This is a genomic window from Vibrio proteolyticus NBRC 13287, assembly GCF_000467125.1.
GTDB lineage: Bacteria > Pseudomonadota > Gammaproteobacteria > Enterobacterales > Vibrionaceae > Vibrio > Vibrio proteolyticus.
Window position 1 is genome coordinate 1 of sequence record NZ_BATJ01000001.1, and the last position, 57,671, is coordinate 57,671.

Annotated in this window: 46 protein-coding genes (1 of these 46 running past the window's edge); 26 read left to right on the top strand and 20 right to left on the bottom strand. The window is 46.9% G+C overall.

Annotated elements, in window-relative coordinates; all coding sequences use genetic code 11:
• On the top strand, window positions 1–4,457 hold a 4,457-nt coding region (locus VPR01S_RS21915), incomplete at its 5' end, for a tandem-95 repeat protein (protein WP_021703220.1).
• A gap of 53 nt (window positions 4,458–4,510) precedes the next feature.
• Here the strand turns inward: VPR01S_RS21915 and VPR01S_RS00010 are convergent.
• On the bottom strand, window positions 4,511–5,704 hold the full coding sequence (locus VPR01S_RS00010; RefSeq protein WP_021703221.1) for a class I SAM-dependent methyltransferase: 1,194 nt from the start codon (window positions 5,702–5,704) through the stop codon (window positions 4,511–4,513).
• A gap of 430 nt (window positions 5,705–6,134) precedes the next feature.
• Here VPR01S_RS00010 and yccX point away from each other — a divergent pair, with 430 nt between their 5' ends.
• The gene (gene yccX / locus VPR01S_RS00015; protein ID WP_021703222.1) at window positions 6,135–6,407 is read left to right on the top strand and encodes an acylphosphatase; all 273 of its coding nucleotides are present in this window, start codon (window positions 6,135–6,137) and stop codon (window positions 6,405–6,407) included.
• Window positions 6,408–6,413: 6 nt separating this feature from the next.
• On the opposite strand, the gene VPR01S_RS00020 is transcribed toward yccX, so the two are convergent.
• From VPR01S_RS00020 to VPR01S_RS00045, 6 genes are all read right to left on the bottom strand, one after another.
• Window positions 6,414–6,743, bottom strand: coding sequence for a TusE/DsrC/DsvC family sulfur relay protein (locus VPR01S_RS00020; protein ID WP_021703223.1), 330 nt, complete (start codon window positions 6,741–6,743; stop codon window positions 6,414–6,416).
• Window positions 6,744–6,868: 125 nt separating this feature from the next.
• On the bottom strand, window positions 6,869–7,531 hold the full coding sequence (locus VPR01S_RS00025; RefSeq protein ID WP_021703224.1) for a Bax inhibitor-1/YccA family protein: 663 nt from the start codon (window positions 7,529–7,531) through the stop codon (window positions 6,869–6,871).
• Window positions 7,532–7,726: 195 nt separating this feature from the next.
• Window positions 7,727–8,476: an amino acid ABC transporter ATP-binding protein gene (locus VPR01S_RS00030; RefSeq protein ID WP_021703225.1), complete on the bottom strand. Its 750-nt coding sequence runs from the start codon at window positions 8,474–8,476 to the stop codon at window positions 7,727–7,729.
• A gap of 22 nt (window positions 8,477–8,498) precedes the next feature.
• Entirely contained in the window at window positions 8,499–9,596 is a 1,098-nt protein-coding gene (locus VPR01S_RS00035; RefSeq protein ID WP_021703226.1) for an amino acid ABC transporter permease, read from the bottom strand.
• Window position 9,597: 1 nt separating this feature from the next.
• On the bottom strand, window positions 9,598–10,803 hold the full coding sequence (locus VPR01S_RS00040) for an amino acid ABC transporter permease (protein ID WP_021703227.1): 1,206 nt from the start codon (window positions 10,801–10,803) through the stop codon (window positions 9,598–9,600).
• A gap of 68 nt (window positions 10,804–10,871) precedes the next feature.
• Window positions 10,872–11,900 (bottom strand): amino acid ABC transporter substrate-binding protein, encoded by a 1,029-nt coding sequence (locus VPR01S_RS00045; RefSeq protein WP_021703228.1) that lies wholly within the window; start codon window positions 11,898–11,900, stop codon window positions 10,872–10,874.
• A 460-nt stretch (window positions 11,901–12,360) separates the two neighbouring features.
• Between VPR01S_RS00045 and VPR01S_RS00050 the strand changes: the two genes are divergently transcribed.
• Window positions 12,361–13,299 (top strand): precorrin-2 dehydrogenase/sirohydrochlorin ferrochelatase family protein, encoded by a 939-nt coding sequence (locus tag VPR01S_RS00050; RefSeq protein WP_021703230.1) that lies wholly within the window; start codon window positions 12,361–12,363, stop codon window positions 13,297–13,299.
• A 34-nt stretch (window positions 13,300–13,333) separates the two neighbouring features.
• Here VPR01S_RS00050 and VPR01S_RS00055 read toward each other — a convergent pair whose 3' ends face one another.
• A complete protein-coding gene (locus VPR01S_RS00055; protein WP_021703231.1) occupies window positions 13,334–13,819 on the bottom strand; it encodes a YajQ family cyclic di-GMP-binding protein in 486 nt (161 codons plus the stop codon).
• Between the two features lie 19 nt (window positions 13,820–13,838).
• Window positions 13,839–14,891, bottom strand: coding sequence for a 3-deoxy-7-phosphoheptulonate synthase (locus tag VPR01S_RS00060; RefSeq protein ID WP_021703232.1), 1,053 nt, complete (start codon window positions 14,889–14,891; stop codon window positions 13,839–13,841).
• 207 nt (window positions 14,892–15,098) lie between these two features.
• Between VPR01S_RS00060 and VPR01S_RS00065 the strand changes: the two genes are divergently transcribed.
• Both VPR01S_RS00065 and VPR01S_RS00070 read left to right on the top strand, forming a co-directional pair.
• A complete protein-coding gene (locus VPR01S_RS00065) occupies window positions 15,099–15,989 on the top strand; it encodes a putative PEP-binding protein (RefSeq protein ID WP_021703233.1) in 891 nt (296 codons plus the stop codon).
• Window positions 15,990–16,109: 120 nt separating this feature from the next.
• Window positions 16,110–16,586 (top strand): PaaI family thioesterase, encoded by a 477-nt coding sequence (locus VPR01S_RS00070; RefSeq protein ID WP_021703234.1) that lies wholly within the window; start codon window positions 16,110–16,112, stop codon window positions 16,584–16,586.
• Here VPR01S_RS00070 and VPR01S_RS00075 read toward each other — a convergent pair.
• Window positions 16,583–17,938 (bottom strand): hypothetical protein, encoded by a 1,356-nt coding sequence (locus tag VPR01S_RS00075; RefSeq protein ID WP_021703235.1) that lies wholly within the window; start codon window positions 17,936–17,938, stop codon window positions 16,583–16,585. The two genes, VPR01S_RS00070 and VPR01S_RS00075, sit on opposite strands and share 4 nt — an antisense overlap.
• A gap of 100 nt (window positions 17,939–18,038) precedes the next feature.
• Between VPR01S_RS00075 and VPR01S_RS00080 the strand changes: the two genes are divergently transcribed.
• Window positions 18,039–18,872 carry a CvfB family protein gene (locus VPR01S_RS00080; protein WP_021703236.1) on the top strand — a complete coding sequence of 278 codons (834 nt, stop codon included), beginning with the start codon at window positions 18,039–18,041 and terminating at the stop codon, window positions 18,870–18,872.
• A 173-nt stretch (window positions 18,873–19,045) separates the two neighbouring features.
• On the opposite strand, the gene rsmF is transcribed toward VPR01S_RS00080, so the two are convergent.
• From rsmF to VPR01S_RS00100, 4 genes are all read right to left on the bottom strand, one after another.
• Window positions 19,046–20,467, bottom strand: coding sequence for a 16S rRNA (cytosine(1407)-C(5))-methyltransferase RsmF (rsmF, locus tag VPR01S_RS00085; RefSeq protein ID WP_021703237.1), 1,422 nt, complete (start codon window positions 20,465–20,467; stop codon window positions 19,046–19,048).
• A gap of 109 nt (window positions 20,468–20,576) precedes the next feature.
• Window positions 20,577–23,210, bottom strand: coding sequence for a PqiB family protein (locus VPR01S_RS00090; protein ID WP_021703238.1), 2,634 nt, complete (start codon window positions 23,208–23,210; stop codon window positions 20,577–20,579).
• Complete coding sequence (locus tag VPR01S_RS00095) at window positions 23,203–24,462, bottom strand: paraquat-inducible protein A (RefSeq protein ID WP_021703239.1); 1,260 nt, start codon at window positions 24,460–24,462, stop codon at window positions 23,203–23,205. Before VPR01S_RS00095 ends, VPR01S_RS00090 begins: the two co-directional genes overlap by 8 nt.
• Before the next feature lie 30 nt (window positions 24,463–24,492).
• Entirely contained in the window at window positions 24,493–26,292 is a 1,800-nt protein-coding gene (locus VPR01S_RS00100) for an ABC transporter ATP-binding protein (RefSeq protein WP_021703240.1), read from the bottom strand.
• Between the two features lie 84 nt (window positions 26,293–26,376).
• Here VPR01S_RS00100 and VPR01S_RS00105 point away from each other — a divergent pair, with 84 nt between their 5' ends.
• The 14 genes from VPR01S_RS00105 to rmf all read left to right on the top strand — a co-directional run bounded on the left by VPR01S_RS00105 (window position 26,377) and on the right by rmf (window position 47,013).
• Window positions 26,377–26,850 (top strand): free L-methionine (R)-S-oxide reductase MsrC, encoded by a 474-nt coding sequence (locus VPR01S_RS00105; RefSeq protein WP_021703241.1) that lies wholly within the window; start codon window positions 26,377–26,379, stop codon window positions 26,848–26,850.
• 97 nt (window positions 26,851–26,947) lie between these two features.
• On the top strand, window positions 26,948–27,574 hold the full coding sequence (proQ, locus tag VPR01S_RS00110) for an RNA chaperone ProQ (protein ID WP_021703242.1): 627 nt from the start codon (window positions 26,948–26,950) through the stop codon (window positions 27,572–27,574).
• A 17-nt stretch (window positions 27,575–27,591) separates the two neighbouring features.
• Window positions 27,592–29,592, top strand: coding sequence for a carboxy terminal-processing peptidase (gene prc, locus VPR01S_RS00115; RefSeq protein WP_021703243.1), 2,001 nt, complete (start codon window positions 27,592–27,594; stop codon window positions 29,590–29,592).
• Window positions 29,593–29,724: 132 nt separating this feature from the next.
• Window positions 29,725–30,390 (top strand): hypothetical protein, encoded by a 666-nt coding sequence (locus VPR01S_RS00120; protein ID WP_021703244.1) that lies wholly within the window; start codon window positions 29,725–29,727, stop codon window positions 30,388–30,390.
• A gap of 168 nt (window positions 30,391–30,558) precedes the next feature.
• On the top strand, window positions 30,559–33,165 hold the full coding sequence (gene pepN, locus VPR01S_RS00125; protein ID WP_021703245.1) for an aminopeptidase N: 2,607 nt from the start codon (window positions 30,559–30,561) through the stop codon (window positions 33,163–33,165).
• Between the two features lie 41 nt (window positions 33,166–33,206).
• Window positions 33,207–33,425, top strand: coding sequence for a DUF2835 domain-containing protein (locus tag VPR01S_RS22055; RefSeq protein WP_021703246.1), 219 nt, complete (start codon window positions 33,207–33,209; stop codon window positions 33,423–33,425).
• Between the two features lie 187 nt (window positions 33,426–33,612).
• Complete coding sequence (locus tag VPR01S_RS00130) at window positions 33,613–38,454, top strand: NAD-glutamate dehydrogenase (protein WP_021703247.1); 4,842 nt, start codon at window positions 33,613–33,615, stop codon at window positions 38,452–38,454.
• A gap of 46 nt (window positions 38,455–38,500) precedes the next feature.
• Window positions 38,501–39,511, top strand: a complete 1,011-nt coding sequence (gene pyrD / locus VPR01S_RS00135; RefSeq protein ID WP_021703248.1) for a quinone-dependent dihydroorotate dehydrogenase — start codon at window positions 38,501–38,503, stop codon at window positions 39,509–39,511.
• A gap of 181 nt (window positions 39,512–39,692) precedes the next feature.
• The gene (locus VPR01S_RS00140; RefSeq protein ID WP_021703249.1) at window positions 39,693–40,235 is read left to right on the top strand and encodes a cell division protein ZapC; all 543 of its coding nucleotides are present in this window, start codon (window positions 39,693–39,695) and stop codon (window positions 40,233–40,235) included.
• 527 nt (window positions 40,236–40,762) lie between these two features.
• The gene (gene rlmKL / locus VPR01S_RS00145; RefSeq protein WP_021703250.1) at window positions 40,763–42,892 is read left to right on the top strand and encodes a bifunctional 23S rRNA (guanine(2069)-N(7))-methyltransferase RlmK/23S rRNA (guanine(2445)-N(2))-methyltransferase RlmL; all 2,130 of its coding nucleotides are present in this window, start codon (window positions 40,763–40,765) and stop codon (window positions 42,890–42,892) included.
• Window position 42,893: 1 nt separating this feature from the next.
• Window positions 42,894–43,136, top strand: coding sequence for a glutaredoxin family protein (locus VPR01S_RS00150; RefSeq protein ID WP_021703251.1), 243 nt, complete (start codon window positions 42,894–42,896; stop codon window positions 43,134–43,136).
• Window positions 43,114–45,027 (top strand): ABC transporter ATP-binding protein, encoded by a 1,914-nt coding sequence (locus VPR01S_RS00155; RefSeq protein ID WP_021703252.1) that lies wholly within the window; start codon window positions 43,114–43,116, stop codon window positions 45,025–45,027. The genes VPR01S_RS00150 and VPR01S_RS00155 overlap by 23 nt, the downstream gene beginning before the upstream one ends.
• Window positions 45,028–45,039: 12 nt before the next feature.
• Window positions 45,040–46,674 carry a DUF3466 family protein gene (locus VPR01S_RS00160; RefSeq protein ID WP_021703253.1) on the top strand — a complete coding sequence of 545 codons (1,635 nt, stop codon included), beginning with the start codon at window positions 45,040–45,042 and terminating at the stop codon, window positions 46,672–46,674.
• Window positions 46,675–46,839: 165 nt separating this feature from the next.
• Complete coding sequence (gene rmf, locus VPR01S_RS00165) at window positions 46,840–47,013, top strand: ribosome modulation factor (RefSeq protein ID WP_040902065.1); 174 nt, start codon at window positions 46,840–46,842, stop codon at window positions 47,011–47,013.
• A gap of 146 nt (window positions 47,014–47,159) precedes the next feature.
• Here the strand turns inward: rmf and fabA are convergent, their stop codons facing one another.
• Together fabA and VPR01S_RS00175 are read right to left on the bottom strand one after the other, a co-directional pair.
• Window positions 47,160–47,678 (bottom strand): bifunctional 3-hydroxydecanoyl-ACP dehydratase/trans-2-decenoyl-ACP isomerase, encoded by a 519-nt coding sequence (fabA, locus tag VPR01S_RS00170; RefSeq protein WP_021703255.1) that lies wholly within the window; start codon window positions 47,676–47,678, stop codon window positions 47,160–47,162.
• 70 nt (window positions 47,679–47,748) lie between these two features.
• Window positions 47,749–49,395 (bottom strand): S16 family serine protease, encoded by a 1,647-nt coding sequence (locus VPR01S_RS00175; protein WP_021703256.1) that lies wholly within the window; start codon window positions 49,393–49,395, stop codon window positions 47,749–47,751.
• 162 nt (window positions 49,396–49,557) lie between these two features.
• Here VPR01S_RS00175 and matP point away from each other — a divergent pair, with 162 nt between their 5' ends.
• Window positions 49,558–50,007, top strand: a complete 450-nt coding sequence (matP, locus tag VPR01S_RS00180; RefSeq protein WP_021703257.1) for a macrodomain Ter protein MatP — start codon at window positions 49,558–49,560, stop codon at window positions 50,005–50,007.
• A 12-nt stretch (window positions 50,008–50,019) separates the two neighbouring features.
• Window positions 50,020–50,334: a DUF3634 family protein gene (locus tag VPR01S_RS00185; protein ID WP_021703258.1), complete on the top strand. Its 315-nt coding sequence runs from the start codon at window positions 50,020–50,022 to the stop codon at window positions 50,332–50,334.
• Between the two features lie 79 nt (window positions 50,335–50,413).
• On the opposite strand, the gene VPR01S_RS00190 is transcribed toward VPR01S_RS00185, so the two are convergent.
• The 4 genes from VPR01S_RS00190 to VPR01S_RS00205 all read right to left on the bottom strand — a co-directional run bounded on the left by VPR01S_RS00190 (window position 50,414) and on the right by VPR01S_RS00205 (window position 54,647).
• Entirely contained in the window at window positions 50,414–50,809 is a 396-nt protein-coding gene (locus VPR01S_RS00190; protein WP_021703259.1) for a cupin domain-containing protein, read from the bottom strand.
• Window positions 50,810–51,260: 451 nt separating this feature from the next.
• Window positions 51,261–52,985, bottom strand: a complete 1,725-nt coding sequence (locus VPR01S_RS00195) for an ATP-binding protein (protein ID WP_021703260.1) — start codon at window positions 52,983–52,985, stop codon at window positions 51,261–51,263.
• Window positions 52,986–52,998: 13 nt separating this feature from the next.
• Window positions 52,999–54,147, bottom strand: coding sequence for an FIST signal transduction protein (locus VPR01S_RS00200; RefSeq protein WP_245580769.1), 1,149 nt, complete (start codon window positions 54,145–54,147; stop codon window positions 52,999–53,001).
• A gap of 134 nt (window positions 54,148–54,281) precedes the next feature.
• Window positions 54,282–54,647, bottom strand: coding sequence for a hypothetical protein (locus VPR01S_RS00205; protein WP_021703262.1), 366 nt, complete (start codon window positions 54,645–54,647; stop codon window positions 54,282–54,284).
• A 259-nt stretch (window positions 54,648–54,906) separates the two neighbouring features.
• Here VPR01S_RS00205 and ccoN point away from each other — a divergent pair, with 259 nt between their 5' ends.
• The 4 genes in view from ccoN to ccoP are tightly spaced (at most 12 nt apart) and all read left to right on the top strand, a layout consistent with a single transcriptional unit that may run on beyond the window.
• Entirely contained in the window at window positions 54,907–56,334 is a 1,428-nt protein-coding gene (gene ccoN, locus VPR01S_RS00210; RefSeq protein ID WP_040902068.1) for a cytochrome-c oxidase, cbb3-type subunit I, read from the top strand.
• 12 nt (window positions 56,335–56,346) lie between these two features.
• The gene (gene ccoO / locus VPR01S_RS00215) at window positions 56,347–56,967 is read left to right on the top strand and encodes a cytochrome-c oxidase, cbb3-type subunit II (RefSeq protein ID WP_021703264.1); all 621 of its coding nucleotides are present in this window, start codon (window positions 56,347–56,349) and stop codon (window positions 56,965–56,967) included.
• Window positions 56,968–56,976: 9 nt separating this feature from the next.
• A complete protein-coding gene (locus VPR01S_RS00220) occupies window positions 56,977–57,150 on the top strand; it encodes a CcoQ/FixQ family Cbb3-type cytochrome c oxidase assembly chaperone (protein WP_021703265.1) in 174 nt (57 codons plus the stop codon).
• Window positions 57,150–57,671 carry the 5' portion of a cytochrome-c oxidase, cbb3-type subunit III gene (gene ccoP, locus VPR01S_RS00225; protein ID WP_021703266.1) on the top strand. It continues 456 nt past the right edge of the window, so the window shows 522 of its 978 coding nt (coding positions 1–522); the start codon lies at window positions 57,150–57,152; the stop codon falls past the right edge of the window. The genes VPR01S_RS00220 and ccoP overlap by 1 nt, the downstream gene beginning before the upstream one ends.

The window sequence follows — 57,671 nt, forward strand, 5'->3', positions numbered from 1 at the left end:
GCGAAACCCTGACGTTCACCGCCACCGATCCAAGTGGCGAATCGGTCAGTCAGGCGGTCGACTTTACGGTGCTGCCTGTGGTGGATATTGCAGACGACAGTGCCGACGTGGTGGAAGAGACGCCAACCATCATCAACGTGCTGGGCAACGACAGCTTCGAAGGCACGCCAGTGGTCAGCGTGGCGCCAGGCCAGGGACCATCGAACGGCAGCATTATGGTGAACGCCGACGGCACCATCACCTACACACCGAACGACAATTACAACGGGGCGGACAGCTTTACCTATACGGTCACTTCCGGTGGGGTCACTGAAACCGCGACTGTGGCGATTAACGTCACACCGGTGAACGATACGCCTATAGCATCACCAACAGTGATTGAAACTCTGGAAGACACATCAGTGTTGATCGCATGGTCGCAGATGGGTGTTTCAGATATCGATACAGCAGATGACCAACTTGGAGTTCAGGCCACGGCTCTTCCAGCAAATGGCACGCTTGAATATCAGGATTCAAATGGCGTTTGGCAGCTCGTTGCAATGGATCAGATCCTGAGCAAATCAGATTTTGACAGCGGCAAGGTCCGTTTCACGCCAGAGTTGAACGAATCAGGTTATGATCAGCACGAACAGGCCGGTGTTGGCGATCAACATCAAGACTATGCACAGTTTAGTTTTAAACCTACTGATGGTGATGTTACCGGAGACGAGGTGTCTATCTCAATCGATGTGACCCCGGTTGCCGATAAGCCAAATCTGGACGTCACAAACCCAGAGTTAGCCCTACCTCAGCAGAATTTCAACGTTTCTACGTGGTCTGGTGTGAACATCGGAGGCCATGGAGGAAACGGTGTTCAGGGCAGTACCCTAGTCAACGCGATTAATGCGTTGAGCTCAGAAAACGCAGCAACGTCTCAAATTGCGAATGCGCAACAACTGGGTACGAATGCGACCCCAGCAGATACTGCGGTACTGATCACAGGTCTTGCCTATCTGGAAGCTGGCGTAAGTTATGACTTTGTCGGCAATGCGGATGACAGTTTTGCTCTGCTCATTGGTGGGGCAATGACCGATGTCGCACGTTGGGGGAGCAACAGTGGCTCCATTCAGGGAGACAGCTTTACACCAACTGTATCCGGGTTCTACCCGATCTCCATCTATCATCATAATCAGAGCGGCCCAGGTAATTTTGATCTCAACGTTAAAATCGATGGCCAGGACGCCGTTGACCTTAGTAACAGCCACTTATCTGTTGTGACGGATGCACAAGCGCTACAGGAGACGGATATCAGAACTTCGGATTTGATGTCTGTGGATGGTGTTGAAGTGTATCAGGTATACGGCGTGAATGAGGGAGCTCAGGATACTCGCATTCCATTATCTGAAATCAGCAGCAGTTTAGTGGATAGTGACGACTCTGAAACTTTGACTCTTACTCTGGAGGGGTTGCCTGTTGGAGCGACACTGAGTGATGGCGTAAACGAATTCGAAATGACTGACTCCGGTCAAGTGGTTGATATCACCGATTGGGATTTGGACAGCTTGTCAGTACTTCCGCCAGCAGGCAGCAGTGATGATTTTTCCATCACTGTTACATCCACTGCGAGCGAACATTACTCTGACAGTACGGCGAGTTCAGTTGCCCAAATTGATGTCACTGTTTATCCGAATGTACCGACCATTGCTCAGGATGATTCGGCTTTGGGTCAGGAGGACACGACGGTTTCTGGTAATGTACTGGCTAATGATACAGACCCAGATTCCGCACTATCCGTTGTTCAATTCGAAGTGAATGGCGTAGAACACCCAAGCGGTGACACTGTAGCGTTGAACGAAGGTGCTTTGACACTGAATCCTGACGGTTCTTATGAGTTTGTTCCAAGTCAGCACTGGTCTGGTGACGTACCGACAATTGTATACACCACGAATACAGGGAAAACCGCGACGCTCGATATCTCGGTAGAAGCGGTAGCTGATGCTCCATTAATTTCAGTGAATGTCGGGGATCTGCAACAAGTGAATGCAGTGCCTGATTTCAGTACGCTACCTGAAGACATCCGTGAGCAGATTAATACTGGAAACCTGAACATTGGAGGTATTGCGTTTGAACATGTCGATACTGCGCCAGCATTTAATAATGGTAATGCTGGTAATGACTTGATGATTGCTCCTGATGGCGCTGCACCTCAGAGTTTTGTTGGTGATACTCAAGCGGCAAACGTCAATGAGCAAGGCAGCGACATGTTTATCGGCACCAGCGGTAACGACTCGTTTTATGGTGGTAATGGCTCTCAGGATAGTGAGACAGCAATCGACTCTGTGGTGTATCAGGGAAGCGTTAGCGAGTACGTGATTGAATACCGTGGTTATGAGCACGCGGATCAACCTTACTGGCTAGTAAAAGATAGTCTTGAACGTGATACGTCCAGTGATAATTCGCCACACACTGACGATGGCGATCACCTGTATGGTATTGAACGTCTTTACTTTAAAGATGGCATTATTGAACTGCACCCCGATGGTACCCATGAAATTTTAACGGATAAAGTCATTCCGGTTGAGGTGGATGTGGCATTGGTGGATACCGATGGCAGTGAGACGCTAAACGACGATATCGTCATCACAGGTATTCCAGATGGTGTTAGCTTGTTGGTGAACGGCCAGGAGGTTACGCGCGGCAGTGACGGTGCATATACGCTATCACTCGATAATGATGGTGACGCTTCGTTTGAGTTGAAGGTGCCGTACAATTATCAGGGAACACTTGATTTTCCAATTGAGGTGACCGCGGCTTCGGTCGAAAACTCAAACAATGACACGGCGGAACAAAGCGTGACGGAAAACCTTTCTTTCCGTGACTACGTACTATCAACCGGGTCTTATGGTGATGACACAATAGAAGGCTCCGAAGAGCATGATTTGATTGTGGGTGACGTCCGTGGCCTGCAGATTGTGGCCGGTGAAGACTATAATATCGCTTTTGTTCTCGATACTTCCGGCAGTATGGGATGGGATGTTGAGACGGCGAAGTCTGAGTTACTTGTGGTATTCGATACCTTACTTGAAAGTGCTCAGGGTGATCATGCTGGTCAGGTTAATGTTCTGATCACTGATTTTTCTACCGGGCTCAATCACTCTGTATCTGTTGATTTGAGCTCATCGGACCCACGTTCTCAGTTTGTGTCAGCATTGAATCAGATCGGTGACCAAGGATCTGGCAATACTAACTATGAGGCAGCGTTTAAAGGTGCTGTAGATTGGTTCGCCACTCAGGAAGGCGGTAATAACATTACCTACTTTATTTCTGACGGGGAGCCACAGTATGCGACAGAAGATGATCTGTATGCGTACCAGTTTGATGAGCTGTATTTGGATTATGATGCGGCGAATAACAAACTGATTACTCTGGCAGACATTCTGCCGAGCAATTATACCTCTGGTGTGGTGATGTACAAAGGTCAGGAGATCATCGATAAAAACGGTAAACTGTACTCTCCATTGACGGGGGCGCGCTTGGGGGATATGAGTAAGAATAATATTTCTTATGACTATTACGATCGCGCTAACGTGACTCAGCAAAGCCAGCATATGTATCAGCTATTGGCACTGATGTCTTCTGTAGAAGCTATTGGTATTGGTTACTACTTAGATCAGGATACATTGGACGACTACGACAGTGATGGTGTTGTGGATACTGCCATTGATGTGTCTGACTTGTCGAATGTCATTCTGGGTAAAGAGATCGATTTGCTGCAAGGTGGAGACACGATCGACGCGAAGTCAGGGGATGATATTCTCTTCGGTGACCTGGTGCAGTTTGATGGTATCAGTGGCCAGGGCGTTCCGGCGATTCAAAAGTATGTCGCCGCACAAACCGGAGAAGAGCTTTCAGCCGTCAACGCCCGTGACATTCACGAGTACATTCGTGAACATGTTGAAGAGTTTGATCAATCCCGCACCAACGACAAAGCGGATACGCTTGTCGGAGGTGAGGGCAATGACATTCTGTTCGGTCAGGGTGGGGATGACACGCTCGATGGCGGGCTCGGTAACGATATTCTGATTGGCGGTACGGGGCAGGATACCTTAATCGGTGGATTAGGTGATGACATCCTGACTGGTGGTGCTGATGCCGATATCTTTAAGTGGACAGAAGGCTCGTTGGATAACGGCACCGATGTGGTCGAAGATTTCCAACGCGGTGAAGATGTCCTCGACTTCAGTGACATCGTTGGCGAGACAGGTCACAACACTATGGATGAGCTGTTGAGTTCGATTCAGGTGGAAATTTCGGGTAATGATTTAACGCTGGATATTCCACATGGAGAGACTGGTGAGAGTCAAACTATTGTGATCAAGAATGGCGCAGATGCATTCAGCGATATGATCAGTGCTGATCCGTCCGGGTTTGCTCAGGATGTATTAAACTCGCTCACCAAGCATAACGTAGATAGCTAACGATATAAAAAGGGCCTGATTCAGGCCCTTTTTTGATGCGAGTTTTGCTGACTTTAAAGTACTTTGCAGGCAAAACCTTTGAGGTAGAAACCTTCAGGATACGCACTGTCAGTCGGATGGTCGGCCGCTTGCTCAAAACGCTCAACAAACTTCACTTGTCGCTTGGCATCCAATGCGGCGTCGGCGATGATTTTCTGGAATAATACCTGATCCATCAAACCCGAACATGAATACGTTAATAGTGTGCCACCCGGTTTAAGAATCTGCATGGCGAGCATGTTGATGTCTTTGTAGCCTCGGCAGGCGCCGTTGAGCTGTGCTTTCGATTCAGCGAACTTAGGTGGGTCCATAATGACCACATCAAATTGAGTACCTTGATCGCGATATTCACGCAACAGTTTAAAGACGTCAGCATTCAAAAATACCGCACGTTTTTTAGAAATATCAAACTCGTTCAGCTCGGCGTTGTACCTGGCTGTATCCAAGGCCGGTTGAGATACATCCGCGTTAATTACACGTTTTGCTCCACCTTTTAGTGCGTACAAACCAAATCCGCCAGTGTATGAAAAGCAGTTCAATACTTCTTTGTTCTGTACGTATTTCACGGCTTGCTGACGGCTATCACGCTGATCAAGATAAAAGCCGGTTTTGTGTCCACCTACAATATCGACACTGATCTTTACGCCGTTCTCTTCAATAACGACCGATTTTGGTGGCTCTTCGCCATGGAGTACACCTGTCGTCTCCTCCAAGCCTTCTTTTTTACGTACAGACACATCTGAACGCTCGTAAATATTGCAATCCGGAAAAACCTGCGTAAGAGCGGCAACCAGTTTGTCTTTTTGGTATTCAGCACCGGCACTCAGGAGTTGGCATACCAGAAAGTGGTCATATTTATCAATGGTGATACCCGGCAAGCCGTCGGACTCTGCAGCAATCAGACGATAGCCCGTTAATCCGTCTCGCTGAATGATATCTTCGCGCAAGAGCTGGGCATCCTGAATGCGACGCACAAAGAAGTCAGTATCGATACTGACTTTATCGAAGCTCCAGACGCGAGCTCGAATCTGTGAATGGGGGGAGTACGCGGCTTTCGCCAGCCATTGTCCATCATGAGCATAAACATCGACCGTTTCGCCCAGCGTTGGCTCGCCTTCTACTCGCAGGATGCCACGTGAGAAGATCCAAGGGTGTTTGCGACGCAGACTTTTGTCACGTCCTTTAACAAGATGAATTGCCGGGGTCATTTCAATACTCATATTGGGCTGTTTGAAAGGGGGCATATTGTCCGGGAAGCGCTATACAAAAGCAAATGAAATACGAACAAAAAGAGTTGCATACTTGCGGAATTCTGGAGCTTTAGTGGTGCATCTTTTAAGGACCAGAACCACTTGAATGTTTTGTCGCCATGGTTGCTGCATTATTCGTTCTTCTTGATAAAGTTTATCGAGCAGCTTGTCAGTGGCGCGATTTAATACCAGAGTGAATAGAACAAAGGCGCGAAGAGGTAAGATAAGAAGACGGTACTTTTATTGAATTTTCAGGTGAATGAGATATTTGTCGATTCAACGAAATGGAGCCTGTTTCATAATACCCCAATGAGAGATTCACTTTCATAGTGAGCGGGGCAACAGACGTTGGCAAATGTATTACTCACGAAGAGAGGAGGCGTACGATATGGAACAGAAATGCGTTAAGTTTATAGTCTCTGGTGTGGTTCAGGGAGTTGGTTTTCGTTATCACACCTGTTATGAAGGCCTGTGTCTTGGATTAACCGGTTATGCTAAAAATCTGTCAAATGGGGACGTCGAAGTCATGGCTTGTGGTCAGGAAGAGAGCATAGAAGCGTTGGCTCAATGGCTGAATAATGGACCGAAGATGGCAACGGTAGACCGCCTGGAAAGAGAAGAGGCGGTCTATAAGGAGTTCAAAGGGTTTGAAATTCTGTAGCAAACCTTACAGACATTTCGCAGGTTTCGGTAAACCGGCCAGCTTTGTCGCTTGCTTGGCTGGGCCTTGTTTAAACAGTTTAAACAGATATTTACTATTACCTTTTTCGGGACCGTGCGCTTTTTCCATGGCTTTTACCAACATGCGAACCGCGGGAGAGGTATTAAATTCCTCATAAAAATCGCGCACGAAGTGAATGACTTCCAAATGGGCATCGGTTAATTCAATCCCTTCTTGCTCTGCCAGAACCAGGATCATACCTTCGTCCCACTGTGTATGGTCAAGCAGGTATCCCTGAGCGTCGGTTTCAATGTTTTTACCTTTATATTCAAACATGATCTCTGTCCGAAAAACTACAACTCTAATAGGGTAGCTTACCTTTGCTGGTCGGCTCAACTACCGGAAAAGAAAAAGCCCGAAGGAGATTAACCTTCGGGCTTTTTTTGCATCAATTTGTTCGATTAGTCATCATTCATAATGCCAAGAATGCTTAGCAGACTGATGAAGATGTTGTAGATCGACACATACAGAGTCACTGTTGCTGAGATGTAGTTTGTCTCACCACCACGGATGATGCCTTGAGTTGTCATCAGAATCGCCATTGTAGAGAACACAATGAACAGGCTGCTGATGGCAAGGTGCAGAACTGTAGATTGAATGAAGATACTGGCGATCATACCAACGACCAGTACAACAAACAGAGATAACATCAGGCCACCCATCATAGACAGGTCCCGTTTTGTGGTCAGAGCGTACGCAGATGCCGCCATAAAGGATAAGGCGGTTCCGCCCAGAGCAGTTAATACAACATCGCCCATGCCGGCGCCGATGTACATGTTAAGCAGAGGACCGACCGTGTAACCCAGGAAACCTGTGAACAGGAAGGTGAATACCAGGCCCAAACCGTTATTGCGGTTTTTCTCTGTCAGGAACAGCAAGCCGTAAAAACCAACCAGCATGATGATAATGCCAGGGCGAGGAAGCTCCAGCGCCATGGACACACCAGCCACTACCGCTGACCACAGCAGGGTCATCGACAGTAATGCGTAGGTGTTACGCAGAACTTTGTTTGTCTGGATCGCACTCTCGCGAGTCGCGGTACGTGAATACATAGAATTGTTCATAATCTTCCTCATGAAAGGGCTATGTTTATATGTACATTTATGGGGCTGAAAGTTCCCGATTTCAAGATTCAGCCTAATGTCTATACGTTAGATAATAATGGAAATATTCAAGTGTGTATTTTCCAAGATGTAACACAATATAACAATGAAAAAAGGCGATGAATATCGCCTTTTCAATTAGTTATCATATTTTTGTTAATGATGAAGTATCTGAGCGAGGAAGTTTTGTGTTCTGTCCGACTGTGGATTCTCGAAGAAATCAACGGGATTGTTTTCTTCGATTATCTCGCCGGCATCCATGAATATCACCCGGTCGGCCACTTCTTTGGCAAAGCCCATCTCATGAGTGACACACAGCATGGTCATGCCTTCTTCGGCTAATTCGACCATAACATCAAGCACTTCGCGCACCATTTCAGGGTCAAGTGCTGACGTTGGCTCGTCAAACAACATCACTTGAGGGTTCATACACAATGAGCGGGCGATAGCAACACGTTGCTGCTGACCACCAGATAACTGGCCCGGGTATTTATCGGCCTGATCCGGGATTTTGACCCGTTCAAGGTATTTCATCGCGACGGCTTCTGCTTCCTGCTTAGGCATTTTTTTCACCCAAATTGGCGCAAGAGTGCAGTTTTCCAGAACGGTTAAGTGCGGGAACAAATTGAAGTGCTGGAAACACATGCCGACTTCACGGCGCACCGCTTCGATGTTTTTTAAGTCTTCGGTCAGTTCGTTTCCTGACACGATGATCTGACCTTTCTGATGTTCCTCTAAGCGGTTTATGCAGCGAATCATGGTCGATTTTCCTGAACCAGAAGGGCCACAAATAACGATTCGTTCACCTTTTTTAACATCTAAGTTGATGTTTTTCAGCACGTGAAACTCTCCGTACCACTTATTCATGTCCTTAATTTGGATCATGTAGTCTTGTTGTTGCGTCATAATACGTCCTTGAGCTGATTAACTATCGTTTGTGACCGGTATGAAGTTTGTTTTCTAGCCAGATCGAATATCTCGACATGCCGAAACAAAACACCCAGAACACTAACGCGACAAATACATAACTTTCTGTGGCAAAGCCCAGCCAGTCAGGGTCGGTGTTGGCCGCCTGACCAATCCCCAGGACGTCAAACATCCCGATAATCAATACCAGGCTGGTATCTTTAAACAGGCCGATAAACGTGTTCACAATCGAAGGAATGGTGATTTTCAACGCCTGAGGAAGGATGATTAGCCCCATTTTTTTCCAGTAGGTCAGCCCAAGCGCGTCGGCGGCTTCGTACTGTCCTTTTGGTATTGCCTGCAAGCCACCGCGCACCACCTCTGCCATGTATGCGGCACTGAACATCACGACACCAATTAACGCCCGGAGCAGTTTGTCGGTCTCAGACCCTTCAGTCAGAAATAAAGGCAGCATCACCGAAGCCATAAACAGCACGGTGATCAACGGAACCCCACGCCATACTTCGATGTAGACGGTACAGATGCTGCGAATGATTGGCATCTCAGAGCGACGACCCAAAGCCAGTGCGACGCCAATCGGTAAGGAGACGATAATACCGACTAGTGCAATGATCAGTGTAACCAGCAGACCACCCCATTTATGGGTATCCACCACTTCAAGCCCGAATACGCCGCCGTACAACAGCGCTGCTGCTAAGAACGGGTAAACATTGACAAAAAAGAGCCAAATCCACAGACGTTTAGGCGTTTTTTCGTAAGCGAGCAGGGCGGTAAATACAGCCAGAGTGAAGTAAAACAGCTTAGGGCGCCATAATTCAGCTTCAGGGTAGAAGCCGAACATAAACTGATCCCAACGTACACTGATAAATACCCAACAAGCGCCATCGCGAGAGCAAGCATCACGGGTTGTGCCCACCCAATCGGCACTCAGAATAGCCCAATCGAAGACGGCCCAGATACCTGAAAAAGCCAGATAACCAAGAATCAGTGTTAAAACCGAGTTTGCCGGGCTGTTAAACAGGTTTTTGCGTAGCCAGCCGATCACCCCGACCGTATTCGACGGAGGAGGCAGGTCTGGCTGAAATTGATGTACTTTCATATTACCTCTCCACCAACGCAACTTTACGGTTGTATAGGTTCATCAGAGCGGATGTCAGCAAACTCAAGGTGAGGTAAACTGCCATCGTCATTGCAATGATTTCAATTGCCTGACCGGTCTGGTTCAGTGTCGTACCAGCGAATACAGACACCAGGTCTGGATAGCCAATGGCCATCGCCAGCGACGAGTTTTTCGTTAGGTTCAGGTATTGACTGGTGAGTGGTGGGATGATGATACGAAGTGCCTGTGGAATCACGACCAGCTTTAATGTTTTAGCGCGTGGTAACCCCAGAGACATTGCCGCTTCTGTCTGCCCATGGCTGACGGCATTTATCCCGGAACGAACGATTTCTGCGATAAACGATGCCGTATAAATGCTCAGAGCGAGTAGCAGCGCCGCCAGTTCCGGAATGATGGACACTCCACCGCGGAAGTTGAACCCTTTCAGTTCTGGGTAATTTGCGCTGATTGGAGCTCCCATGATGAAATACACCACCAGAGGCACGCCGACGCACAGTGTGAGAATGATGCGTCCCATTGGCGTTTGTCGCCCCGTTAGACGCTGTTTGTTTCGAGCCCATATCCCGATAATGACAGATGCCACTATGCCGGCCAGTAGTGTAATAAACACGACACTGGAACCTTGTTCAAATACGGGAGCAGGGAAGTAGAGACCTCGAACGTTCAGGAAAACAGCTTCGCCTAATGAGAGGCTCTGACGCGGGCTTGGTAGAGCCTGAAGTACGGCAAAGTACCAGAAGAAAATCTGCAGTAGCAAGGGGATATTGCGAAATGTCTCGATATAAACGGCTGCGAAACGGCTCACCAACCAGTTAGAAGACAGTCGTGCAATACCAATAACGAATCCAATCACCGTGGCGAGAATAATGCCCAAAAATGATACCAGGGCGGTATTCAGTAAGCCGACGATAAAAGTTCGTCCGTAAGTAAAGGTTTCATTATATTCAATCAACGACAGGCCAATCCCAAAGCCAGCTTCTTGATTGAGGAATCCAAAACCTGTTGCGATGCCTCGCGCATCTAGGTTGGTAAGGGCATTGTTAACAATGGTGTAAAAGAAAAAGATCAGCGCTGCGACAGCAATAACTTGGAACACGACCGATCTGAAGGTGGGATTGTAAAGGAGATTTGTACTCTTGGCTGATCCGTTATCCGGCCTAGAGGCAATATTGTTATCAGGTTTCATACAGCTATAACCTCAAATCCATTTTTTGAAAAAAGGGCGGCTTTAAACCGCCCGTTTCTGGTGTTTCATTAACGGATTGGTGGAGCGTACATAAAGCCACCTGCATTCCACAGCGCATTTACGCCACGTGAAATTTTCAGTGGAGAACCTTGGCCGACAGTGCGCTCGAAGCTTTCACCATAGTTGCCGACTTGCTTAACCACTTGATAGCCCCAGTCATCACGAATGCCCAGGCCTTTACCTTTCGGACCGTCGACACCCAGGATGCGCTTCACGTTAGGATCGTTCGATTTCAACATGTCATCTGCGTTCTTAGATGTAATGCCGTATTCCTCTGCGTTGACCATGGCAAACAGCGTCCATTTTGCAACGTTGAACCATTTGTCGTCATCCTGACGTACAACTGGGCCCAGAGGCTCTTTTGAAATGATTTCAGGTAGTACCACGGCTGAGCTAGGATCGGCCAGATTCAGGCGCAGAGCGTACAGGCCCGATTGGTCAGTTGTCAGCACGTCGCAACGTCCGGCATCGAAACCTTTCGATGTCTGAGCTGCGGTATCAAATACCACGGGTTTGTATGACATGCCGCTGTTTCGGAAGTAGTCAGCCAGGTTGAGTTCTGTTGTTGTACCAGACTGCACACAAACTGATGCACCATCCAGTTCTTTAGCACTCTTGATGCCCAGGTCTTTTTTGACCATAAAGCCCTGACCATCGTAGTAGTTGACGCCCACGAAGTTCAAACCCAGCGCCGTGTCTCGCTGAAGTGTCCAGGTGGTATTACGTGACAGGACATCGATCTCACCCGATTGCAGGGCTGTGAATCGCTCTTTTGCTGTCAGAGGAACATACTTGACTTTGGTCTTGTCGCCCAACACCGCTGCAGCAAGTGCCTGACAATACTCTACGTCAATACCTTCCCATTCACCTTTCGAGTTTGGGTTAGAGAAACCAGGCAGACCGGTACTGACACCACAAGTTAGAAAACCTTGTTTGGTGACTTTTTCCAGAGTGCTTTCTGCTGCTTGCGCGCTTGTTGCCATCAAAGCAGTCGATGCCGCTACTACTGATGCAATAAGTGTTAGTTTATTTGCCATTTGTATCCTTCCTGTATGATCCATGTTAAACCAGGTGACCCCTGATACAACGTACGAATAGAATGTTGTGTATTGTGTTTTATTGGTTGACTCAATCTAGTTGCATTTATACAAATCAACCGTTTATAAGCGTAGGTAAGGAATTGTGTTTTCTCAAATACAGAATAAGCATAGATATTTGTATTCAAACGCAAATCCTTGCCATAGTTAGAATGAACAAATGTTACATGAATGTAAATAGTGCAAGAGTGCGCATTATTGGTGCAACAGAATGTATTGATTGATAAGGGGTATTTACACTCTATTAACATTTTGGTCGATAAAATTTAAGCGGGATAATAAACCAAAGTTTGATTTAAATTTGGAGATAAATATTGTTCTGTGGTTTGGTGGGGTGTGGCTGATGCACTAATTTTGTTAGCATGCTCCGATTAGCTCAAAGCCTTATTCAAGGAATGAAATGCAGTACTTTCCTCTCTTTCTGGATTTAAACAATAAACCAGTACTGGTTATTGGTGGTGGTGAAGTCGCCAGCCGTAAAGTCGATGCTTTACTGCGCGCAGGAGCCGATGTCACGATTGTGTCACCCACGATTGAACCGTTTCTTCAACGCTTGGCTGGTGAAGGAAAGTGTCACTGGATTAAGACCTTCTATTCATCAGAGTACATTGACCGTCGTTACATTCAGGTATGGGCGACCACAGATAACCCGGACCTGAACCATCAGGTACATGCGGACGCTAAAAAGTCGGGCATTCTGGTCAACGTAGTTGATGATCAGCCTTATTGTGATTTTATCACCCCGTCGATGATCACCCGGGGTCGGGTACAGCTCGCTATTTCGAGTGGTGGGGCATCGCCCGTGTTGATCCGAAATTTGCGTGAAACCATCGAATCTGTGTTGCCCCAAAACCTGGGGTTATTAGCAGATTTTGGGGCGTCCAAGCGCAACTCGATTAAGTCAGCGTTGCCGTCTGTGGACTTGCGTCGTAAATTTTGGGAAAGCTTCTTAAACAACCCTAAAGTTGAGCAAGCAAATAGCCGAGAGTTGTTAGAGCAGCTTTATCAATCGGCACTGAATGAGTCACTGGATGATGCTGGACAGTGTACCTGGGTTGAGTATGGTCAGGATGTCGAACTATTGCCTATGAAAGCGTTGCGTCTGATGCAACAGGCTGAACTGGTTTTATACCGGGATGGATGCCCATTCTCATTCATTGATCTGTGTCGCCGCGATGCTGAACGAGAAGGCTTTAAAGATGGTGTCGAGTTATCGTTGAAACTGGAAAATGCGAAAACAGAGCGATTGCGTATTGTGGTTCTGGTGCCACTCAACTCGTCGGAGTATGCGTTATTGGGTGCGGATGATGCGCACATACGCCCAGGAGAAATTCGATAACAAAAAACCGCCAAAGGGCGGTTTTTCATTTCGGTTAATCGCGAAAGTTTTCGAACTGGAATGGTTGGCCAAGTTCTGCTTCGCGAATCAGTGCGATGGCGGCTTGAAGGTCATCGCGCTTTTTACCCGTCACACGAACTTTCTCACCTTGAATTGATGCCTGTACTTTCACTTTGGCGTCTTTGATGAGCTTGACGATTTTTTTCGCTGTGGCGGCATCAATACCTTGTTTGAATACCACTTGCTGGTGCCAGTTTTTTCCTGAAGCTTCTGCGTCTTTCGCTTCCATCGCGTTCACGTCGACGCCGCGTTTAGTCAGGTTAGCACGCAAAATATCGCGCATCTGTTTTAACTGAAAATCGCCTTCGGAGCTTAGCTTGACGGAGTCGTCTTTCTGTATATCAAAGCTGGCTTCTACGTTGCGAAAATCGAAACGGGTAGACAGCTCGCGTGAGGCATTGTCGACTGCATTTCGCAGTTCAACCGCGTCAATCTCAGAAATAATGTCAAATGATGGCATGAATCTGTCCTCTTAAAAATCAACTGCGCGCTTTTACTGCGTCAGCTAGCATATCTAACATCGTTGTGGTGTCATTCCAGCCCAGACAAGGGTCGGTGATGGACTGACCGTAATGAAGACTATGGATGTCATCCATTGGCTGGTTGCCTTCTTCAATGAAACTTTCTGCCATGATACCAGCAACGTAGTTTTTTCCAGATTTAATCTGCTCGCAAATGTCTTTGGCAACATCAAGTTGTTTGCGATGCTGTTTTTGGCAGTTAGCGTGGCTGAAGTCGACGATCAAGCGCTGTGGCAGATTAAACTTAGCGAGATTTTGGCACGCTTGTTCTACAGATGTCGCGTCAAAGTTAGGGCCTTTATCACCACCACGAAGAATGATGTGTCCATATGGGTTACCACTGGTGCGGTACACGGTCATGCGGCCATTTTTATCTGGAGAGTAGAAGTAGTGTGAAGCCTTCGATGCGCGAATTGCATCAATGGCGATTTTAACATTACCGTTTGTTCCATTTTTGAATCCGACGGGACAAGACAGAGCAGAGGCCATCTCACGATGGATTTGGGATTCAGTTGTGCGTGCACCGATCGCGCCCCAGGTAATGAGATCAGCAATGTACTGGCCGGTAATCATGTCTAAGAATTCAGTCGCGGTAGCCAGACCAAGTTTATTGATATCCAGAAGAAGCTTACGTGCTTTGTTCAATCCAGCTTCCAGCGCGTAAGAACCGTCAAGGTTTGGATCGGTAATCAGACCTTTCCAGCCGACGACAGTACGCGGCTTTTCAAAGTAAGTACGCATGACAATGAACAGTTGATCTTTGTACTGCTCCTGAATTGCTGCGAGACGTTGTGCATAATCCAGCGCGGCTTTTGTGTCGTGCACAGAACAAGGGCCTACAATAACAAGAAGGCGGTTGTCTTCACCTGTCAGAATGTTCTCAATTTGGCGACGGGATTGTTCGATTCGCTCGGCTACGTCGTCGGTGATGGGATGAGCATGACTCAATTCAGCCGGTGTTGGCATTGGCCCCAGTGCCTGGGTTCTCAATTCATCTGTTTTTAATGGCATAAGGCAGCCTGTTGTATCTATTGCGAAGCAGTAAAGATAACGGAATTGTGATTAGGAATAAACTACTTATCCCTAATCTAATTGGGACGAAATCGTTTGTTTGCTGATTTATGCATTTTAAATAAATAAAATGTCACTTATGGCTTGTGTTGTGCGGTTTCTGTGGTTATTTTCAACGGATAATCTCTTGATTCACATGGAGCTGTTATGAGTCACGAAAGTCAAAATGCTATTCATTCCCAGATTCAGCCGGGAAGTGTACATCCGACACATGTCGAAGCCATCAGCGGGTCACACCTTTATGTGTCACTCTCTGAACTTATTCTCGACAAACTTTTTTATCACCCAGCCGTCAATACTGATGATGAGGAACTATCAGATACTGAGCGAGATGCATTGCATGCGATTGTTGGCCAAGCCGAACCAGGCGTTCATCTGGTTGAGTCTCTGGTGAGTGAGATTGAAGCGGCGATCCAGCCAGCGCATCAGGCAATTCGTGTTGCTTTAAGTGATGCAGATAGTCGCAGCTATATTGCACTGATTGGCGGGCATACTTCCGAAAAAGAAGAGCATAACCCGTTAATGGGGACACGTGGCGTTTCCCGCTTTGCCAGTCGCTGTTATAGCCCTGCCTTTGTGCTTGAATGCGAAGTGATAAAACGCTTGCGTAAAAACGGTCACGATATACAAATTGTGGTACCGTTTGTGCGCGCATTGTCCGATGCAGCCAAAATCATTGATCTGTTGGCAGAGCAGGGGCTACCCAGAGGCCTTGAGGGGCTGAAAGTGTTGTACAGTGTTAATGTGCCGTCTGCTGCACTACTGTCTGAACGCTTGCTGCACTACTTTGATGGGCTCGTAATTGATGTGGATTCACTCACGGAGTTTACGTTTGGAGTGGATAAAACAAATCAAGGGCTTACCCCATTGTTTGACCCAGAAAATGAGGCGGTGCTCACGCTAATTGATACTGCTGTGCATGCCGCGTCTTCATCGTCTAAACCAGTGTTATTACTGATTCAGGCGTTAGCAGAATACCCGAAACTGCAAGATTATATTGTTGAACACCAAGGAATAGATGTTGCAGTGACGGCGTAACTTAATCGATGGCGAGGGGAGAATATAAGAGACTGTCATCTCGCCATTTGTAACATTTCATTGACATTTTGCTGGTTTTTTTATCAACTGGTCTGACCAAGTTAAAGGCAGGCAGATGTCATGAATTCTTCTCTACGCAAAGCAAACCTGTACCTCAGTTTGTTCGGCTTCTTTAAAGTACCGCTGATTTGGTGGTGCCGTCCTAAAATCCTCCACCTCGATGAGCGTAAAGTTGAGGTCCGTATTCCTCTGAAAAAGAAAACCAAAAATCACCTCAACAGCATGTATTTCGGCGTCTTGGCTGTTGGTGCTGATGTGGCTGGCGGCTTCATGGCGATGAGCAAAGCAGAGTCACGCGGCGAGAAGATTTCACTAGCGTTTAAAGCGGTTGAAGGGAAGTTCCTCAAACGGCCAGAAGCTGACGTCCATTTTGTTTGTGAGGATGGCCCACTGATTGATGCCATGCTGGATGAAACATGTCGTTCGGGCGAGCGCGTCAATCAGGCGGTGAAAATCACCGCCGTCTGTCCGACATTACATGGTGACGAGCCTATGGCAGAGTTTTTATTGACATTGTCACTGAAGAAAGTGGTTTAGTCATCCAGTTCAATTTGTTCAATGGCCACGATTCGGCTGCGGTTTAATACAATCTTCCAGCGATAGTATTTCACTTCGCCATTGAGAGTGTTCTCTTTGGCGACAAGGTTGAGCAGGTGACGTTTCTCTACCGACTCTCTGGTGACCTGGCCATTATTCAGTACGTAGAGTTTGTTTGAACCTTTATCCATCAACCGAGTGAGGAAACGCATGTTAATAAACATGGTTTCCCGTGTTTCTTCGTAACCGCTCATGAATTTAGAGGTCGACATTTCCGTGTGTGAGCGGTAATGCAGGATTTGTTCTTCACGTTGTGCCACGCGCTTTTTGCGGATTGTCTGAATACGGTCTGGCAACTCGCTGAGTTTTTCAAAGTCCAACCACTCGCTTTTCTGACCGACGGTTTTGTTGGTCGTCGGGTCGATGTAGCGTCGACGCCATTTAGGCTTGCCTCTGCGAATCCAACGCCATAAGGCATCACGTAGGTCGTCTTTAAAAATTTCGCGCAGAGCGTAAATCAAAGACATGGCAACGATGAAAGAAGCAGTGATTTCTCCCCAATAGTCTCGGGCTAGAACGGCGGTGATGGTTACAAACACCATCACCAGACCTGTTGCAAAGCCTTTGACTGCGCGTTTCATATTTTTTCCCAGAGATATGGTTTTCTCTTTAAGCAGAATCGGGTGCTCAATCAAACGACGCAACAGGCGCATTTTATTGCTCATGCGCGTGACATCTTCACGCACGCTTTGAGAATTGTATTCGTTGAGCTTACGATGCGCGGCTTCTTTTTCAACAATAGCGATCAGGCGTTCTTTAATGGTTTTGTAGTCACCTTCGCGGGGCAGGTGAGCCACCAGCGCCAAGAATTTCTGACCGGTATACCAAGAGAGGTAATTATCAATATTGGCATAGTAACGTTTGAGGTTTTCTTCATACGGGATACTACGGCGCAGGCGTTTTAGAATATCGAGTGCGAGCTCAATAATTTCATCAATTTCGTCTTCGGTGACCGGTGACGCTTCATTTTTTCGTAGCTCACTAACGGCCTTATCCAGAGCAATCACGTACTGATAGGCGAACAAGCTCAGGCTGACCCGGTATTGCGTGGTAGAAAGGTGGCCCCGTTTTGCCAGGCGACTGTGTACCAAAGGCAGAAGTATCTTGTCACTGAAGTAGGCACGTTTCTGCTGCATTGAGCCGTAGTACAGCTCAGATTCGGAGGTGACTTCCGGTGTCAGTCCCAACTCACCGGGGACAAACAGATACCAATCTAATCGACACTTTTTGCTGGTTGCCAGCGCGTGAGAAATGCGGAGAGTGATGCCATCGTGTTTATCAACTGTGACCAAAAGTGCGCCCCTGAAAAAATAGATAAATTCCTTTCGAAGAGAGAGCAAGGATATCAGAGTTTAGGTATAATCACCGCAAATTTGAGATGAGACAGAAAAAATGATTAAAGTTGGTCAAATAAACCGCCTGGAAGTGGTAAAACGCGCGGATTTTGGACTTTTTCTGGATGCGGGTGACTTTGGTACCACGCTGCTGCCAAACAGACATGTGCCGGAAGGGACAGAAATTGGGCAGTCTCTGGATGTGTTTCTGTATTTTGATTCAGACAGTCAGCTTGTGGCTACGACCGAAGAGCCCATTGCTCAAGTGGGCGAGTGGGGGCTGATGAAAATTGAAGGCGTAAACAGTACGGGTGCGTTCGCCAGTTGGGGGATTAAAGACAAAGATCTGCTGATCCCATACAGCGAGCAACGTAGTCGTTTACGCGCAGGACAAACGATCCTGGTATATGTCTATACCGATAAGGCGTCGGGTCGTATTGTTGGTACCACGAAGTTTAATAAACTATTGGACAAAGAACCGGCTAATTACACGTGTAATCAGCAGGTTGAACTGCTGATCGCTGAACGTAGTGATCTGGGTTATAAAGCGATCATTGACGGCAAGCATTGGGGCATGATTTTTTCATCGGATGTTTTTGGCAAGGTTTTCATCGGTAAGCGCTTAAAAGGGTACATCAAAGAACTGCGCCCAGATGGCAAAATCAACTTGTCGTTACAGAAAGTGGGCGTCGCCAAAATGGATGATTTGAGCGAAAAAGTACTTGATCTACTTGAGAAAAAAGGCGGGTTCCTACCTTTGAATGACAAGTCATCGCCGGAGGCTATTTTTGCTGCGTTCCGAACCAGTAAAGGCACATTTAAAAAGACGATTGGTGGCTTGTATAAGCAAGGCCGAATTGTCATTGAAAAGGATGGCATTCGTCTCGCATAACGCAGCGGTTAAAAAAACGGCCTAAAACCGATCCTGTTTTAGGCCTAGGGGAAGGGCTCCTACAGAGCCTGCGCTAAATCACTGATATCATTTCACTTAATGACTACTTAATTGTAGTACATAATCGTGATTTCGCTAGGCTCTGGCAGAATTTCATACTATCGTTTGACGGTTCAGAACAAGTTTTTATCTCTAACTAGTTCTCTTGGAAGGCCATTTTTAATCCGGTTGCCCACCCACTTTCCAAGGCCGATCACATCGTTATCTAATTTTACGATCACTTCTCCCTGGCCTGACAGGCCCTCTGGGCGTACATCCCGGCCCATAAACCACTCTCGTGCATCGTCTACCGATATGCAGACGCTGTTTGCTTCATCACCGGTGGCTAACGCTGTTGCGACCTGATGTTGCCAGCGATATCCTTTTTTGTGCGCCTCGGCGATTTTTATCCCCATACGTGAAAAGCGTAACTCGCCAATCATAGGTTCCAGTGCTTCAGGAAACAGCCACACGTCGTTGTCACGCAGCCAGATTTGGGTGTTATCAGGCAGCCTGATGTCTAGGGTGTTACGTAACTGTATTTCGATATCGCTACTGATTTTCTTCGAGGCTTTTTCAAACGGGAACTTACCCATCTTCTTCTTTACGTCTGGCGGGACGACTGAGCCTGTTTTACGAAGTCGGGCCACAAAGAAGCCTTCGCAATCGTATACCTGCGGGAAAATGTGTAAAAAGCCATCCTCGGTGATGGCATGTTCTGCGCCTTCAAACAGAGAGTGCAGTGGTTCGAACTCAACGTTTTCACCAAACGTGTTTTTCAGGTGATGACAAACCTGCTGGTTTTCTTCAATACTCAATGTACAAGTTGAATACACCATGACACCACCTGGCTTGAGGGCATGGAATGCGCTTTCAATCAAATCCTTCTGCGTTTCAGAGATGGAAATAACCGACTCTTTGCTCCAGTTTTTCATCGCATCGGCATCCTTACGCACGGTGCCTTCCCCGGAACAGGGCGCATCAATCAAGACCGCGTCAAATTGCTCTGGTAACCAGCCACCAAAAACACGGCCGTCAAAGTTGCTCAACGCACTGTTTCTTACGCCGCAACGTTCAATGTTGGCATGCAGGACTTTTACCCGGCTGGATGAAAACTCGTTGGCGACTAGAACGCCCTGATTGTTCATCAAAGCCGCGATTTGTGTGGTCTTTGAACCCGGAGCCGCGGCCATGTCCAGCACGGCATTAAATTGTGGTTGGTGCTCAAATAATGCGGACACCGGCATCATTGAACTGGCTTCCTGGATATAGAACAAACCAGCCATGTGCTCAGCGGTGTTCCCTAGTGGGACCTGCGATTCGTCTGCTTCAATCCAGAAACCGGTCTCACACCAGGGAACCGGAGACAGAACCCAACCTTTTGTGGCGGCACGGCTTAGGAAATCGTCGACGGAAACTTTCAGGGTGTTTACACGGATGCTCTTACGCAACGGACGTTGGCACGCTGCCACGAAATCGTCCATGTTGAGATGAGCAGGAAGGATAGACGCTATTTCCTGAAGAAACGCGTCTGGCAGATAGACATTCTGGTGCAAGTGTTTAGCCCGTTAAAAAATTTGCGCAGATTATAACGGAAAAGTGCGGTAATTGGAGTGTTTCACACAAAGAAACCGCGCCGCCATTGGCTGCGCGGTGTATCGGAGACTACGGCTTAGGAATGGCGGTCCGCCATTTGAGCCAGTTATCTTCGGCGGCGGGATAAAGGTAGAAAGACTGGCCTTTTTTTGCTGCAGGAGAGAGATTGGGTTGTTCAGGTGTCGCGAAAGAAATTCCGCCGCGCACCAGTGAGTCCAATGTGCCGGCTTTTATGCTCGCGCCTGCCAGACCAATCGAAACATCGACACCGGAAGTATTCCAGAATACGGTATTCGTGCGAATCAAATAGGCGTATTGAGGCTGGATTCGGATGGTACTGACCACACGATCAGCGAATTCGCCCAAACGCACGTTTGTGACCTCACCAACTTCCATATCACGGAATAAAACTGGCGTACCTACGGCCACGGAACCACGCTTTTCTGCCTGTAAGGTAAACTCAATACTGTTGGTTTGCATCGGTTGGTGACCCAGAGAAAATAGACTCTGGATTTTTCCTTTGCCGGGGGCTACGTTAATTGATTTACTCAGCAGATTCTGCAAGTTTTTAACACCACCAAGGCCAATTTCAGGCTCCGCCATCCAAAAGTGACTACCGGCTCGTGCGATATGATCGGCAAATTCAGGTAAGACGCGCACTTTCACCTCGACTTCATTACTTTTGAAGCTTGGGTAAACGAGTGATACTTCACCCACCTGTACACCATTGTATTTCAGAGGGGTGCCTTCACTGATGCCCGTATCCCCCTGGGCGAGCAAGGTAATAACATGGCCAAATTTTCGCGCCGACTTAAAGTCAGGGTAGAGCTTCCACTTTTTATTGAGTTTGTTTTCAACTCCCGGTAGAGAGTCAAAGGCGATGCCACCCTGGATAAGCGTTTTAAGTGGCGCGGCTTTGACGTTGATGCCCGTCAGGCTAGCATCAACCTCAACACCAGAACGGTTCCAGAATACCGTTTGTGGTGTAAGCAGGTATTGATATTGATTTTCAATCGTAGCAGTGATGACGACGCCACCGTCAACCAAATGAAAATCGGCGATACTGCCGACCTGCAAGTTTCGATACAGCAGTGGACTGCCTGCTGAAATAGGCGGTAGTTCACTGGCAAACAGGGTCAGGCGCTTAGAGCCGGATTGATTGTATTTGGCCAGCTCAGCGAGGGATTTGTTCGGATAGAGCGGGTAGGACTCGGCCGCTTTTTCTGCGCCTTCGCTGACAAAACTGATGGATCCGGACAACAGTTGTTTGGCGGGCGGGACAGAGATGTTAAGACCAGATTCTGTCAATTCAGCACTGGCGCTGCCAGTGACATAAAAGCGGTTTCTGGATTTGATGAGATTGGCGTACCGATTGTCTATCAGTGTATCGAAACGCACTTTGTCATGCTCCAGCGCGACCTGTGTGATGGAGCCGACAGCAATACCTTTGTAGAGAATGTTAGCCCCGACGTCCAGCCCGTAAGAGTTATCAGAGTATAGGCGTACCACTACAGAACGCGCTTGTTCTTTGTTGAACTCATCTTTGCGATCCGCCGTAAACAGGCGTGAACGATCGCCGTTACCCGGATAGATGGTCAGATAGTTGCCTTTTACTAAATTGGCAATGTTTTCAATGCCGGACAAAGATACTTTGGCCTCTTCAAGGACAAATTTACTGCCCGTGTTGAGCATGTCACTGAATGCCGGCTGTATCGCTGCGGAGGCGATAATTTGCTGTCTGCCTTCGCTTAGTTGTAAGTCCGTGACCTGACCAATTTCCAAACCTCGATACATGATGGGTGCGCCGTGCGCGCTGATCTGGTTGTCATCGGGCAAGATGATTTTGATTGGGATACCGCGCCCTGCGGTCTTAAGATCCTGGTAGAGCCTGAATTGCGTGTTCTCTTCAACCGGCAGACCGCCATCCGGAGAATCCACCGCAATGGCACCGCTCAAAAGGGCACTAAAGCTCTCCAAACGTACATCCACACCATCAAAGCCGATACTGGTTCCGATACCGCTCACGTTCCAGAATCGGCTTTGGTCTGTGATGATATTGCGGTATTCATCTTTGATGTAAGCCTGAATTAATACCGACTTGGCGTCCGGGTCTAATTGATAGTTGTACACTTCGCCAATGGGGATTTTTTTATAAACGATCTGTGACCCCACGGAAACGCCACCCAGATCGCGCGCTTTGAGCGTAATGGTCAGTCCTTCACGACCTTTGAGATCCGCAGGTGCCCGGTCGAGTGCGGTGTACTGGTTGAGCGGTTCCGACTTGACGTCACTGGGTTGAATGGCGATATAGTTTCCCGAGACCAGCGCATCCAAACCGGAAATCCCGGAAAGACTGGCCGTTGGTTTCACCAGCCAAAAGCGGGTATCTTTCGACAGCAGTTTTGTGGCTTCGGGATAGATATCGGCATCGACATAAATATTTTGCAGATCGTCGGTAAGTTTGATGTCACGTACCATTCCGACTTCGAGACCTTGATAGCGGATGGTTGTTCGTCCAGCGACCAGCCCCTGCGCATCAGAGAAATAGATTTGAATCCGGTCACCGGCATCGTGTATCGCTTTCACCAGCAGCCACCCGGCCAGTACCATAGTGAGGATGGGTAAAATCCAAAGTGGCGAGATACCTTTGTTACGTTTTACGTCTGGTGTATACGAGTTTTGATTCGATGATTCTTTACTCATTCTCTGACTCATTTTGTGGTGTAGATTCGCGGTAGTTGTCCCAGATCAGTCTCGGATCGAGGCTTTCGGCAGCAAGCATTGTCAGTATAACCACCACACCAAAAGCTACAGCGCCGTAACCCGGCGTGAAATCAAGGATTTGTCCGCGATCGACTAATGTCATCATTATAGAAATAACAAACAAATCCATCACTGACCATTTTCCGATCCATTTGACGACAAAAAAGATAGTCATTCGCTGGCGATGATACACCTGACGTTTGAACTTGATGGCCAGTAACAAATAGCTTAAACCGAGTATCTTGGCGACAGGCACCACAATACTGGCAATAAAAATAACGGCAGCAATACCGGACATGCCATTGTTTACCAAAGAGGCGACGCCAGAGAAGATGGTGTCTTGCAAGCGCTGTCCGTTGGTGATCAAAATCGATATTGGAATCAGGTTCGCCGGAAAAATAGCAATGGCAGCGGCGACCAAGTAGGCCCAGGTTTTCTGAATGGAGCGTGGTCTACGATGGTGAATCGCTTCATGGCAGCGAATGCACTGTTTGCCTTCCGGCTGGGACAGGTGGCAGTTGTGACAATGTAACTCTTTGCGTTGGAAGGCGTAGTGGATCTCCGGACTCCAGGCTTCCCAGTAACGACGTACGCTAATCCGGCCGATCAATAGCACAACGGCGAGTTGCAACAGCACAAGTCCATACAGGCCGGGCCCGACAAAAATGTCTGAATAATCCTGCAGTTTAAAGCAACTAATGGCGATACTCACCAGAAACACATCAAGCATCACCCAGTGTTTAAGGTGTTGGATCAACCACAGCGACACACGCAGTGTTTTGAAGGAGTGGACACGCAACGCAGCATGGGCGGCGACTACTGAGGCGCAGACAATGAATGGGGCGATAGAGCTGCAGAACAGTACCAGTAGCCCTAACATGACAAAGCCTTCTTGCATCAGAGTAAATACGCCATCGGGCAGTGTGGCCGGAATCATGACACCAAATAGACGGATACTGATGAAGTTAAACAAATGAGACGGAAGGAACAGCAGTAAACAGGTAATGGCGATTGCCAGATTGCCAGACAGAGAAGAGGAACCACCTCGGTAGAGCCGCGTGCCACAGCGGGGGCAGTAAGCACTTTTACCGTGCTCGACATCCACGACATCGACAGGCAGCTCACAGCCTTGGCATAAGCGGACGGTATTGACGTCCGCTTGATGGGCGTTCAGGGGACGGGCGTTTCTCACTGAGTGCCCGCTAATTTGGTTACGCTGTCACTAATACGCGGAAGACTGTACACTCCCGTATAGTGTTTGATATAAGCCGTCCTGTTCAACCAGTTCTCCATGCGTCCCCGTTTGAGTTACCTGACCGTCTTCCAAAACATAGATGAGGTCGGCTTGTTTTACCGCCGACAGGCGGTGTGCCACGATTAATGTTGTCCGTCCTTTCAGAAATTCGGACAGGGCTTTATGCAGTGCCGCTTCAGTGGCCGTGTCTAACGCCGATGTCGCTTCATCCAGAATGACGAATTTTGGATCGCTCAGTACCATCCGGGCAATCGCCAGACGTTGTCGTTGTCCACCGGATAAACGAATGCCGTTTTTACCAATTTGCGTATCCAACCCTTCACTGAGTTGAATCGTGACATCCTGCATCTGAGCAACTTCCAATGCCCGCCATAATGACAAGTCATCGTAGTGCCCCCCGAGGGTCAGATTATGCCTTAAGCTGTCATTAAATAGTATAGGTTGTTGTAATACCACGGCTATTTGATCACGAATAACGTCAAAGCTGATATCGGTGGTTGATGCGCCGTTGAAACGGATCTCACCTGACGAAGGTTGATAGACGCCGATAAGTAATTGAATCAGAGTCGATTTACCCCCGCCACTGGCGCCAACCAGCGCGACTTTCTTACCAGCAGGAATGCACAACGACAGGTTGTTTAATACCTGATGATCGGAGTGATAAGCAAAACTGACGTTATCTACCATCACGTCAACTGCACGATCATCAGTGAACGGGTTGATTTTACTTTTTGGTCGCTGTTCCTCTTCTAAGTCGAGCAGGGCATTGATCCGATTTAGTGCGGCTTTGGCGCTATACCAGGAAAACTGAATGCCTAGCAACTCCTGGACTGGACCAAGCATAAACCAAAGATAGCCGAACACGGCAAAGATCTGACCAATCGTAAGGTCACTAAATAGCACCATCAACATCGCAACGGCACGAAACAGTTCAAAACCGAGTAAAAAAAGCAGGAAGGAAATGCGGCCGGCAGCTTCTGATTGCCAGGCATACTTGTCCGCAGCCAGGCGTACGTCATTGGCTTGAAGCTTCAGCTGTTGCAAAAACTCCCGTTCCCGGTTGGCCGCTCTGAGTTGATAGATCCCATCAAGCGTCTCTACCAGACGATTCTGGAAGGCTTCGAACGATTGGTTTTCTTTCTTTTTCAAATGCTTGACTTTGCTGCCGAGTTTTCGTGAGAAGTAGATCACGACAGGGTTCACCAGCAGAATAAACAATCCGAGACGCCACTCCAGCCATAGCAATACAATCGCGGTACCGATCACCGTTAAAAAACTGATGATGAATTTGCTCAAAGTAGAACCGATGAACTGATCAATGGTTTCGATGTCTGTAATCAAATGAGCATTGATGCCACCGCTGCCTTTAGTTTCGTATTGGCGGATGCTGATACGTCCGAGTTTATCGATCATTTTCTCACGCATTTTGTACGTGATGGTTTTCGACACCAGTGTAAACTGGCGGCTTTGGACGATGTTTAATCCCTGACTGATGGTACGCATTAAAACAACCAACAGCAGAGTTAACATGATGTAACCTGTTGCTGTCTGCCATTGCAGAGGCATCACCGCGTTCATCATCGCCAGACCCGTACCAGGCTTGTTCAGCAGAACTTCATCTACCATGAGTGGCATCAGCAGTGGGATAGGGACGCTGACCAAAGTGGCCACCACCGCAATCAGGTTGGCGAGAATCAGCTTGGCCTTATGTTTTTTTACTTGTTTTATAAGCCAGGAACGGCTAATAGTGTCAGGGTTGTTAGTCATTATAATGAGAATGAATCCTATTTAGATTTTGGTATTGTACTGATAACCTATTTGGAAGTCTCTAGTTTTCACTTGGAAGTTAATATGAAAATAGAACATTATCAGCGCTTAACTAAGCAAGCAGTTGCGCTTTTGGAATCAGAAAAAGATCTTATCGCTAACCTGTCGAATCTCAGTGCGTTGTTAAACATGGAATTGGAAGACCTGAACTGGGTCGGATTTTACCTGATGAAAGATGACGAGTTGGTGCTTGGACCGTTCCAGGGCAAACCAGCGTGTGTACGTATCCCGGTTGGTCGCGGCGTATGTGGTACTGCTGTGGCAACCAATGCAGTTCAGCGTGTGCATGATGTACACGCTTTTGAAGGACATATTGCTTGCGATGCGGCAAGTAACTCGGAAATTGTTATCCCATTTTCAATCAATGGCAACATTGTTGGTGTATTAGATATCGACAGCCCTTCAGTTGGTCGTTTTAGCGACACTGATGAGGAAGGATTAACACTTTTGATGTCAGAAGTTGAAAAGCTGCTCAATTCGCACGCAGCCAACGCATAATTTGCTTCTAGACTGTGGTTTTTCGCTTGCAGGTCACTATAATACCTGAAATATTTATCTTAATGCTCGCGGAAAACCGCATTAACCAGGAATCCTCATGGAAAACACTGAAAAGTTAAAAAACAGCAAAGAAGTTATCGCATACATTGCTGAATGTTTCCCTAAGTGCTTTACTTTAGAAGGTGAAGCAAAACCTCTGAAAATTGGTATTTTTCAGGACCTTGCTGACCGTCTGAATGAAGACCCGAAAGTAAGTAAGACCCAGCTTCGCGCAGCGTTAAGACAATACACATCTTCATGGCGTTACCTGCACGGTGTTAAACCGGGTGCAGTTCGTGTTGACCTAGATGGCAACGAATGTGGTGTATTAGAAGAAGAACACGTTGAACACGCAAAAACAGCACTTGCGGAAAGTAAGGCTCGTGTTCAGGCTCGTCGCAAAGAGCAAGCTCAAAAAGCCCGTGATGAAGGTAAAGCAAAACCAAAAGCGAACAAAAAGCCTCAACAGGCTCGCCGCGCCCAACCTAAGTCTCAAAAACCAAATAAACCAGTTGAAACGCGTGCTTTAAATGCAGATGAAATGACCGTCGGCAAGCAGGTTAACGTAAACATGGGTAAAGGAAACATGGCTGCGACCATTGTTGAAATCAATAAGGAAGATGTGCGTGTTCAACTAGCAAACGGCCTTCAAATGGTTGTAAAAGCGGAGCACCTGCGCGCATAAAGGAGATACTCCTACGCATGAAATGCCGTTCAAAACTAACTATGATCGCTGCTGGCCTCTGGCTGGCAGCTTTTTCAGTTCAGGCTCTTGAAGCCAAAATCGCGAAGGACGATTTACCCGTTCTTCAACCTGAAGTTCAGCATGAAACCGCTGCCAAGCGGGTAACCTCACGCTTTACTCGTTCTCACTACAAACACTTCACACTGGATGACCAGTTCTCGGAAGCGATATTCGAGCGTTATCTGGAACTTCTGGATTACAATCGTAATATTTTCACTCAGGCTGATATTGACTCCTTCAAAGCGTGGTCAGTTCAGTTGGATGATCAACTGAAAGCCGGCAATAACCAGATTGCGTTTGAGGTTTATAACCTGTCGATGCAAAAGCGTTACGATCGGTTTAAATACGCATTATCGTTACTCGATAAAGAGATGACGTTCGATACTGATGAGTCGATTGAGTTGGATCGCTCCAAAGCGGCCTGGCCGAAAGATGAAGCAGAGTTGAATGATTTGTGGCGTAAGCGGGTGAAATACGACCAACTGAATCTGAAAATGACGGGCAAAACCTGGCCAGAGATTCAGGAAATGTTGGGTAAACGTTACAACAACGCCATAAAGCGTCTTAGCCAAACTCACAACGAAGATGCGTTCCAGCTCTACATGAATGCATTCGCACGTCAGGTCGATCCCCACACCAGCTATCTGTCTCCACGCAACGCCGAACAATTCCAGTCAGAAATGAATTTGTCTCTGGAAGGGATCGGTGCTGTATTGCAAATGACGGACGATTACACTGTGATTCGATCACTGGTTGCTGGTGGCCCTGCGTCTAAGAGCAAGCAATTGAGTGAAGGCGACAGAATCATTGGTGTTGGCCAGGAAGGCAAGGCGGTCGTTGATGTCATTGGCTGGCGTTTAGACGATGTTGTTGAGCTGATTAAAGGGCCAAAAGGGACCAAAGTGATACTGCAAGTCTTGCCGGAAGGTAAAGATGTAAAAAGTCACACTGTCACAATTGTCCGAGATAAGATTCGCCTGGAAGACCGCGCCGTAAAATCAGAACTGATTGAAAAGAATGGCAAGAAAATTGGCGTGCTTGAAGTGCCAAGTTTCTACGTTGGTCTGGCAAAAGATACCGACAAACTGATTTCGGATCTCAAGAAGAAAGGCGTCGAGGGGATTATTGTCGATCTACGCAATAACGGTGGCGGCGCTTTGACAGAAGCTACGGCGTTATCGGGCTTGTTTATTACTAGTGGCCCGGTGGTACAGGTTCGTGACAGTTACGGTCGTGTAAATGTGAATAGTGATACGGATGGGCAAATCAGCTATAACGGCCCAATGACCGTGCTGATCAACCGCTATTCCGCATCGGCTTCAGAGATCTTTGCTGCCGCAATGCAAGATTACGGTCGTGCCATCATTCTAGGTGAGAACTCATTCGGGAAAGGTACGGTTCAGCAGCATCGTTCGCTGAATCATATCTACGATCTGTTCGATAAACAGCTCGGCTACGTGCAGTACACGATCCAGAAATTTTACCGAATTGATGGTGGCAGTACTCAGAATAAAGGTGTAATTCCAGATATCGCGTATCCGACGGCAATCGATCCAAGTGAAACCGGTGAGAGTGTTGAAGATAACGCGCTGCCTTGGGATAGCATCGATCAAGCTAACTACCGGAAGTTGAATGATTTCTCTGCACTGATCAAAACGCTGCAGTCTGAACATGAAGCTCGTGTTGCTAAAGATATGGAGTTTGGTTTTATCCAACAGGATATCGCGCAATACAAAGCGGAAAAAGACGACAACATGCTTTCATTGAATGAGAAAACTCGTGAAGCGGAAAGTGACAAAGCGGATAAGCAACGTTTGGATCGTATTAATGATCGTCAGAAAGCCATGGGTAAAAAAGCGTTCAAATCGTTGGATGACATTCCTAAAGATTACGAAGCGCCAGATGCGTATCTGGATGAATCAGTGGCTATCATGGTAGACATGCTAAACAGCAAGTAACCAGCTAAAGTAAATCGAAGCGGGCAGTGATGCCCGCTTTTTTTGTATTCTAAATTATTGTGATAGAGATCAAAAATATCGCGCTATCCTATTAACAGTTCTAAGCTTAAAGAAAAGTGCGGGAGATGCGAGATGACGAAATGGATTTTGTTGCTATTGGCTTGTTTTAGCCTGACCGCGGCGAGTGGGGAGACCCCACCTAAAAATGATTTAACTCAATTTGATTTACCATTTCTGTTGGGTGACTGGTACCTACTTAATCCGGAGCCTGAGCAGTCTCAGGAGAACTTTCTCGCCATTAAACTCAGTTTGAGATCAACGTATTCGTTTTCCATTGATATCCAGAAGAAAGATTACAGCGTGGATCACTGGGAAGGTTTTTATACAGCCAATGAAGATACGATCATTTTGGGTGTTAATACGACTGAGCCTCAGATTTACGCGTATGAAGGAAACCATAACTTACTGAACCTGAACGGGGTGACTTTCACCAAGGCTTTGTCAAATGGCCTGGCAGGAGTGTGGTCGAGCGCTGAATTATCGGGTGCTGATATTCAAGCCAGTGACGTTCAGCATATGGATTTGGTGCTTCAGCCGGACTTTATTTTTATGTTTCGAGCCACTAATGGTGAGGGCGATGAGGCCATCCATCGTGGTGTTTACTACACCGAAGACAATAATTTGGTCTTGATGTATGAAAACGGTGAGCACGAGACAACTTATTCTTTGAAGCGTGATCAACTCACGCTGCAAGGCGATGATGGAGAGATGTTCGCAGTGCTGGACCGAATAAGATAACATAATGTTTGTTTGCCGTTTTCGCTAGATATTTCACTGTTTTTGTAGATAATATCAGCAAAATAACGAGGTATTTTTTGAATACCTCGTTTTTTCGTTTACGCTCTTGTAACTGCGTATCATCACCCTCAGATATAAGGGTATCAACTCGTCAAAAGGATTAAGACAATGGCTCATACTCCTCAAGCCAAATATCGTAAAGATTATCAATCGCCTTCTCACACCATCACTGATATTGACCTGACATTCGATTTGCATGACAACGCGACCGTTGTTACAGCTGTTTCCAAGGTAAGACAGTTGAAGGACAGCACAACGCTGAGCCTGGATGGAGAAGGTCTGGAGCTGAAGGACATTCTGGTCAACGACACACCATGGACGGACTACAACCTGACAGAAAGTGGCTTGGAGATTTTATCTCTGCCAACCGAATTTGATTTAACGATTGTTACGCTGATTGATCCAGAAGCTAACTCGGCTCTGGAAGGGTTGTACAAATCGGGCGGGGCATTCTGTACACAGTGTGAAGCGGAAGGTTTCCGTCGCATCACGTATTATCTTGATCGCCCGGATGTGTTGGCGAAGTACACCACCAAAGTGATTGCTGACAAAGCTGAGTATCCGTATTTACTTAGTAATGGTAACCGAATTGCAGAAGGTGATTTGGAAGGTGGCCGCCACTGGGTTCAATGGCAGGATCCACATCCGAAACCTGCGTATCTGTTTGCATTGGTGGCGGGCGATTTTGACGTATTGCGAGACAGCTACATCACCAAATCAGGCCGCAATGTGGCGCTGGAAATTTTTGTCGACAAAGGCAATCTTGATCGAGCCAATCACGCCATGGTTTCGCTGATCAACTCAATGAAGTGGGACGAAGAGCGTTTTGACCTGGAGTATGATCTGGATATCTACATGATTGTGGCTGTCGATTTCTTCAATATGGGTGCGATGGAAAACAAAGGTCTGAACATCTTTAACTCTAAGTTTGTGCTAGCCAATGATCAGACAGCGACAGATACCGATTATCTGGGTATTGAAGCGGTTATTGGTCATGAGTATTTCCATAACTGGACCGGCAACCGAGTGACATGCCGAGACTGGTTCCAACTGAGCCTGAAAGAAGGGTTGACCGTATTCCGTGATCAGGAGTTTTCATCCGATCTCGGCTCTCGTGCCGTAAACCGTATCAATAATGTTCGTATTATTCGCGGTCCTCAGTTTGCTGAAGATGCCAGCCCGATGTCACATCCGATTCGTCCAGAGAAAGTGATTGAAATGAATAACTTCTACACCTTGACGGTGTATGAGAAAGGCAGTGAAGTGATTCGAATGATGCACACCTTACTGGGCGAAGAGGGATTCCAGAAAGGCATGAAGCTGTACTTTGAACGTCATGACGGTACCGCGGCGACTTGTGAAGATTTCGTGGCTGCGATGGAAGATGCCTCCGGTATTGATCTCAAGCAATTCCGTTTGTGGTACAGCCAGTCTGGCACTCCAACTTTGAAAGTAACGGATGAGTACAATGCGGCCGATCAAACGTATACGCTCACGGTTGAGCAGTCGACTGAAGCGACTCAGGACCAGGCCGATAAACACGCGCTGCACATTCCGTTTGATGTCGAGCTGTATGATGCCAAAGGTAACGTGATTGAGCTGATCTCTGGCGGTGAAGCGGTATCGAATGTGCTTGATGTGAAACAGGCCAAACAGACGTTTGTGTTTGAAAAGGTGGCAGAGAAACCGGTTCCGTCTCTGCTGCGTGAGTTTTCTGCGCCGGTTAAACTGGAGTACGACTATTCAGATGACAGCCTGATCTTCTTAATGGTGCATGCACGCAATGAGTTTGCTCGTTGGGATGCCGGTCAGATGCTGCTGGCCAAATACATTCGTAGCAATGTTGCTGGTGTGCAAAATGGTGAAGACATTGTGTTACCGGAAGCGGTTATCGACGCATTCCGTGGAGTCTTGCTGAGTGATACGCTTGAACCTGCATTTATCGCCGAAATGATGGCACTGCCTTCTCATAATGAAGTCTCTGGCTGGTACAAGCTGGTAGATGTTGATGCCATTGCGGCAGTACTGAAAGGTATCAAAGTGCAATTGGCTGAGGCGTTGGAAGATGAATTTGGCGCGCTTTACCATAGCCTCAAGCAAGACGTTTACAGTGTTGACCATGCTGCAATCGGTAAACGTGCATTGCGTAATGCCTGCCTTGGCTACCTGGCCTATACCGAGCAAGGTGATGCGTTGGTACAGAGTCAGTACGCGCAGGCAAATAACATGACTGACACGATGGCTGCGATGGCTGGAGCCAACAGTGCTCAGCTGGCTTGCCGTGAAACTCTGATGGCGGATTACAGCGATAAGTGGAAACACGATGGCTTAGTGATGGACAAATGGTTTGCGCTACAAGGGGGTAATCCGGCGGAGAATGCATTGGACGTCATCAAGAAAACGATGAGTCATGAAGCATTCAGCCTCAAGAATCCAAACCGTACCCGCAGCCTGATTGGTTCGTTCCTGAACATGAACCCAGTGCGTTTCCACGCGAAGAGCGGTGAAGGTTATGCGTTTGCCGGAGAGATTTTGCGCGAATTGAACAGCTCGAATCCACAAGTGGCCTCTCGTCTTATTGATCCTCTGCTTAAATTCCGCAAGTATGATGAAGAGCGTCAGTCTCTGATCAAAGCCCAATTAGAAATGCTGAAGGGCATGGATAATTTGGCTAACGATCTGTATGAGAAAGTCACTAAGGCTCTGGAAGCATAAACCTTTGAAGGGGTGACCAAGGTCACCCCGATTTTAAGCTGATGAACACGTATTTTTTTCGTCTTAACATTTCGTATCAGGCCTTTCTAGCACACTATTCTGGTATGGCAGCATCTGTTTTGGTGGTGACTGAGCAGGGGGTGCGGTTGCAATTACCCGCATCACGCTTTCGTCCATTTTTAACTCAGATTGGAGTAAAAGGTCGATTTCGGCTAACAACTGACCAAAACAATAAGTTTTTAAAGTTAGAAGTTCTGTGAGCAGCTAATTTCATAGCGATTTAAATAGAATCTTAATCACATTCTCAAACATTTCACCTCTTACCAGCTCTAAAATCATTAACTATTTGTCAATAAAGCTTTTACAATAAGGCGTGCATTACCAGTAGTAGGCACTATGCTTACTCCAACCCCTACAATAAAAAATAGCCTTATAGTGGAGTCGTTTATGACCGCGCGTGAAACTCTGATGCCGGTTCTTCTTGAAAAAGTGTACAAGCTTATTCAAGACAAACTCGAGCTTGCTCATCAACCCCTCGTAACTCAACTTGCGCAACATTTATTTAGCAACATTTCTCAAGATGATTTGATTGAGAGAAATGAATCCGACCTTTATGGTGCGGTGGTCAGCTTGTGGCACCACATCAATGATAAGAAGCCGGATGAGTTATCAGTCAGGGTGTTTAACCCAACCGTCAGCCGACAGGGCTGGCAATCGACACACACTATCGTAGAAATCGTCCTTCCTGACAGTCCTTTCCTTGTTGACTCCATCAAAATGGCGCTAAGCCGCCTAGACCTTGTTTCCCACCTGATGCTTCACGGTCCGACACAGATCGAACGTGATGAAACCGGTGATGTAACCGGGATCAACAATGGTGAAGGGGTATTCCAGTCTCTGTTCCATGTGGAAGTTGACCGCCTGAGCAGCAAAGAGGAAATGGCGTCGCTCAAACAGGAATTGCTCAGCATTCTTGAAGATACTGCTCTGGTAGTGAAAGACTGGCGATCCATGGTCGACAAACTGGAAACGGTAACCGGCAACCTGGAGAAACATAAGAAAGAGATCCCGATCGAAGGGGATCGTTTTGAAGAAACGATCAAATTCCTGCGTTGGCTGGGGGATCATAATTTCACGTTCATGGGGTACAAGGAATACGATCTTGTCTCAGTGGATGGCGTAACCGAATTACGTCCGACCAAAGAAAAAGGCCTGGGCCTGTTCCAAGATGATAGCCGTGTACGCAGCGTAAAGCTGACGGAGTTTTCTGATTCCGCTCGTCTGGAAGCGAAGAAACCCTACCTGTTGATCGTGACGAAAGGAAACAAACAGTCTCGTATTCACCGTCCTGCTTACACCGACTACATCGGAATTAAGAAGTTTGACAAAAACGGTAAGGTTATTGGTGAACATCGCTTTACTGGCCTGTACACCTCTGCGGTTTATAACCAGAGTGTGGAAAGCATTCCGCTGATCCGCGAGAAGGTGGAACGTATCCTGAAAGCCAGCGGCTACCGCGAAGGCTCCTATTCTTACAAAGCGCTACACAACATCATGGAGAACTACCCACGTGATGAGCTGCTGCAAGCAAAAGAAGAAGAATTGCTTGAAGTGGGGATGGGTGTGGTTCAGATGCAGGATCGCGATCTGCTGCGCTTGTTTGTCCGTAAAGACCCGTTTGGGCGTTTCTTCAGTTGTATGGTCTATGTCACCAAAGATCGTTACAACACGGAGCTGCGCCGACAAACTCAGCGTATATTGAAAAACTATTTTGGTTGTGAACAAGAAGTCGAGTTCACCACTTACTTTTCTGAAAGCCCACTGGCGAGAACGCACTATATTGTTCGTGTTGACAACAACAATATGGACGTTGATGTAAAACTGATCGAGCAAAACTTAATGGAAGCATCTTCAACCTGGGATGATCGTCTGTCTGACGCGATCGTAGCTAACTTTGGTGAAAGCAAAGGTCTGCCTTTGTCAAAAGAATACCTGCGCGCCTTCCCACGTTCTTACAAAGAAGATGTCATGCCAGGCTCCGCCGTGGCGGATATTGAGCGACTGGAAGCACTGAGTGATGATCATAAACTCGGCATGTTGTTCTACCGTCCACAAGAAGAAGCATCCGATTCCAAAGCAGTACGTCTCAAGCTGTATCACCGTGACGAGCCAATTCACTTGTCTGATGTGATGCCAATGCTGGAAAATCTTGGTCTTCGTGTTATCGGCGAATCGCCGTACGAAGTGACTAAGTCCAACGGTCAGACATACTGGATCCTGGATTTCTCAATGCTGCATAAGAGTGAGAAAACTGTGGATCTTCGTGAAGCTCGTGATCGTTTCCAACAAGCTTTTGCCGCCATTTGGGCCGGTAACCTGGAAAGTGACGGCTTTAACCGTTTGGTATTGGGCGCATCACTGACAGGACGTGAGATTTCGATCCTTCGCGCTTATGCACGCTACATGCGCCAGGTTGGCTTCCCATTTAGTCAGCAGTACATTGAAGACACACTAAACCATTACCCAGATTTGGCGAAAGGTTTGGTGGAGCTGTTCTCGAAGCGCTTTGATCCAAAAACCAAAGGCAGCCAGAAAGGACAAGCGGATCTCATTGCCAATATTACTGAGCAGCTGGATCATGTCGAAAGTCTGGATGATGACCGTATCTTACGTCGCTACATGGAAATGATTACCGCGACGTTGCGCACAAACTACTACCAGCTTGATGAGAACAAACAGCCAAAACCTTGGTTGTCTCTGAAGATGAAGCCAAGTGAGATTCCAGAAATCCCACAACCAGTACCTGCCTACGAGATCTTTGTGTATGCACCGGATATTGAAGGTGTTCACTTGCGTGGTGGTAAAGTAGCCCGTGGTGGTCTGCGTTGGTCTGATCGTCAGGAAGATTTCCGTACCGAAATTCTCGGTCTGGTGAAAGCGCAACAAGTTAAAAATACGGTTATCGTGCCGGTGGGTGCAAAAGGTGGTTTCGTTTGTAAACGCCAGCCATCATTGACGACCCGCGATGAGATCTTTGCAGAAGGACAACGTTGTTATAAGCGCTTTATCCGTGCATTACTTGACGTTTCTGACAACATCATTGAAGGGGAAGTGATTCCGCCTCAGAGCGTTGTGCGTCATGATGAGGATGACCCATATTTGGTTGTTGCTGCGGATAAAGGTACCGCGACATTCTCGGATCTGGCGAACTCGGTGTCTGCGGAGTACAACTTCTGGTTGGGCGACGCGTTTGCGTCTGGCGGCTCAAACGGCTATGACCACAAAGCCATGGGTATCACGGCGAAAGGTGGCTGGGAATCGGTGAAACGTCATTTCCGTGAAATGGGCATCGATTGTCAAACCACAGATTTCACTGCGGTGGGTGTCGGTGATATGGCGGGAGATGTGTTCGGTAACGGCATGCTGCTGTCAAAACACATCCGTCTGCAGGCAGCCTTTAACCACATGCACATCTTCATTGATCCAACCCCAGATGCCGCAAGTAGTTGGAAAGAACGTGATCGCTTGTTCAAACTGCCGCGTTCAAGCTGGGAAGATTATGATCCTAAACTGATTTCCAAAGGGGGCGGCATCTTCTCACGCCGGGCCAAGTCGATTTCACTGACGCCGGAAATTCAGAAGATGCTGGGTACCAAGAAGGCATCGGTAGCGCCGAATGATCTGATTAAGATGATCCTGAAAATGAAAGTGGATCTTCTGTGGAACGGCGGGATCGGAACTTACGTGAAGGCTTCGACGGAAACGCACACTGACGTAGGTGACCGTGCGAATGATGTACTGCGTATCGATGGTCGTGAATTGCGAGCCAAAGTGGTGGGTGAAGGTGGTAACCTGGGCATGACGCAACTTGGCCGAATTGAGTACGCCCTGACTGGCGGTCGCGTGAACACCGACTTTGTCGATAACGTTGGCGGTGTTGACTGTTCAGATAACGAGGTCAACATTAAGATCTTCCTTAATGGCCTAGTGGCGAATGGCGATCTTACGATCAAACAGCGCAATACGATCCTGGAATCGATGGAAGACGAAGTTGGCGAGATCGTTCTGGAAGATGCCTACTGTCAGTCTGAGTCCATTTCAGTGACTGAACAGCAGGGCGTTTCTACCGTGAAAGAACAGATCCGCTTTATCCATACTCTGGAGAAAGCTGGTCAGTTGGATCGGGCATTGGAATACATCCCAGATGATGAAACGCTGTTGGAGCGTGAGAAGCAAGGCCTGGCGCTGACTCGCCCTGAACTTTCTGTTCTGGTTGCGTATGGCAAAATGGTGTTGAAAGAACAGTTGGTACACGATGATATCGCCAACGATGAATATCATGCGCAACAGTTAATCAACTACTTCCCGACTGAGTTACGCCGTAACTATTCTCAGCATATGCAGAACCACCCGTTGCGAGCGGAAATTATCGCAACAGCGCTGGCGAACCAAATGGTGAATGAAATGGGCTGTAACTTTGTCACCCGTCTGCAAGAAGAGACTGGTGCCAATGTAGTTGATATCGCTAACGCTTATGCGGCATCCCGTGAGATCTATGGTCTGGACAAAGTGCTTCAGCAGATTCGAGAGCTAGACAATAAAGCGGAAGCGCAAACGCAATACGATTTGATGTTTTATGTTCGTCGTACGTTACGTCGACTGGCTCGCTGGTTACTGCGTAATCGCACTGGTAAGCAATCGGTGAAACTGCTGGTGGAACTGTATCAGTCCGATGTGAACACCATTACCGAGAAGCTGGATGATATGCTGGTTGAATCGGAAGTGGCTGAGCACAATGAGATGGCACAGGCGTGGATTGAGAAGGGCATCTCGGCTGAATTGGCCAATTATGTCGCACGTTTGTCTAGCCTGTACTCAGTACTGGATATATCCACAGTATCCCGTGAAAAAGGCAAAACTGTTGAACAAACCGCCAAACTGTATTTCAATTTGGGTGACCGTTTGTCATTGCACTGGTTCCTGAAACAAATCAATAATCAGGCGGTGGATAATAACTGGCAAGCGCTGGCTCGTGCGGCCTTCCGTGAGGATCTGGATTGGCAGCAACGTCAGTTGACTGGCCAGGTTCTGAGCTGCAGCTGTGCACCTGAAGAGTTGGATGTTATGCAAGCGCTGGAAGACTGGATTCAGGCCAACGAAGTCTCACTACAACGTTGGGACAACATTCTCAATGAGTTCAAAGTGGGGTCAGTACATGAATTTGCGAAATTCTCTGTGGCATTGAGAGAATTGATGCTATTAAATTTGAATTGTGCTGCAAATGAGTAAATAATAAGGCCCCGTTTATACGGGGCTTTTTTCTTTCGGAGGCACAATGCTTTACCGTCTAGCCAGAGCTGGCTTTTTTCAACTTGATGCCGAAAAGGCACATGATCTTGCAATTCAGAATTTCAAACGTTTCACCGGCACTCCTCTCGATCTTCTTTACCGTCAACAACTTCCACACCGACCTGTCGAATGCATGGGACTGACTTTCCGCAATCTAGTTGGTCTGGCCGCGGGTCTGGATAAAAACGGAGAATGTATCGAGGCATTCGATGCAATGGGGTTCGGCTTTGTTGAGGTGGGAACCGTTACGCCTCGCCCTCAACCAGGTAACGACAAACCACGTCTTTTCCGTTTAGTTGAAGCGGAAGGCATTATCAACCGGATGGGGTTCAACAACCTGGGTGTTGATAATCTGATTGAGAATGTTAAAAAAGCGAAGTTCGAATGTGTACTGGGTATCAACATTGGTAAGAACAAAGATACGCCAATTGAAAAGGGCACTGAAGACTACTTGATTTGTATGGAGAAGGTGTACGAATACGCCGGCTATATCGCAGTGAACATCTCCTCTCCGAATACTCCTGGACTTCGTTCTCTGCAGTATGGAGATGCTTTAGATGAACTGCTGTCATCTTTAAAAGAGAAGCAGTCGGTACTGGCGGAAAAGTATGGCAAATACGTACCGCTCGTCCTGAAGATCGCGCCGGATCTTAGTGACGAAGAGATCACCCAGATCTGTGAATCGTTGATCAAAAATAATATCGATGGCGTCATTGCAACCAACACCACGCTCGACCGAACTATGGTGGAAGGAATGAAGCATGCGAACGAAGCCGGTGGATTAAGTGGACGCCCGGTTCAGTCACGCAGTACGGAAGTCGTACGTCGTCTTCACGAAGAGTTGGGTGACAAGCTGCCTATTATTGGGGTGGGTGGTATCGATTCGTACGTATCGGCCAAAGAAAAGCTGTTGGCCGGCGCCAAGCTGGTGCAGGTGTACTCTGGTTTTATCTACCATGGTCCGGGATTGGTGCGAGACATCGTTAAGAATCTTTGATTGAGTGACACCGTCACCCTCAAATTTAGTCATGGCAATTCGTTTTTTAAAGAGGAAGTGAAAATTCATTTCCTCTTTTTTTTTATCAATACGCTCATAGAATTACAGTAATTGTCGGCAAAGGTAATTAAGCGTTTTACCTTGGAAGTTTAATTATAAACTGAATTTGAGAGTTGGAACGATGCTTAAACCCAGTGATAAATGGACTTGGTATTATGAAGACAGGGAAGGCTACTTAATGCTGGACCTGGGCGAAGACATGATATTCAAGACCAATCTAGAGCGTAAACTGCTTGTCGATTGTGCCGTTGGCATCAACGAATTTTCGGTTGATGATGCATCTGCATTCCAAACGTTTAAAGAACAAATTTCTCTTCTGCCTCTGAGCGAGCCGCGTCAGGCGGAATTGGCACTTTATTGTGTTGCCGCGAAGCGATTCCATAAGCCTGTTCAGCCTAAAAGTTGGTTTTTTGATGCACAGGGTGACGAATGTCAGCCCTCTGAAGGTGACATCGTCAAACTTAGCAACAGCGCCAGTTCGGGCCATTTCATCGTGTTAGAGGTAGGGGATAACGCCAGCTTAGTTGCATACATCGATCTTGAAGAATTCCAGATGTCAGGCAGTAAGTCTCTTGTGTTTGGTCAGGCTATTAAGGTGATGCACGACCGTATGTTGTTGGCCAACCAGTTATTTCAAACCCACTCATACGCTATGGTGGGCTAATCACTTTCCCTATACATTTGTTTCGTTCCTTTTGTTTCATTTCCTATATCGGCCTCTGAGCCGATTTTTTTTGTTCGCAATTCGGCCAGAAATCGCTCTTATCACCACCAATTCTGAACGCGAGAAAGCAGGGACACCCAGAGCAATTGAACACCATCATGGTGTCTCAAAGTTAAAATAGGTCAAAAATTTCACTTTTTTGTTGTTCCTTATTTGCCCATTATTTCATCGTCATTCCTTAAAAATTCCCATTTTAAGGTCAAAATGTAATAAATTTACACTGTAAAAGTCGCGTTGGTATAGACCAATATTTCATGGAATAAGTATTCACTTCGCTTGTGCGTCTTTATTTACGTTATTGAGTGCGAAGATAAGTTGATGGAGAAGAATTTTAAGAAACAATGCGAAAAAAGCTGGTTAATTGATGTCCGTTTGGTGTCTCCGCTGGAGAAAAGTGGCGGATAGATTTTCTCAATGAAGGGATGTCGGCTATAATGACGGGTCATTTTTATTATCTAAAGAGCACTATGCATCAATATCTTGCGGTTACCTCAAACGGTCTTGAGAACCTGTTAGTTGACGAGCTTATTCAGTTAGGCATCAGCAATCCGAAACCTGTTCAGGCAGGGGTTAAGTTCAAAGCGACAAATGAACAGATCTATCGCTGCTGTTTGTGGAGTCGGTTGGCATCAAGATTTGTGCGTGTGCTAGCCGAGTTTACTTGTCAGGATGACATGGATCTTTACCTGTCAGCGTCTGCGGTCAACTGGGTGAATCATTTCCACAGTTCGAAGAAGTTTGTGGTGGATTTTAATGGTACAAACCGTGAGATTCGAAATAGCCAGTATGGCGCGATGAAAGTGAAAGACGCGGTTGTGGATTGTTTCAATAAGAAAGGTTTACCTCGTCCTTCGATCAGTAAGGATCATGCGGATCTTCGCCTTCATGTGCGCCTGCACAAAGACAAAGCTTTACTCGGTATCGATATGGTCGGTGGTGGTCTTCATCAGCGTGGATATCGGACTGAGTCAGGTCGTGCTCCTCTACGAGAGACGCTTGCTGCAGCGATTGTGTTACGAAGCGGGTGGGACGCATCTAAATTCCTGTTAGACCCTATGTGTGGTTCAGGTACTTTGCTTATTGAAGCGGCTTTGATTGCGGCCAATATGGCGCCTGGCGTCATGCGCAAGAAATGGGGTTTTGAAGTGCTAGAAGACTTTGAACCGGATACCTGGGCAGAGATTAAATCTGAAGCGAATGTACAGGCAAGGCGTGGTGTCAAAAAAGTTGACGCTAAGTTTTATGGCTTTGACAACGACCCTCGGGTGTTGAAAACAGCGCGCGAAAATGCCAGACGTGCTGGTGTTGAAGAACTGATTCGCTTTGAACAGGGAGACGCGGCTCAGGTTAGTCGTCCAGAAGGCTTCGAAGAGGGGGTGATCATTTGTAACCCTCCCTATGGTGAACGTTTGGGCACTCATCCGGGATTAATTGCTCTGTACACCGCGTTTGGGGCGCAGCTTAAGTCTCAATTTGGCGGATGCCAGGCATCGATATTCTCCAGTTCAGATGAGTTGTTGAGCTGTTTGCGTATGCGCGCTGACAAACAATACAAATTGAATAATGGTGCGTTACCGTGTCACCAAAAGAACTATTCTATTTCAGCCCGGGTGAGCGAGAATGGCGGCGAGAGTACCAATCAAGAGTCGTTAATTGCGCCTGATTTTGCGAACCGTTTGAAAAAGAACCTGGGTAAAATCGGCAAGTGGGCGAGCAAAGAGAAACTGGACTGCTACCGAATTTATGACGCAGATTTACCAGAATATAACGTAGCGATTGACCTCTATCTGGATAATGTCGTGATTCAGGAATATGCGGCTCCAAAAAACATCCCAGAAGAAAAAGCGAAACGACGCCTGACGGACATTATCCGCGCGACCATTCAGGTGCTTGGGGTAGAAGCTAACAAAGTTGTTTTAAAGGTACGAGAAAAGCAAAAAGGCCGCTCTCAATATCAGAAGCTAGGTCAGGAATCGCAAATGATGGAAGTGCAGGAGTATGGTGTAAAGCTTCTGGTCAACTTACATGACTATTTGGATACCGGCCTGTTCCTTGACCATAAACTGACTCGTCGGAAACTGGGTCAGATGGCGCAAGGAACTGACTTCCTTAATTTGTTCGCTTATACAGGGTCTGCAACGGTTCATGCTGCATGTGGCGGTGCGAAATCCACCACAACCGTTGATATGTCCAATACGTATTTGGACTGGGCAAAGGAAAACATGAAGCTGAATGGCCAAGTCGGACGTCAGCATCGTTTTGAACAGGCCGACTGTTTGCAATGGTTAGAAAAGGCATCGGAGCAGTTCGATCTGATTTTTATCGATCCACCGACGTTTTCTAACTCTAAGCGTATGGAGCAGACATTCGATGTTCAGCGCGACCACGTACAGTTAATGACAAATCTTAAGCGCTTGTTACGTGCTGGTGGCACCATCGTATTCTCCAATAACAAGCGTCACTTCAAGATGGAGATGGACGCACTGACGGAACTGGGGCTGAAAGCACAGAATATTTCGTCTCAAACGTTGCCGCTGGATTTCAGTCGCAACAAACACATTCATAACTGCTGGCTGATTAGTCACAAGGAAGACTGATTTGATTACGTTGTACAGTACAGAAGGATGCCATCTCTGCGAGATGGCATTTGGATTGGTTAAACAATTGGATATGGCAGATGCAGTGCAGGTTATTGATATTGCACTGGATGATGCGTTGTTTTCACGTTACGGTGTCACCATTCCCGTGCTTAAGTACAATGATTCGGAACTCAATTGGCCTTTTGACCTGGAAGAATTAAAAGATTGGTTAGGAAATAATGGCGTTACTTACCATCCATAACGGGGTACTCGCATTTGGCGATCACCCGTTATTAGATAATGCAGACTTTACGCTGCAAGAAAATGAACGTGTGTGTCTGGTTGGCCGAAATGGTGCAGGCAAGTCCACGTTAATGAAAGTGTTGGCCGGTGAAGTTCAGATGGACGACGGCAAGCTGCAAATCATGCAGGATGTCATTGTTTCTCGTCTGGAGCAGGATCCGCCTCGTAATCAGGACGGTAACGTTTTTGATTACGTCGCTGGTGGCCTGAAAGAAGTCGGGCATCAACTTAAGATCTATCAGGATCAATTAGATCTGGTGACCGAAGACCCTTCAGAAACCAATATTAACAAGTTATCGCGTATTCAGGAGCAGCTTGAACACTCTGGTGCCTGGCGTTTTGAAGATCGTATCAAAAATGTTCTGAGCGCATTGAAACTGGATGGTCATACCAAGTTGACCGACTTGTCGGGTGGATGGCAAAGGAAAGCCGCCTTGGCCCGGGCGTTGGTGAGCGACCCGGATGTCCTGTTGCTGGATGAGCCGACCAACCATCTGGATGTCACGACCATTGAATGGCTCGAGGGTTTTTTGAAGGACTTTCGTGGTTCTATTATCTTTATTTCTCATGATCGAGCCTTTATTAAATCGATGGCGACACGTATCGTTGACCTGGACCGAGGCCAATTGAGTTCTTTCCCGGGCAATTATGAGAATTACCTGGTAGAGAAAGAAGAGATGCTGCGTGTCGAAGAGATGCAAAACGCAGAATTTGATAAAAAACTCGCTCAGGAAGAAGTTTGGATTCGTCAGGGCATTAAAGCTCGTCGTACGCGTAATGAAGGCCGGGTAAGAGCACTGAAGAAACTGCGGGAAGAGCGTCAAAGTCGTCGTGATGTGCAAGGCAAAGCCAATATTCAGATCGATGATGCATCACGCTCTGGTAAGATCGTATTTGAAGCTGAGGATCTCAGCTACAGCATTGACGATCAGAAGATCGTATCGAACTTCAGTTTTAATGTGATGCGTGGGGAGCGTATTGCACTGATTGGCCCGAATGGTTGTGGCAAAAGTACCCTGTTGAAAATTCTGCTGGGCGATCTTCAACCGGATTCCGGTCGATTGCATTGTGGCACCAAGCTGGAAGTGGCGTATTTTGATCAATACCGTGAGATACTCGATCCAGAAAAATCCGTCATCGATAACCTTGCTGATGGCAAGCAGGAAGTTATGGTTGCTGGACGTCAGCGTCATGCTTTGAGCTACCTCCAGGATTTTCTGTTCGCGCCTAAACGCGCAAGAACACCCGTAAAAGCGTTATCTGGTGGGGAAAAGAACCGCTTGCTTCTCGCACGTATTTTCCTTAAACCCAATAATTTGCTGGTGCTCGATGAACCAACCAACGATTTAGATATCGAAACGTTGGAACTTTTAGAAGATTTACTTGCCAATTATCAGGGCACGTTACTTTTAGTCAGCCACGATCGTCAATTTGTCGATAATACGGTCACGACAAGCTGGATTTTCGAAGGCGATGGTGAGATTGAAGAGTTTGTTGGTGGATATCATGACGCTCAACAGCAGCGTTTGCAGGTGCGTAAGGCTCGTTCGGCTGATAACGCACCCAAAACGCAGCAACGAGTTGAAGAAACTCCCAAAACAACGCAACAGAAGCCTAAGTCGAAAAAGTTATCGTATAAACTACAGCGCGAACTAGAGGCTTTGCCTGCGCGTTTGGAAGAATTAGAAACCGAGATAGAAACGCTACAAGAGCAGGTGAATTCGCCGGAGTTCTTTAGTCAGCCTGTCGATACCACCCAATCTATCTTGGATCAGCTCTCCGCTACGGAGCAGGAATTAGAAAGTGCATTCGAGCGTTGGGAAGAGCTCGAAGCCATGCAACAGGAATAGTTAGTAATAACAATGAGTAATACATTCAAGTTATCAGCAGTTGCGGCCACTGTATTTGCCGCAATGAACGCCAATGCTGCGATTTACAAAGTGGTTGAGGTTACACCATCTGCTTTATCTGGATACGCCGAGTCATACGGTGTTGCAATTCAACCTTCTGCAGACGGAGAAAACTGTTTCACCAGTACGTCATGTGGCAATGGTGATGCCTACGCGATGGGCGTGGAAGGGCGCAAATGGGCAGAGGGCGTCAGCTACCGTGAAGAGCTTCCTTTTGCGATGGACAATCGCTTTCGTTATATCGACGATAAAAATGATTTTGAAAGCTACTGTAATGCGCAACTAGGCTACTCAACTTGCGAGTCCTGGGCGCAGACAGAGTGGGAAGGTTACAGCAAAGAGCTGTCTGGCGATTACACTAATGGTCAGGCGCAAATCGTTGGTGCTGGTGGTGAGTCTTTTGACTCGAACACGTCTCTGAACAGCCTCGACAAAAATGGTAATGCGATTGGCAATAGCCGTGATGGCAGCACGCGTAACAAAGCGTTTGCGCCATTTAGCCTGTTTTTACCAACCAATGAACCAAACGTTGTTGAGTCGCGAGCATTCAATTCAGATGATACTGGCGACTATGTGGTCGGTAGCATCTCCCGCTTCAAGAAAAATGGTAACGGCGATCACCACTCATCGAAAGCAGCAGTCTGGAACAGCAATGATACGTCGTCTGTTACAGAGTTTTCTTGGGGAAGTGGTGCTAAAGAGCAGGACTCTGACCGAATAGCTCAAGCCAGTATGCGCGATGTTCTGGTCAAAGAGAGCAAGTTCTATGGTGTGGGCTACAACACCTACAAAGATCAGCGTATTGATGCCACCGTGTTTAGCTGTGACCGTGATACTTCAACGGGTGCATTGTCTAACTGCGCAAGTAAGCAGGTGTCGAACGCAACCAGTGGCAGTGATTACAAATACTCCAACTCTGTGGTTGAGAAGGTCAATGCCAACGGTGTGGCTATCGGTGTTGCTAAGCTAGCGGGTAACAAACCAGAAAACGGCTCGGCGGCGAACAAAGTGTTCTACGTCAGTGATGTGACAAGCCCTTCAGCCACTTACATGGCGGATTCTGGTCAGTCTATTTTCTTTAAAGGTGCGGGTGGCCAAGCGGGGAGTATCAACAATCTCAACGAGTTAGTTGGTCAGACTGACGCGGAACAGAACCGCGAAGTTGATGGCAAACCTCGTCGTAAACGTGGCTTTATTTATCCTCTTTCTATCGGTGACGTGACACCAAACAGTGTTTTTGGTAACCGTGCTTGGATCCTGGATGATCTAACCAATGATGGAAACGCTACAGGTAACAACAACCAGTTCCGCGTTATTGATGCTACAGATATCAACGATGCCGGCGTCATCTCGGCGACAGCCCTGAAATGTAGCGGTGGTTACGACACGATTGAGCACAACTCTTATTGTGATGGCGGCAGCGGTGCCGAGCAAATTGTGGCGGTGAAATTGGTTCCAATCCAAGGTGCGACTAACGCTGATATTCAAGAGCGTAGTGTTGAGCGTCCGCCAGTAAGCCGCAGCGGTGGTAGCCTAGGTTTCTTGGCTTTGACAGTGCTTGGCTTCCTAGGGTTCCGTAAAAAATAGGTCAATTTTTATACTAGAGCACAGGTTCACAAATTTGAATCTGTGCTTTTTTTATACCTTGAGAAAGCGGCCGTTTTGATCGATTCTTAATAGTGGAGTCATAAAAGCTCCACAAATATTTAATAGTAGTACGTTAGACACTTTTTTATGTATGAGGACGACACTATGAAGAGACAAAAGCGTGACCGCCTGGAACGAGCGCAATCTCAAGGATATAAAGCAGGTCTGAACGGCCGTTCGTCGGAAACATGCCCTTATCAACAGATGGATGTGCGATCGTATTGGTTAGGCGGTTGGCGTGACGCCAGAGATGATAAACAAGCTGGCCTCTACAAGTAAAAATCTTCAAATCCACATACTATAAATGGAGAACTAAGCCCCGAAAGGGGCTTTTTGTTTGTCATATCGTAATATGATGCACTATAACTAATATGGTTGGTGACAAAAAAGCGACTCAAGTGAGCCGCTTTTATTCACTCTGCTAATTAAAAAGCTGAAGTGTCCTGGAAAAGGCCAACTTTCAGGTCTTTTGCCACATAAATTTCTTTACCGTCAACAAGGACGCGGCCATCAGCCAAGCCCATAACCAGTTTGCGGTTTACAACACGCTTCATATTGATTTCGTACGTGACTTTTTTTGCGGTCGGCAGGATTTGACCAGTAAACTTCACTTCACCAACACCCAGTGCACGGCCTTTACCTTTGCCGCCAACCCAGCCAAGGAAGAAGCCAACAAGCTGCCACATTGCATCCAGGCCCAGACAGCCAGGCATAACAGGGTCGCCAGGGAAGTGGCAATCGAAGAACCATAGATCAGGAGTAATATCCAGCTCCGCCAAGATTAGACCTTTACCATAGTCGCCTTCAGTTTCAGACATCTTGGTAACACGGTCCATCATCAGCATATTTGGCGCAGGCAGTTGAGGGTAACCCGGACCAAATAGCTCACCACGGCTAGAGGCTAACAGATCGTCACGATTGTATGAATCACGTTTGTTTTGCATTATCAATTACTCCAATTTTTGACAGGTGCATCTTAGTGAACAGGTGTAAGCTAAACAACTCCGATCAGTTCTAGACAAACCAGTTTTTTATTCGATCCATCAAGCCTGTAGGGTGTTCGTGTCGTTCAAAGTTCTCGATGCGTTCAGCGATTTTATGAATCACACTTTCTTCATCATCGCCCCTGAAAGGTTTACCCATAATAATAGGTACTGCTTCATCAACCGTCGACACAGACCAGATATGGAACTCTCCATCCTGAATGCTCTTCACTACATCTTTATGAAGCGCCAAATGTTTCAGGTTAGATTTGGGCAGAATAACGCCTTGTGAACCGGTCAAACCCTGATGTTTACAAACGTGATAGAAGCCTTCGATTTTTTCGTTCAACCCGCCGACTGCCTGGACGCGTCCAAATTGATCCACCGCGCCAGTGACCGCAATCTGTTGGTTAATAGGATACTCGGATAACGCACTCACGAAAGAGCAGAGTTCAGCGAGAGATGCGCTGTCACCATCGACCTCGCAGTACGATTGTTCAAATACGACGGAGGCAGAATAGGGCATGGGCTCATCGAGATTCATTGCGCTGCTTACAAAGGCCTGCATGATCATCATGCCCTTCGCGTGCAGGTTGCCACCCAACTCGGCTTTACGTTCTACGTCAGAAATGTCACCGTCACCAAAGTGAATGACACACGAAATACGCGCTGGTTCACCGTATGAAAGCGGATGCCCGGGAACATCAATCACAGTGAGCCCGTTCACCTGACCAACGCGTTCACCTTTGGTTTCAATGATCACCTGACCATCGAGAATATCGGACAGAGCGCGATCGGGCAGATAAGATTCTCGGTAGAGGCGGGCATCAATGACTTTATCCAACGTTTCTTTTGTTACGTTGTCACCAACTGTTAAATCAATACTGACTTCTTCAAGTAGTGAGCGATACCAAATCACATCCAAAGGCATGTAGCTCTGGTCTTCAGTAAGACGTGCACCGGCAACCATCAGACGCTCAATGCCACTTTGAGTTAACTCGGGAAGATCGTAAGTAGCACATAACCATTTCAAATAGCCAAGATATGTGGAGATACTTTGTTCTGTCAGCTCGATTTCAGGCTCTACCTCGGAAAACATGCACATGCCAGAGTATATGTCACTGTCCAGATAATCTATTTCACCCAGTTGGCCGCGATCGCCCACAATGACCAATTTTACGTTGTAATGTTTGTCTGTCACATTGTTGCTAAGGTGCGTCGGCGCTGAGTTGATCTGCTGTACGGGCTCACCAAAAACGGCGGCTTTAAGTAGTAACCAGTTCATAGGATTGCTCAACAGGAAGTTGGCGGACAATACCAGGTACCCGCCATTTGCTTTTTCCAATAAGCCAGGCAATTGAACTGTGACTTCGCCGGAATGAGCTTCGTACGTTCCGAATACATGTTTTGGATCCAGGGATTCGGTGTAGATAACCGGTGCAGCAGAATCAAGGTCAGACAAGTGTTGTTGCAGAAGTTGCCTGTATACCGGATTGTCCGGAGAATTGACCAGCAGTACTTTTGTTAGTCCTTTTCCGGCTACGAATTTGTTGATAGCTTGTTTCAGGCGTGGTTGAGCAGTGAAAAAGTTAACATGGGAAATGTTTTGGTATTGCTCAATGGACGCATTAAAATGATCGTAGTGAGGAATAACTGAGTACCAGGTTTCTTGATTCATCGATGAGTCTGTTCTTGGTTACATAAAAGGTTTCAAATTATATAGAAAAACAGGGTGAGGTAGTAGTGCAATGATCCAGCTCGACTTTTTACTCTCAGCAGATTGTGATTACAGCGAACTTGGGTTACGCTGTCACTACTAGTCCAGTGGAATGTTTAGACAATGAAATATCAACAGCTTGAAAACCTGGAATGCGGTTGGAAGTGGCAGTATCTGGTCAAAAAATGGAAGGATGGGGAAGCGATTACCCATCATATCGACACCAGTGAAGCTGACGCTGCCGTTAAAGAGCTTAAAGGTTTGGAACATGAGCCAACTAAAGTTCTTGAATGGATAGAAAAACACATGTCGCTAGAGCTTGATAACAAAATGAAGCAGGCGATCCGGGCAAAGCGTAAGCGTCATTTCAATGCTGAGCAAATCCACACTAAGAAAAAGTCTATTGATTTGGATTATCGGGTTTGGGAGAAGCTGTCTCACCGTGCCAGTGAACTGGGTTGTACATTGTCTGATGCTATCGAATATCTTCTGAGCGAAGCGTCTCGTAGTGAGAAAGCCAGTAAAGCAGTGAACAGTTTGAAAGAAGATCTTTCTAAGTTACTGTCTGATTAAGGGGAGTGCGTCATGCTGTATGTCATTTTAATTGCTGCAGTGATCATTTTTTGGTTGGTAGCGGTCGATCGGCCGGTGCTACGAGTGAAGTTTAAATCAGGGGAGTTGAGTCGCGTAAAAGGCCATTTCCCGCCAAAGTTTAAACACAATGTTGTTGAGATCGCTGAACATGTTCCATTTGATGGTGAAATGAAGGTTTACCGCCAGCGAAGTGGCATGAAACTGGTTTTTTCTGAGCAAGTGCCAAAGAAAGTGCAGCAACGCATTCGCAACGTATTTCCTCACCAAGGCTTTTCTGGCAAAAATGGCAAGAAAACGGCGCACTAACTAATCGTTTAACTTAATTCCATTGCTGAAACCGCCGCGACTCCGTGGCGGTTTTTTCATGCATGTAAGCGACGAAAGATCACATCGATTCGTCAGGTTTGTGCCGGGTTCCTTCACCTGGGGTTATGAACAGCACCTTGGCCATATCAACAACATGGGCGGTATGCCAAGTGTTTCTAGGAATAATCGCATATTCGCCAGCACGGGAGAGATGAACATGTTGTTTTTCGCCGTCCACATCGAGAATGAAAGTTGCGCTGCCAGACAGCAACATGACAATTTCATCTCCATGCGGATGAATCTCCCAAGTTGACCAATTTTCGGAAAAGGAATAGCAGGAGATCAGTTCATGTCCTTTGAAATCACTATATTCGGTGTTTAAGCGTTCATACATATCGTGAGTGTTGGTGATGGAATTAGCTTGTTTGTTGGGAGTCAGCACGACAAAGTCATTTTCAATATTAGAGCTCTCCATAATCTTTCCTCCGAGTCGACACAGCGGTAACAGTTTCTGACACTTTACAGCCTAGTGCATTTTTGACATTCCATGGGGCTTAGAAGGTATGAGTCGCTGAGTATCAAGCGTGGTTACCAAAAGAGATGATGGAAACGCTTGGCATGAAATTAGCTCAATGAATTGATAAGGGATACCAAACAACAGCATATCGTCAATCATCGACAGACACCGCGAGTTACAAAATCAACGCAAACAGCTCAGAAAAGAACATCGGGCCGGTCTAATCCTCTACACATTTTAGTTCGCATTGTGTATATTATGTTAAATTAAATATGAGTTAGCTTGGATTCTGATGCGTTTTGTTCCCCTTACTACCTTTAAGGTGGCTCAGATTAAACATAACTGTATTTACCATAAAATACCTAATAATCAGTTTGTTAATCTACGATTTCCAAACCAATTATTAGTATTAACGATCATTGTTTGTTTCTAAAATTCGTCCAATGGTTTCGATTATCTCTGCACTTCGGATTGGCTTGGCTACAAAGTCATTCATGCCGGCGTTGATACATAACTGCTGATCTTGCTCCATCGCATGCGCTGTCAAAGCAACAATTGGTGTGTTCAGTCCCCGTGCTCGAATCGCTTTTGTGGCGGAAATGCCATCCATGACTGGCATTGAGATGTCCATAAGAATAATGTCTGCCTGACCGCCGTTGGCAAAGAAATCCAGCGCCTCGCTACCATTATCTTTCGTGATCACAAGGTAGCCTTCTTTTTCCAAAATCAGCTTGATCACCATTTGATTGGTTTTGGTATCTTCTACCACAACAACTTGCTGTTTGTTACTTTCGTAGCGTTTTGGCATGTCACGCTCTGGAATGCGTTCTCTGCATCTGGATTGCAAAGGCAAAGATACCTTAAAAACAGATCCCAAACCTGGTGTACTCTCGACATCAATATTGCCGCCCATCAAACTGACCAAATGTTTAGTAATGGTCAGTCCGAGGCCTGTCCCACCGAAATTACGCGTGATCGAGCTATCTGCTTGTTTGAATGGACTAAATAGGCTCTCAAGAATTTGGGGCTCGATTCCTATTCCGGTATCACAGACTTCAAGGATCAGTTGAGCGCCCGTCGCTTTAAGTGACACGGTCACAAGGCCGTTGCCAGTAAATTTAATTGCGTTCCCCACAAGGTTGAAGACGATTTGCGAAAAACGCGTCGGATCTAGCCAAAAGTCCCGATGGCTTTCAATATCCGTATCAGATTGAAATATCAGCCCTTTTGCTTTGGCAGACTGCTTTAAGTGTATCAACGCTTTATCAAATTCGGAGCGTAGATCAATCCACTGACTATTAAGGTCAAAATGACCGGATTCAATTTTTGTGAAGTCGAGAATGTCGTTAATGATCACCAGAAGTAGCTCAGCAGATGCGCCCATCTGTTCGAGCAGCTTGAGTTGTTGCAAAGAGGAAGAGTCGGCTCGCATTACGTCAATCAGGCCAAGTACAGCGTTAAGGGGGGTCCGGATTTCATGGCTCATCATCGCCAGAAACTGAGATTTCGCCTGATTGGCTTCCACTGCTTTTTGTTGAGCTAATTCAAGCTCTTGAGTTCGGATCTCGACCAGCGTCTCCAGGCGTTCTTTGTTCTCTATATCAATGATAGCCCGCTCGAGTAATGGCCGAAAACGTGACAGGGTGTCACGAACAGGAATGCTGAACTGCCCTTTTCTTCTGCCAAATAGCATGATGACAAACTGGGACACCTGGGCTTTGACACCCGTGACCAGCGCAGACTGAATCTCTTGTCTGGCAAAAGCGTTGAGTTCCTCGAACTCTTTAAGTGTGGATGGCTGGAACAGAACAATACAGTCACCGTTAAGAACACGATTGAATTTGTTGTCGCTCTTCCATACGTGTTTAGCAAAGACACTGTTTGAGGTCAGCAGTGTTTTGAAATGTGCTTCGTCTTTGTCTTTTGTAAGTACGACAAAATCGTCAAATGCGATGTAAGGCAATAAAACACGATGCAGTTCGTGGAAAATCTGATGTTTGTTTTTCGCGCCAGTAATGCTGGATATCCCTGCGAGTATGGCACTGTTTTCCTCTGCCAGTCTGGCTTCTCGTTCCCGGCTTCTGTTTAATTCGACGAGCAGTTCACTCAATTGTTCTTGGTTTTCTAATTGCATCGTTTTTTGTCTTTCACCTTGAGCGATAAAACCTGGCTGCGGAAATCATCAGGTTGCCATGGCCATTCTCACCCCCGGCAAATCTGCCTTGTTCGCCAAACGTAAAAGGACAAATAAATGGTGTATTGGCGGCTTCATGTTTGAGGTTTGCGTAGACCCGTTTCATGTCTTCTCCCAGATACAACATTGGTCCTGCACACATAATGCAGAGGATCCCCAGAGTATGGGAGTTCAGGTGATTTTTTCTATTTGCTTCTTGGAGCACTCGCGCTCCTCGGCTAATCAGTTGCTCTCTGTCACCGGACATTAAAGTAATTGCATCTCCGGGACGAATATCAGTAAAGAGCAACAGCCCCTGTTTTTGACTGATTCGTATTGGATGAGACAATTTATAATAAGGCTGAGCATAGACGTGACCAGCGATACGTCCCAGAGGATACTGAGTGACTAACTCAAACACGAAATGTGGTGGTACTGACACACCGGCGTGGTCACTGATCCATTCTCGATAAATCTTTTGTGCGGGTTCGCCGTCAATTTCCAGCAGTTCCCTGCCTTTGGCCTTAGTCACAGTGCCGGTAAATTCAGTTGGTGAATAACCAGCGCTGAAGTTCGTAGAGAGCTTTTCTGATGGGAAAAATACCTGAAGTGCTATGCCGCGGGTTGTGTGCGCTTTTTCCGTAAATATTGACCAATGGCCTTTGATGCCATTGTCAGCGGCACTGCCACCGATAATTGGTACTGGCACGTGAAATTTGGAGTCGATCGCATCAATGATTTTTTCTTCGAAACCCGGAGTGGCGTGAGCGATGACAAATCCTGGTACTTCGCCTTCACGCTCCGCTTTTTTGAGCGCTCTATCCAGGGTTACGGAGACTAAATCAGGTATGTCGGAATCATCGTATACCTGACTTAGAGCAGATCCATACGCACTGGACTTACTGTCGTAAATAGCGGCCAGTCCGACGACGGGTCCCCAGTGAAGCCCTTTTTCTGTCATGAGCCCTCTGCATGTCGAGGCGCCGATAACAGGAACATGGTCAGGCAAACGTTTCGATAGCTCCATACGGAGCTTGCTGGGGTCGTAATCTTGAGTGTAGTAACAGATGACGCTCGCCAGATTTTCAACATCCAGCTCAGAGAGCATGTCATCTGCCACCATGGACTCTTGCGGTTTGTGAGATACGCGAGTCTTAAAGTGCATGACGGGCATAAGATCTTAAGTTTCGTCTCTTATACCTTAATTCTATTCATCATCCTAGTATTTCATAGTGAAAAGTTTGTTTGCTCGTTCAATTATTTCGCGAAGATCAATTTATAACGGCTTCCCTCGTCAGAGAGAATTTCTACCTCAGGTAATTGGTCAGGAATACCAAGTGCAACTACATGTGTATGTCCGGTTGGTTGCGTGATGGTTAGGGAATCTTTCTCAGCGATTTTCCAGTCCTTAGGTAGGTTGGAGATGACAATTTGACCGTCTGACTGCCAGATCGCAGTGAACGGGTGATTATTAACATTAATTGTACATTTTGTTTCCAGTTGACACTGGAAGGATTGACTTGGTTCATACGTGACCGTTCTCCAGAAAAAAGCGATCAGAAGTAAGGTTAACATGATCAATATTTGCGCAAGTCGTGCTGGTGTGAGCTTTTGAGCTGGCATGAATGTGTATTCTCCGTGTAACAAAGTTCAAAGTTTTGAAATAAAAGAGCAAAACCTGAACGACAGTAAGGTTACTACCCTGTCATTGAATTGTTAATTGCAGTATAGTTGTCGGCTGAAAATGCCACTTTTTGTTAAAGCCTGCAAGATACACCAAACGCCTGAAATGGCATAGTTTTCTTAAGGGTTTGGGGGGCATTGCGACGTTTTTGTCGTGTTGGAAGTAAAGTGTAGTTAATTAGAAATTGGAAGCATGCAAATGAGCCAAGAAAAGCAGCTTGAGCAAAACTACAACTATACGGTCGTCCGTCAGTTCACCCTGGTCACCATCTTATGGGGTATTGTCGGTATGGGCGTTGGTGTTTTGATTGCCGCTCAGTTAGTTTGGCCACAGCTAAACTTTGATACGCCGTGGTTGACGTACAGTCGTTTACGTCCGTTGCATACTAATGCGGTTATTTTTGCGTTTGGTACAAGTGCCCTGTTTGCAACATCTTACTATGTTGTGCAGCGTACCTGTCAGACACGTCTGTTTGGTGGTCCACTGGCAGCCTTCACCTTTTGGGGTTGGCAGGCAGTAATTCTTTCTGCAGCCATTTCTTTACCTTTGGGTTACACCACAAGTAAAGAATACGCTGAACTGGAATGGCCGATTGATATCGCGATCGCGATTGTTTGGGTCGCTTACGCCGTAGTGTTCTTTGGCACTCTGGTTAAGCGTAAGACCTCTCACATTTATGTAGCGAACTGGTTCTTCGGAGCCTTCATCATCACGGTTGCTGTTCTTCACATTGTGAACAGTATGGCAATTCCGGTATCAATGATGAAATCGTACAGTATTTACTCTGGCGCCGTTGATGCAATGGTTCAGTGGTGGTACGGCCACAACGCCGTAGGTTTCCTGCTGACCGCTGGTTTCCTAGGTATGATGTACTATTTCGTTCCTAAGCAAGCTGAACGCCCTGTTTATTCTTACCGCCTATCTATTGTTCACTTCTGGGCACTGATATCCCTGTATATCTGGGCCGGTCCTCACCACCTTCACTATACTGCTTTGCCAGACTGGACTCAGTCCGTTGGTATGGTGATGTCGCTGGTACTGTTTGCGCCTTCTTGGGGCGGTATGATCAACGGTATTATGACGCTATCTGGTGCGTGGCATAAACTGCGCTACGACCCTATCTTGCGTTTCCTAATCGTTTCTCTGTCCTTCTATGGCATGTCGACCTTCGAAGGTCCGATGATGTCTATTAAGACGGTCAATGCTCTTTCTCACTACACTGACTGGACGATTGGTCACGTTCACTCAGGTGCATTGGGTTGGGTTGCAATGGTATCAATTGGTTCGGTTTACCACTTGATTCCTCGTCTGTTTGGTCAAGAGCGCATGTACTCTGTCGGTTTGGTCAACACCCACTTCTGGCTGGCGACTATCGGTACTGTTCTGTACATCGTTGCTATGTGGATCTCTGGCGTGATGCAAGGCCTGATGTGGCGTGCAGTAAACTCAGACGGTACGCTCACTTACAGCTTCGTTGAATCTGTACAGGCGTCTTACCCGTTCTACACGGTTCGTTTTATTGGTGGATTCATCTTCCTGTCAGGTATGTTCCTGATGGCGTACAACACCTACAAAACCCTTTCTGCGCCTAAACATAGCCTTAAAGCTATTCAGCAACCGGCATAAGGAGATTTAAGAATGAGCAGTAATTCGAACAATCGCCACGAAGTTGTTGAACGTAATGTTGGCTTGCTGGCTATCGGCATCGTGTTTGCGATCAGTCTTGGGGCGTTGGTGGAAATCACGCCGCTGATTTTCCAGAAACAAACCACTGAACCGGTTGAAAACCTGAAGCCTTATACAGCGCTACAGATGGAAGGTCGTGATATCTACATCCGTGAAGGCTGTAACGTATGTCACAGCCAGATGGTGCGCCCATTCCGTTCGGAAACAGAGCGTTATGGCCATTACTCTGTGGCTGGGGAAAGTGTTTGGGAACACCCATTCCTGTGGGGCTCTAAACGTACTGGCCCGGATTTGGCTCGTGTGGGTGGTCGTTACTCTGATGAGTGGCACCGTGTCCACCTGACTGACCCTCGAGAGTTGGTTCCTGAGTCAAACATGCCAGGTTTCCCTTGGCTGGCTGAGAATACGCTTGACGGCAAGTACACTCAGAAAAAACTGGAACTATTCCGCGATAAATTTGGTGTTCCTTACACAGATGAGCAAATCGCTAATGCAGCGAAAGACGTAGAAGGTAAAACAGAGATGGATGCACTCATCGCTTATCTTCAGTCTCTTGGTCATTCAATGAAGTAAGGAGGGATTATGGACATCGGTACTATTCACAGTATTTGGACCATAGTGATATTTGTTTGCTTTATCGGCGTGGTTTGGTGGGCTTTCGGCAAAAGCCGTAAAAGCCGCTTTGAAGAAGACGCCAATATGATTTTTGCAGACGAAGAACAAGCACCCTCTAAAGAACATGGAGTGACTAAGTAATGACTACATTTTGGAGTCTTTGGATCATCATCATTACTGTCGGTACGCTCGTTGGCTGTGCTGCACTGCTCTTCTGGTGCCTGAAAGATAAAATGGGTGTGGAAGAAGGTGACGACATGGGCCACGAGTACGACGGTATTCGTGAGTTGAACAACCCTCTGCCGAAATGGTGGAGCTACCTTTTCGTAAGTACGTTCATTTTTGCCGCCGTTTATCTGACTCTTTATCCGGGTCTGGGTAGTTTCAAAGGCGTGCTGGGCTGGCAGAGCTCGGATCAAACCGTTCGTTCAATTGAGCAATCTCGTGAATCTATCGCGAAAGCTCAACAGAGCAAAGAGCTGGTTCAATATGCTAAAGAGCTGGATGACGCAGATGCGTACTTTGGTGCGGCATTTAAGAAACTGGCATACACCGACAATGGTCAACTGCGCCCGATTCCGGAAATCGCAGCTGATTCTGAAGCCGTTAAAGTAGGCCAGCGTCTGTTTCTGCAGAACTGTTCTCAGTGTCACGGCTCTGAT

Excerpts from the sequence above, each read along its gene's own strand:
- ccoN (WP_040902068.1), top strand. The coding sequence starts at position 54,907 with ATGAGCCAAGAAAAGCAGCTTGAGCAAAACTACAACTATACGGTCGTC.
- VPR01S_RS00010 (WP_021703221.1), bottom strand. The coding sequence starts at position 5,704 with ATGACCCCGGCAATTCATCTTGTTAAAGGACGTGACAAAAGTCTGCGT.
- VPR01S_RS00070 (WP_021703234.1), top strand. The coding sequence starts at position 16,110 with ATGAATTCTTCTCTACGCAAAGCAAACCTGTACCTCAGTTTGTTCGGC.
- ccoO (WP_021703264.1), top strand. The coding sequence starts at position 56,347 with ATGAGCAGTAATTCGAACAATCGCCACGAAGTTGTTGAACGTAATGTT.
- VPR01S_RS00205 (WP_021703262.1), bottom strand. The coding sequence starts at position 54,647 with ATGCCAGCTCAAAAGCTCACACCAGCACGACTTGCGCAAATATTGATC.
- VPR01S_RS00025 (WP_021703224.1), bottom strand. The coding sequence starts at position 7,531 with ATGAACAATTCTATGTATTCACGTACCGCGACTCGCGAGAGTGCGATC.
- VPR01S_RS00200 (WP_245580769.1), bottom strand. The coding sequence starts at position 54,147 with ATGGTGGCAGATGACATGCTCTCTGAGCTGGATGTTGAAAATCTGGCG.
- pepN (WP_021703245.1), top strand. The coding sequence starts at position 30,559 with ATGGCTCATACTCCTCAAGCCAAATATCGTAAAGATTATCAATCGCCT.
- VPR01S_RS00190 (WP_021703259.1), bottom strand. The coding sequence starts at position 50,809 with ATGGAGAGCTCTAATATTGAAAATGACTTTGTCGTGCTGACTCCCAAC.
- VPR01S_RS00155 (WP_021703252.1), top strand. The coding sequence starts at position 43,114 with ATGGCGTTACTTACCATCCATAACGGGGTACTCGCATTTGGCGATCAC.
- VPR01S_RS00160 (WP_021703253.1), top strand. The coding sequence starts at position 45,040 with ATGAGTAATACATTCAAGTTATCAGCAGTTGCGGCCACTGTATTTGCC.
- VPR01S_RS00120 (WP_021703244.1), top strand. The coding sequence starts at position 29,725 with ATGACGAAATGGATTTTGTTGCTATTGGCTTGTTTTAGCCTGACCGCG.
- VPR01S_RS00195 (WP_021703260.1), bottom strand. The coding sequence starts at position 52,985 with ATGCAATTAGAAAACCAAGAACAATTGAGTGAACTGCTCGTCGAATTA.
- VPR01S_RS00100 (WP_021703240.1), bottom strand. The coding sequence starts at position 26,292 with ATGACTAACAACCCTGACACTATTAGCCGTTCCTGGCTTATAAAACAA.
- VPR01S_RS00020 (WP_021703223.1), bottom strand. The coding sequence starts at position 6,743 with ATGTTTGAATATAAAGGTAAAAACATTGAAACCGACGCTCAGGGATAC.
- VPR01S_RS00060 (WP_021703232.1), bottom strand. The coding sequence starts at position 14,891 with ATGCCATTAAAAACAGATGAATTGAGAACCCAGGCACTGGGGCCAATG.
- VPR01S_RS00065 (WP_021703233.1), top strand. The coding sequence starts at position 15,099 with ATGAGTCACGAAAGTCAAAATGCTATTCATTCCCAGATTCAGCCGGGA.
- VPR01S_RS00175 (WP_021703256.1), bottom strand. The coding sequence starts at position 49,395 with ATGAATCAAGAAACCTGGTACTCAGTTATTCCTCACTACGATCATTTT.
- fabA (WP_021703255.1), bottom strand. The coding sequence starts at position 47,678 with ATGCAAAACAAACGTGATTCATACAATCGTGACGATCTGTTAGCCTCT.
- VPR01S_RS00105 (WP_021703241.1), top strand. The coding sequence starts at position 26,377 with ATGAAAATAGAACATTATCAGCGCTTAACTAAGCAAGCAGTTGCGCTT.
- pyrD (WP_021703248.1), top strand. The coding sequence starts at position 38,501 with ATGCTTTACCGTCTAGCCAGAGCTGGCTTTTTTCAACTTGATGCCGAA.
- matP (WP_021703257.1), top strand. The coding sequence starts at position 49,558 with ATGAAATATCAACAGCTTGAAAACCTGGAATGCGGTTGGAAGTGGCAG.
- VPR01S_RS00030 (WP_021703225.1), bottom strand. The coding sequence starts at position 8,476 with ATGACGCAACAACAAGACTACATGATCCAAATTAAGGACATGAATAAG.
- VPR01S_RS00185 (WP_021703258.1), top strand. The coding sequence starts at position 50,020 with ATGCTGTATGTCATTTTAATTGCTGCAGTGATCATTTTTTGGTTGGTA.
- VPR01S_RS00040 (WP_021703227.1), bottom strand. The coding sequence starts at position 10,803 with ATGAAACCTGATAACAATATTGCCTCTAGGCCGGATAACGGATCAGCC.
- VPR01S_RS00055 (WP_021703231.1), bottom strand. The coding sequence starts at position 13,819 with ATGCCATCATTTGACATTATTTCTGAGATTGACGCGGTTGAACTGCGA.
- prc (WP_021703243.1), top strand. The coding sequence starts at position 27,592 with ATGAAATGCCGTTCAAAACTAACTATGATCGCTGCTGGCCTCTGGCTG.
- VPR01S_RS00035 (WP_021703226.1), bottom strand. The coding sequence starts at position 9,596 with ATGAAAGTACATCAATTTCAGCCAGACCTGCCTCCTCCGTCGAATACG.
- VPR01S_RS00080 (WP_021703236.1), top strand. The coding sequence starts at position 18,039 with ATGATTAAAGTTGGTCAAATAAACCGCCTGGAAGTGGTAAAACGCGCG.
- VPR01S_RS00220 (WP_021703265.1), top strand. The coding sequence starts at position 56,977 with ATGGACATCGGTACTATTCACAGTATTTGGACCATAGTGATATTTGTT.
- VPR01S_RS00140 (WP_021703249.1), top strand. The coding sequence starts at position 39,693 with ATGCTTAAACCCAGTGATAAATGGACTTGGTATTATGAAGACAGGGAA.
- proQ (WP_021703242.1), top strand. The coding sequence starts at position 26,948 with ATGGAAAACACTGAAAAGTTAAAAAACAGCAAAGAAGTTATCGCATAC.
- rlmKL (WP_021703250.1), top strand. The coding sequence starts at position 40,763 with ATGCATCAATATCTTGCGGTTACCTCAAACGGTCTTGAGAACCTGTTA.
- VPR01S_RS00090 (WP_021703238.1), bottom strand. The coding sequence starts at position 23,210 with ATGAGTAAAGAATCATCGAATCAAAACTCGTATACACCAGACGTAAAA.
- rmf (WP_040902065.1), top strand. The coding sequence starts at position 46,840 with ATGAAGAGACAAAAGCGTGACCGCCTGGAACGAGCGCAATCTCAAGGA.
- VPR01S_RS00050 (WP_021703230.1), top strand. The coding sequence starts at position 12,361 with ATGCAGTACTTTCCTCTCTTTCTGGATTTAAACAATAAACCAGTACTG.
- VPR01S_RS22055 (WP_021703246.1), top strand. The coding sequence starts at position 33,207 with ATGAACACGTATTTTTTTCGTCTTAACATTTCGTATCAGGCCTTTCTA.
- yccX (WP_021703222.1), top strand. The coding sequence starts at position 6,135 with ATGGAACAGAAATGCGTTAAGTTTATAGTCTCTGGTGTGGTTCAGGGA.
- VPR01S_RS00130 (WP_021703247.1), top strand. The coding sequence starts at position 33,613 with ATGACCGCGCGTGAAACTCTGATGCCGGTTCTTCTTGAAAAAGTGTAC.
- VPR01S_RS00045 (WP_021703228.1), bottom strand. The coding sequence starts at position 11,900 with ATGGCAAATAAACTAACACTTATTGCATCAGTAGTAGCGGCATCGACT.